The organism is Erwinia aphidicola (genome assembly GCF_014773485.1).
Classification (GTDB): Bacteria; Pseudomonadota; Gammaproteobacteria; order Enterobacterales; family Enterobacteriaceae; genus Erwinia; species Erwinia aphidicola.
Window position 1 is genome coordinate 914,234 of sequence record NZ_JACXBP010000001.1, and the last position, 47,298, is coordinate 961,531.

The 47,298-nt window shown below is 58.4% G+C and carries 44 protein-coding genes (1 of these 44 running past the window's edge); 22 read left to right on the forward strand and 22 right to left on the reverse strand.

The window, feature by feature from the left end; translation table 11 throughout:
* The 4 genes in view from osmY to osmV are tightly spaced (at most 19 nt apart) and all read left to right on the forward strand, a layout consistent with a single transcriptional unit that may run on beyond the window.
* Window positions 1–81: the final stretch of an osmoprotectant ABC transporter permease OsmY gene (osmY, locus tag ID864_RS04220; protein WP_062818665.1), read on the forward strand. Its footprint begins 636 nt before the window's first position; the window shows 81 of its 717 coding nt (coding positions 637–717); its start codon lies off the left edge, out of view; the stop codon is at window positions 79–81.
* Window positions 82–100: 19 nt separating this feature from the next.
* Window positions 101–1,021 (forward strand): glycine betaine ABC transporter substrate-binding protein, encoded by a 921-nt coding sequence (locus tag ID864_RS04225; RefSeq protein ID WP_048918796.1) that lies wholly within the window; start codon window positions 101–103, stop codon window positions 1,019–1,021.
* Window positions 1,022–1,031: 10 nt separating this feature from the next.
* Entirely contained in the window at window positions 1,032–1,679 is a 648-nt protein-coding gene (gene osmW / locus ID864_RS04230; RefSeq protein ID WP_062818664.1) for an osmoprotectant ABC transporter permease OsmW, read from the forward strand.
* Window positions 1,679–2,818: an osmoprotectant ABC transporter ATP-binding protein OsmV gene (gene osmV / locus ID864_RS04235; protein ID WP_048918755.1), complete on the forward strand. Its 1,140-nt coding sequence runs from the start codon at window positions 1,679–1,681 to the stop codon at window positions 2,816–2,818. The genes osmW and osmV overlap by 1 nt, the downstream gene beginning before the upstream one ends.
* A gap of 124 nt (window positions 2,819–2,942) precedes the next feature.
* Here osmV and bioD read toward each other — a convergent pair whose 3' ends face one another.
* The 3 genes from bioD to ID864_RS04250 all read right to left on the reverse strand — a co-directional run bounded on the left by bioD (window position 2,943) and on the right by ID864_RS04250 (window position 6,028).
* On the reverse strand, window positions 2,943–3,608 hold the full coding sequence (bioD, locus tag ID864_RS04240; protein ID WP_048916084.1) for a dethiobiotin synthase: 666 nt from the start codon (window positions 3,606–3,608) through the stop codon (window positions 2,943–2,945).
* A gap of 121 nt (window positions 3,609–3,729) precedes the next feature.
* On the reverse strand, window positions 3,730–4,947 hold the full coding sequence (gene mlc / locus ID864_RS04245) for a sugar metabolism global transcriptional regulator Mlc (RefSeq protein ID WP_062818266.1): 1,218 nt from the start codon (window positions 4,945–4,947) through the stop codon (window positions 3,730–3,732).
* Window positions 4,948–5,116: 169 nt separating this feature from the next.
* Window positions 5,117–6,028, reverse strand: coding sequence for a LysR family transcriptional regulator (locus ID864_RS04250; RefSeq protein ID WP_191149456.1), 912 nt, complete (start codon window positions 6,026–6,028; stop codon window positions 5,117–5,119).
* A 115-nt stretch (window positions 6,029–6,143) separates the two neighbouring features.
* Between ID864_RS04250 and ID864_RS04255 the strand changes: the two genes are divergently transcribed.
* Both ID864_RS04255 and tus read left to right on the forward strand, forming a co-directional pair.
* Complete coding sequence (locus ID864_RS04255; RefSeq protein WP_288497601.1) at window positions 6,144–7,412, forward strand: MFS transporter; 1,269 nt, start codon at window positions 6,144–6,146, stop codon at window positions 7,410–7,412.
* A 198-nt stretch (window positions 7,413–7,610) separates the two neighbouring features.
* A complete protein-coding gene (tus, locus tag ID864_RS04260; RefSeq protein WP_133623572.1) occupies window positions 7,611–8,540 on the forward strand; it encodes a DNA replication terminus site-binding protein in 930 nt (309 codons plus the stop codon).
* A gap of 223 nt (window positions 8,541–8,763) precedes the next feature.
* Here the strand turns inward: tus and fumC are convergent, their stop codons facing one another.
* Window positions 8,764–10,161 (reverse strand): class II fumarate hydratase, encoded by a 1,398-nt coding sequence (gene fumC / locus ID864_RS04265; protein ID WP_191149457.1) that lies wholly within the window; start codon window positions 10,159–10,161, stop codon window positions 8,764–8,766.
* 197 nt (window positions 10,162–10,358) lie between these two features.
* On the opposite strand from fumC, the gene manA reads away from it, so the two are divergent.
* Both manA and ID864_RS04275 read left to right on the forward strand, forming a co-directional pair.
* Entirely contained in the window at window positions 10,359–11,543 is a 1,185-nt protein-coding gene (gene manA, locus ID864_RS04270) for a mannose-6-phosphate isomerase (protein ID WP_099753657.1), read from the forward strand.
* A gap of 139 nt (window positions 11,544–11,682) precedes the next feature.
* Window positions 11,683–13,191, forward strand: a complete 1,509-nt coding sequence (locus ID864_RS04275) for a YdgA family protein (RefSeq protein WP_191149458.1) — start codon at window positions 11,683–11,685, stop codon at window positions 13,189–13,191.
* 52 nt (window positions 13,192–13,243) lie between these two features.
* Here ID864_RS04275 and ID864_RS04280 read toward each other — a convergent pair whose 3' ends face one another.
* Together ID864_RS04280 and malI are read right to left on the reverse strand one after the other, a co-directional pair.
* Window positions 13,244–13,549, reverse strand: coding sequence for a hypothetical protein (locus ID864_RS04280; RefSeq protein WP_191149459.1), 306 nt, complete (start codon window positions 13,547–13,549; stop codon window positions 13,244–13,246).
* A gap of 106 nt (window positions 13,550–13,655) precedes the next feature.
* On the reverse strand, window positions 13,656–14,687 hold the full coding sequence (malI, locus tag ID864_RS04285; RefSeq protein WP_062818268.1) for a Mal regulon transcriptional regulator MalI: 1,032 nt from the start codon (window positions 14,685–14,687) through the stop codon (window positions 13,656–13,658).
* Between the two features lie 195 nt (window positions 14,688–14,882).
* Between malI and malX the strand changes: the two genes are divergently transcribed.
* From malX to add, 3 genes are all read left to right on the forward strand, one after another.
* A complete protein-coding gene (gene malX / locus ID864_RS04290; RefSeq protein WP_191149460.1) occupies window positions 14,883–16,469 on the forward strand; it encodes a maltose/glucose-specific PTS transporter subunit IIBC in 1,587 nt (528 codons plus the stop codon).
* A gap of 57 nt (window positions 16,470–16,526) precedes the next feature.
* Window positions 16,527–17,726 carry a MalY/PatB family protein gene (locus tag ID864_RS04295; RefSeq protein ID WP_191149461.1) on the forward strand — a complete coding sequence of 400 codons (1,200 nt, stop codon included), beginning with the start codon at window positions 16,527–16,529 and terminating at the stop codon, window positions 17,724–17,726.
* 119 nt (window positions 17,727–17,845) lie between these two features.
* Entirely contained in the window at window positions 17,846–18,844 is a 999-nt protein-coding gene (gene add / locus ID864_RS04300; RefSeq protein WP_048916097.1) for an adenosine deaminase, read from the forward strand.
* A gap of 141 nt (window positions 18,845–18,985) precedes the next feature.
* Here add and ID864_RS04305 read toward each other — a convergent pair whose 3' ends face one another.
* The 5 genes from ID864_RS04305 to ID864_RS04325 all read right to left on the reverse strand — a co-directional run bounded on the left by ID864_RS04305 (window position 18,986) and on the right by ID864_RS04325 (window position 24,712).
* Window positions 18,986–20,026, reverse strand: a complete 1,041-nt coding sequence (locus ID864_RS04305) for an oxidoreductase (protein ID WP_048916098.1) — start codon at window positions 20,024–20,026, stop codon at window positions 18,986–18,988.
* 76 nt (window positions 20,027–20,102) lie between these two features.
* Window positions 20,103–21,020 (reverse strand): arabinose operon transcriptional regulator AraC, encoded by a 918-nt coding sequence (gene araC / locus ID864_RS04310; RefSeq protein WP_048916099.1) that lies wholly within the window; start codon window positions 21,018–21,020, stop codon window positions 20,103–20,105.
* An 11-nt stretch (window positions 21,021–21,031) separates the two neighbouring features.
* Entirely contained in the window at window positions 21,032–22,015 is a 984-nt protein-coding gene (araH, locus tag ID864_RS04315) for an L-arabinose ABC transporter permease AraH (RefSeq protein ID WP_048916112.1), read from the reverse strand.
* 16 nt (window positions 22,016–22,031) lie between these two features.
* Complete coding sequence (araG, locus tag ID864_RS04320) at window positions 22,032–23,555, reverse strand: L-arabinose ABC transporter ATP-binding protein AraG (protein WP_048916100.1); 1,524 nt, start codon at window positions 23,553–23,555, stop codon at window positions 22,032–22,034.
* Window positions 23,556–23,728: 173 nt separating this feature from the next.
* Window positions 23,729–24,712, reverse strand: coding sequence for an arabinose ABC transporter substrate-binding protein (locus ID864_RS04325; RefSeq protein WP_048916101.1), 984 nt, complete (start codon window positions 24,710–24,712; stop codon window positions 23,729–23,731).
* A gap of 372 nt (window positions 24,713–25,084) precedes the next feature.
* On the opposite strand from ID864_RS04325, the gene ID864_RS04330 reads away from it, so the two are divergent.
* Together ID864_RS04330 and araA are read left to right on the forward strand one after the other, a co-directional pair.
* Window positions 25,085–26,773: a ribulokinase gene (locus ID864_RS04330; RefSeq protein ID WP_191149462.1), complete on the forward strand. Its 1,689-nt coding sequence runs from the start codon at window positions 25,085–25,087 to the stop codon at window positions 26,771–26,773.
* Window positions 26,774–26,784: 11 nt separating this feature from the next.
* On the forward strand, window positions 26,785–28,290 hold the full coding sequence (gene araA / locus ID864_RS04335; RefSeq protein WP_048916103.1) for an L-arabinose isomerase: 1,506 nt from the start codon (window positions 26,785–26,787) through the stop codon (window positions 28,288–28,290).
* Between the two features lie 174 nt (window positions 28,291–28,464).
* Here the strand turns inward: araA and yjfF are convergent, their stop codons facing one another.
* The 4 genes from yjfF to ytfQ are packed head-to-tail and all read right to left on the reverse strand — an operon-like array spanning window position 28,465 to window position 32,985.
* The gene (yjfF, locus tag ID864_RS04340; RefSeq protein WP_048916104.1) at window positions 28,465–29,451 is read right to left on the reverse strand and encodes a galactofuranose ABC transporter, permease protein YjfF; all 987 of its coding nucleotides are present in this window, start codon (window positions 29,449–29,451) and stop codon (window positions 28,465–28,467) included.
* Window positions 29,444–30,463, reverse strand: a complete 1,020-nt coding sequence (ytfT, locus tag ID864_RS04345) for a galactofuranose ABC transporter, ATP-binding protein YtfT (protein ID WP_099753664.1) — start codon at window positions 30,461–30,463, stop codon at window positions 29,444–29,446. The genes yjfF and ytfT overlap by 8 nt, the downstream gene beginning before the upstream one ends.
* The gene (gene ytfR / locus ID864_RS04350) at window positions 30,456–31,979 is read right to left on the reverse strand and encodes a galactofuranose ABC transporter, ATP-binding protein YtfR (protein WP_048916106.1); all 1,524 of its coding nucleotides are present in this window, start codon (window positions 31,977–31,979) and stop codon (window positions 30,456–30,458) included. The genes ytfT and ytfR overlap by 8 nt, the downstream gene beginning before the upstream one ends.
* 49 nt (window positions 31,980–32,028) lie before the next feature.
* On the reverse strand, window positions 32,029–32,985 hold the full coding sequence (ytfQ, locus tag ID864_RS04355) for a galactofuranose ABC transporter, galactofuranose-binding protein YtfQ (protein WP_048916107.1): 957 nt from the start codon (window positions 32,983–32,985) through the stop codon (window positions 32,029–32,031).
* 592 nt (window positions 32,986–33,577) lie between these two features.
* Between ytfQ and ydgT the strand changes: the two genes are divergently transcribed.
* From ydgT to nth, 9 genes are all read left to right on the forward strand, one after another.
* Window positions 33,578–33,793, forward strand: coding sequence for a transcription modulator YdgT (gene ydgT, locus ID864_RS04360; protein WP_048916113.1), 216 nt, complete (start codon window positions 33,578–33,580; stop codon window positions 33,791–33,793).
* A 131-nt stretch (window positions 33,794–33,924) separates the two neighbouring features.
* Complete coding sequence (locus ID864_RS04365) at window positions 33,925–34,365, forward strand: DUF2569 domain-containing protein (RefSeq protein ID WP_048916108.1); 441 nt, start codon at window positions 33,925–33,927, stop codon at window positions 34,363–34,365.
* A gap of 126 nt (window positions 34,366–34,491) precedes the next feature.
* Window positions 34,492–35,073 (forward strand): electron transport complex subunit RsxA, encoded by a 582-nt coding sequence (gene rsxA / locus ID864_RS04370; protein WP_048916109.1) that lies wholly within the window; start codon window positions 34,492–34,494, stop codon window positions 35,071–35,073.
* Complete coding sequence (gene rsxB / locus ID864_RS04375) at window positions 35,073–35,648, forward strand: electron transport complex subunit RsxB (protein ID WP_048916110.1); 576 nt, start codon at window positions 35,073–35,075, stop codon at window positions 35,646–35,648. The genes rsxA and rsxB overlap by 1 nt, the downstream gene beginning before the upstream one ends.
* The gene (rsxC, locus tag ID864_RS04380; protein ID WP_191149463.1) at window positions 35,641–37,734 is read left to right on the forward strand and encodes an electron transport complex subunit RsxC; all 2,094 of its coding nucleotides are present in this window, start codon (window positions 35,641–35,643) and stop codon (window positions 37,732–37,734) included. The genes rsxB and rsxC overlap by 8 nt, the downstream gene beginning before the upstream one ends.
* Window positions 37,735–38,796, forward strand: a complete 1,062-nt coding sequence (gene rsxD, locus ID864_RS04385) for an electron transport complex subunit RsxD (RefSeq protein WP_048916114.1) — start codon at window positions 37,735–37,737, stop codon at window positions 38,794–38,796.
* Window positions 38,796–39,428 (forward strand): electron transport complex subunit RsxG, encoded by a 633-nt coding sequence (rsxG, locus tag ID864_RS04390; protein ID WP_048916115.1) that lies wholly within the window; start codon window positions 38,796–38,798, stop codon window positions 39,426–39,428. Before rsxD ends, rsxG begins: the two co-directional genes overlap by 1 nt.
* Window positions 39,421–40,119 carry an electron transport complex subunit E gene (locus tag ID864_RS04395; RefSeq protein ID WP_048916116.1) on the forward strand — a complete coding sequence of 233 codons (699 nt, stop codon included), beginning with the start codon at window positions 39,421–39,423 and terminating at the stop codon, window positions 40,117–40,119. The genes rsxG and ID864_RS04395 overlap by 8 nt, the downstream gene beginning before the upstream one ends.
* Entirely contained in the window at window positions 40,116–40,751 is a 636-nt protein-coding gene (gene nth / locus ID864_RS04400) for an endonuclease III (protein WP_048916117.1), read from the forward strand. The genes ID864_RS04395 and nth overlap by 4 nt, the downstream gene beginning before the upstream one ends.
* Before the next feature lie 36 nt (window positions 40,752–40,787).
* Here nth and ID864_RS04405 read toward each other — a convergent pair whose 3' ends face one another.
* The 7 genes from ID864_RS04405 to ID864_RS04435 form a co-directional block, all read right to left on the reverse strand.
* Window positions 40,788–42,128, reverse strand: a complete 1,341-nt coding sequence (locus tag ID864_RS04405) for a VasL domain-containing protein (protein ID WP_191149464.1) — start codon at window positions 42,126–42,128, stop codon at window positions 40,788–40,790.
* A 38-nt stretch (window positions 42,129–42,166) separates the two neighbouring features.
* Complete coding sequence (gene tssE, locus ID864_RS04410; protein ID WP_048916119.1) at window positions 42,167–42,622, reverse strand: type VI secretion system baseplate subunit TssE; 456 nt, start codon at window positions 42,620–42,622, stop codon at window positions 42,167–42,169.
* Between the two features lie 41 nt (window positions 42,623–42,663).
* Window positions 42,664–43,347, reverse strand: coding sequence for a YidX family protein (locus ID864_RS04415; protein ID WP_048918827.1), 684 nt, complete (start codon window positions 43,345–43,347; stop codon window positions 42,664–42,666).
* 53 nt (window positions 43,348–43,400) lie between these two features.
* Window positions 43,401–45,713 carry a T6SS phospholipase effector Tle1-like catalytic domain-containing protein gene (locus tag ID864_RS04420; protein WP_191149465.1) on the reverse strand — a complete coding sequence of 771 codons (2,313 nt, stop codon included), beginning with the start codon at window positions 45,711–45,713 and terminating at the stop codon, window positions 43,401–43,403.
* Window positions 45,701–46,216: a DUF3304 domain-containing protein gene (locus ID864_RS04425; protein WP_191149466.1), complete on the reverse strand. Its 516-nt coding sequence runs from the start codon at window positions 46,214–46,216 to the stop codon at window positions 45,701–45,703. The genes ID864_RS04420 and ID864_RS04425 overlap by 13 nt, the downstream gene beginning before the upstream one ends.
* A gap of 49 nt (window positions 46,217–46,265) precedes the next feature.
* Window positions 46,266–46,769, reverse strand: coding sequence for a DUF3304 domain-containing protein (locus ID864_RS04430; RefSeq protein ID WP_062821009.1), 504 nt, complete (start codon window positions 46,767–46,769; stop codon window positions 46,266–46,268).
* Between the two features lie 49 nt (window positions 46,770–46,818).
* On the reverse strand, window positions 46,819–47,298 hold a 480-nt coding region (locus ID864_RS04435; RefSeq protein ID WP_224750370.1), incomplete at its 5' end, for a DUF3304 domain-containing protein.

Consider the following 47,298-nt stretch of genomic DNA (forward strand, 5'->3'; position numbering starts at 1 on the left):
GCCACGGCACTGTTTGCGTTGATCCTGGATATGCTGCTGGCCGGTCTTGGCCGCCTGCTCAGCCCGCATACTGCGGCATAACAATAATAAGGAGCTGATAATGGCTGATTTCCTGTTTACCCGCTGGCTGCGCCACGGCGCACTGGCGCTGACCGCCTCGCTGGCGCTGAGCGGCGCGGCTGCGGCGGCACCGCTGGTGATGACCACTAAGAGCTTTACCGAACAGCATATTCTGTCGGCGCTGACCACCCAGTACCTGCGCAAGCAGGGCTTTGAAGTGGAACCCAAAACCAACATTGCCACCACCATCGCCCGTAACGCAATGATCAACAAGCAGGTCGATATGACCTGGGAATATACCGGTACCTCGCTGATTATTTTTAACCATATTTCAAAACCTATGCCGCCTGATGAAGCGTATCAGACGGTGAAAAAGCTGGACGCCAGGCTGGGTCTGGTGTGGCTCAACCCCGCGCCGATGAACAACACCTACGCCTTCGCCATGAAGCGCGAACGCGCCGACGCCGAGCATATTGATACGATGTCACAAATGGTGGCAAAGCTGGAGCAGGTGCGCAAAAACGACCCCGACCATAACTGGATGCTGGGCCTTGATCTTGAGTTTGCCGGGCGCTCCGATGGCCTGAAGCCGTTACAGAAAGCCTACAGCATGGAGCTGGACCGCCCGCAGATCCGCCAGATGGACCCGGGGCTGGTTTACAACGCCATTCGTGATGGCTTTGTTGATGCCGGTCTGGTGTACACCACTGACGGGCGCGTAAAAGGCTTCGATTTGAAAGTGCTGAAGGATGATAAAGGCTTCTTCCCAAGCTATGCGGTAACGCCGGTGGTGACCGAGCAGGCGCTGAAAGATCATCCGGGGCTGGATACGGCGTTGAATAAGCTGTCGCCGCTGATCACCGATGAGGCAATAACCGAAATGAATAAACGCGTGGATATTGACCATCAATCGCCGCAGCAGGTGGCCCGCGATTTCCTGAAATCTCACGGCATGCTCTGAGGAGACAGTTATGGATACCCTTCACTACATTATTGATAACTGGGGCTACCTCGCTTCCCTCACCTTCCAGCATTTATGGCTGGTGGCGCTGGCGGTGGGCTTCGCCATTGTGATTGGCGTGCCGCTCGGCATTCTGATTGTGCGTTTTAAGTGGCTGGCAACGCCGATATTAGGGCTGGCAACTATCGTGCTGACCATTCCGTCGATTGCGCTGTTTGGCCTGATGATCCCGCTGTTTTCGATGATCGGTCAGGGCATCGGCGTACTGCCCGCCGTGACTGCGGTGTTCCTTTACTCGCTGCTGCCGATTGTGCGCAACACGCACACCGCGCTGGAAAACCTGCCGGATGGGCTGCGTGAAGCCGGGCGCGGTATCGGCATGACGTTCTGGCAGCGCCTGCGCTGGGTGGAGATCCCGATGGCGCTGCCGGTCATCTTCGGCGGTATCCGCACGGCGGTGGTGATGAACGTTGGCGTGATGGCGATTGCCGCGATTATCGGCGCGGGCGGCCTTGGCCTGCTGTTGCTGGACGGCATCAGCGGCAGTGATATCCGTATGCTGATTGCTGGCGCATTAATGATCTGTTTACTGGCTATTATTCTTGACTGGCTGCTGCACCGCCTGCAGCTGGCGCTGACACCTAAGGGGATTCGATAATGATAAAACTGGAAAACCTCACCAAAACCTTTAAGCAGAAAAACGGTAACAGCTTTAACGCCGTTGATAATGTCAGCCTGAACGTGCCGGAAGGCGAAATGTGCGTCCTGCTCGGCCCTTCCGGCTGCGGCAAAACCACCACGCTGAAGATGATTAACCGCCTGATCCCTTCCAGCAGCGGCAAAATTCTGATTAACGGCGAGGATACCAGCGGCTTAGACACCGTGACGCTGCGCCGCAATATTGGCTATGTGATCCAGCAGATCGGGCTGTTCCCGAATATGACTATCGAAGAGAACATTACCGTGGTGCCGCGTATGCTGGGCTGGGAAAAGCAGCGCTGCAAAGAGCGCGCTCGCGAGCTGATGAGCATGATGGCGCTGGATGCCAACAAGTTTCTTCACCGCTATCCGCGCGAGATGTCCGGCGGCCAGCAGCAGCGCATTGGGGTAATCCGCGCGCTGGCGGCGGACCCACCGGTGCTGCTGATGGATGAGCCGTTCGGTGCGGTCGACCCGATTAACCGCGAAGTGATCCAGAATGAGTTCCTCGAGATGCAGCGCCAGCTGAAGAAAACCGTGATGTTGGTCAGCCACGATATCGATGAGGCGCTGAAGCTCGGTGACCGTATTGCCGTGTTCGGCCAGGGAAAAATCGTGCAGTGCGCCAGCCCGGATGAGCTGCTGGCAAAACCGGCTAACGAGTTTATCGGGTCGTTTGTTGGCCAGGACCGCACGCTGAAGCGGCTGCTGCTGGTGCAGGCGGGCGATGTTACCGATCGGCAGCCTACGCTTACCGTGCAAAAATCCACGCCGCTGGCAGAAGCGTTCGGCATGATGGATGACAACGATTTACGTTCAATCACCGTGGTGGATAACGACGGCAAACCGCTGGGCTTTGTGAAACGTCGCGAGGCGCGCGCTGCCAGCGGCGTCTGTGCCGATATGCTGCACAAGTTTACCGTCACCGGCAAGGCGGAAGAGAACCTGCGCGTGGTGCTGTCAAAGCTGTACGAGCACAATCTGGTCTGGATGCCGATCGTCGATGAAGACGGCCGCTACAGCGGGGAGATTTCGCAGGATTATATTGCGGATTACCTCAGTTCAGGCCGTACCCGCCGCGTACTGAACGTTAGCTAATCATCTGGGTAGGGGTCAGGCATGCCTGACCCCAAAAGATTCGGAGCCGATCAGGCATGCCCGCCCCCCAGGATTCGGAATGGGGCAGGCATGCCTGCCCCCTACGATGTTGCTGCCTAATCTTCTACAGCTTTAGCGCGCTTAAATCGAGATAGTGCGCCAGCTCGCGCGTTTCGGCTCGCGGCAGATACGGCAGCTCCCCCAGCAGCGGCGCCGGGATCTTATCCCTCAGCACGTCGATAATTTGCGCATAGTGCGCCAGCCCCGGATTTATCCGGTTGGCAACCCAGCCCAGCAGCGGCAATCCATCATTCACTACCGCCTGCGCCGTCAGCAGCGCATGGCTGATGCAGCCCAGCTTGATCCCCACCACCAGTACCACCGGCAGCTGTTCCTGCACCGCCCATTCCGATAACGGACGCAAATCGTTCATCAGGCTGCGCCAGCCGCCCGTCCCTTCCACCACGGTGTAATCCGCCTGCCCGTCCAGTGCCCTCAGCCCATGGCTGAGCGTGGCGTAATCAATCGGCGTGCGGCTGGTGCTGATTTCATCTTCCAGCAAGGTGACCGGGTTAATCGCCTGGTACGGCAGTAGAATCGATGATGAAGCCTGCAGAACCAGCGCATCTTTATTGCGCGGCCCCTCTTCCGTCTGCTGGCTGCTTTTAGCCACAGGTTTATAGCCTACGGCCTGTTTACCCTGCGCTGCCAGCTTCTGTAGCAGCGCGCGGGACACCACCGTTTTGCCGACTTCTGTATCGGTTCCGGTAACAAATAGACGTTTCAACATGAATGGCTCCGGCAGGCCCTGTCTGTCCAGGGTAATCATTTTCGTACTTTACAAGTGAGCGAAAATTGTAGGGCAGTACAGCCCGCCGGAGATTGCGTTAGCGCAAGATTTAGTGGATTTATCAGCCCTGTAGCAGCTTGATTAATAACGAACCGTTATACAGCGCATCTTTGACCAGCGCGGCGCCCGGCATGGTGCCGAGATTAACAAACTCGGTTGGCTCAACCTGTAAGTCAGCGCTGTAGCGGGGTAGCGCCTGCTGGCGAATGCAGGTGGCGATAGCGGGGAACAGCACGCTCTGGGCACGATTAAGCGGGGAACCGATAAGAATTTTTTGAGGATGGAACAGATTAACCATAATGGCCACAATGCGCCCCACGCTGCTACCGACCCCGGCGATGACATCGCAGGCCAGCTGATCGCCAGCCAGCGCCGCGTCGCACAGCGCATCAATCGTCAGAGGCTGATTATGCAGCGTTGAGCTCATCGACGCCTGCATGCGCTGCGCGGCCAGCTCCAGCATGCTGTCGATACTGGCCACGGTTTCCAGGCAGCCGTGATTGCCGCAGTAGCAGCGCTTGCCCCACGGATCGACCTGCGTGTGGCCAATTTCCACCAGCGTACTGCTGCCACCGTGCAGCAACCGGCCACCGGTAATCACACCGGCGCCAACATGATGGTCAATCACCACCTGCAGGACATCGCTGGCATCGCGCGAGGCGCCAAACAGCGACTCCGCCATGGTCCAGGCGCAGATGTCGTGCTGGATATAGACCGGCAGCCCGGTGCGCTTCGCCAGTTCTGGCCCCAGCGGCATATCATCAACCTGATAAAACGGCATGCGGTGCACAATGCCGGACTGGCTGTTCATAATTCCGGGCAGCGTAATGGCGATAGCGGTAAGGCGTTCCAGCTTGTGCTGGTGATCGATAAAGAACCGATCGATGAGCTGGATGATGCGCATCAGCAGCGGCTGGTCAGCCTCGGCAGGCAGCGGAAACTGCTGCTCCACCACCATTTTGCTGCTGAGATCGCGCAGCGCGAGCGTGATTTCGCCGTTGCCAATGCGGGCAGAGAGATAGTGCCAGGCCTGGGTGTCCAGCACCAGGCCAACCGCCGGACGGCCACGGCTGCCCGGCTCCTGAAACTCGGTTTCCTGTACCAGATGAGCTTCCAGCATTTCGCGCACAATTTTGGTAATACTGGCCGGGGCCAGCTGAGCTTTTTTGGACAGCTCAATCCGCGAGATGGGCCCAAACCTGTCGATCAGTCGGTACACCGCTCCGGCATTAGTCTGTTTTATCTGATCGATATGACCAGGCTGACTATCCGCAATCACACCCCACTCCTGATTATTACCTGCCCGTCACAGCCGAAATGCGACCGAAAGAAGCACTTATTTTCACGCTTCAAAATAAAGCCATCTGTGCATGGTGAAACACTTATCAGATGGCGTCAAATATTTGATTCGATATGTGATTTACAGCACATAAACCAGCGCCATGCGCTCATGTTTTCTGCGAAAAAGAGCCTTCCTGGCGCAGGAGCAGTGACATCATCGCTGCCGTCACCGCCGGAATTTCCCGCTGTTTCGACCACACCAACCACACTTCAGACTGCGCGTCCTGCTCCTCCAGTGGGATCCACACCACATCGCTTAGCCGCACGCGGTGAAACGAGGCGGGTAAAATAGAGACGCCCAGCCCGCTAGAGACCAGTCCGATGATCGTCATGGCTTCCCCCACCTCCTGGGCAATGTTTGGCTGGATCTGATAGCGGCGCAGCAGCTCCAGCACCTCGCTATAGAGTGCCGTGCCGACGCTGGGGTCAAAAAAGACAAACGCTTCCTGCGCCAGATCGCTAAGCGCAATTTTCTGCCGTGTTGCCAGACGGTGAGCGCGGTGAACCAGCGCGTACATCGGCTCACGCAGCAACAGCTGATGGTTGAGATTGTCCGGCAGATCGGTATTGCGCATCACGCCCAGATCCAGCCGTCCGTCGCTGAGCGGCGCCAGCTGCTGGCGGGTGTTGATCTCCTGCATCTGCACGTGCACGGCGGGAAAGCGCTGGCGGAAGTTGAACAGCGCATCGGAAACGGCGGTAATAAACGGCGCGGAGGAGGTAAAACCAATGCGTAGTTCGCCTTCATCCCCGCGATGCAGCCTGGCGGCTTTTTCCGCGGCCTTGGTCACGTTGAGCATAATCTGGCGCGCATCGAGCAGAAACTGCTGCCCGGCGGCGGTCAGCTGCACGCTGCGATTGGTGCGCGCCAACAGGCGCGCACCAATCTCCTGCTCCAGCAGTTGGATCTGCTGGCTCAGCGGCGGCTGCGAGATATTCAGGCGCGTGGCTGCGCGGCCAAAGTGCAGCTCTTCAGCAACGGCAATAAAGTAGCGCAGATGACGGAGTTCGATATTCATACTTTAAACATATCATTTTATATTATTAATATATTAGACATCATAATCCGCATTTCTTACCCTTGACAACGTGATACCTCAAATTGACTACTCAAAATAAAAAAAAGGAATAGAAGTGAACCGCTCATCCTCTGCCGTTGCGGCGCCAGACCGCGCTGAACGAGCCTCCTCCCCCGCTGATGTCCAGGGCAAAGCCAGCAAAGAGCTGTATATCAAACGCGGTACGCCGCAGTTTATGCGCGTGACGCTGGCGCTGTTCTCTGCCGGTTTGGCAACTTTTGCTCTGCTGTACTGCGTGCAGCCAATCCTGCCCGTTCTGTCGCAGGAGTTTGGTGTTTCTCCTGCGGCCAGCAGTATCTCCCTGTCGATCTCCACCGGGCTGCTGGCGCTCGGCCTGCTGATTACCGGCCCGCTGTCTGATGCGATTGGCCGCAAGCCGGTGATGGTTACCGCCCTGATGCTGGCGGCGATCTGTACGCTGCTTTCCGCCACCATGACCAGCTGGCACGGTATTTTGCTGATGCGGGCGCTAATTGGCCTGTCGCTGAGCGGTGTGGCAGCGGTCGGAATGACCTACCTCAGCGAGGAGATCCATCCGAGCATGGTGGCGTTCTCCATGGGGTTGTATATCAGCGGTAACTCCATCGGTGGGATGAGCGGTCGCCTGCTGAGCGGGGTGATTACCGACTTCAGCAGCTGGCGTGTGGCGGTAATGGTTATCGGCTGTTTTGCCCTGGCTTCGGCGCTGATGTTCTGGAAGATCCTGCCGGCCTCGCGCCATTTCCGCCCGGCCTCGCTTAAGCCGCGCAGCCTGCTGATCAACTTCCGCCTGCACTGGCGAGATAGCGGCCTGCCGCTGCTGTTCGCCGAAGGTTTCCTGCTGATGGGGGCGTTCGTTACTCTGTTTAACTATATTGGCTACCGCCTGCTCTCTGCACCTTTTTCGCTCAGTCAGGCGGTTGTCGGGCTGCTGTCGGTGGTCTACCTGACCGGGTCGTGGAGTTCGCCGAAGGCGGGTGCAATGACGGCAAAGTATGGTCGCGCCCCGGTGCTGCTCTTCTCCACCGCCATTATGCTGATCGGGTTACTGATTACCCTGACCAACAATATCTGGCTGATTCTGGCCGGGATGATGCTCTTCACCGCCGGATTCTTTGCTGCACACTCGGTAGCCAGCGGCTGGATTGGACCACGCGCCCGCCGCGCTAAGGGTCAGGCTTCTTCGCTGTATTTGTTCAGTTATTACCTTGGCTCCAGCGTAGCGGGTACGCTCGGCGGCGTGTTCTGGCATAACTTCGGCTGGCACGGGATTACCGCATTTATCGCTGCGCTGCTGGTGATGGCGCTACTGGTAGGAACACGGCTGCACGGTAAGCGGCTGTAGCGGTTTGATGGCGGGCGAGGCATGCCATCGCCCCTACGACAACATCTGACGGGCGAGGCACGCCATCGCCCCTAATCGCCATGACCGTAGGGGTCGGGCATGCCCGACCCTACAGACGACATTGGCACCTTTGCCGATGTTCATCTCCGTTATTGTCTGTTATATTCCAAAGGTATGTTGTAACTAATAGAGAGAGTTATGAGCCGTTATGATGCCGTTGATAGGCTACACCGCTGTGTCGCGCAGCTGGAGCAGGAGCTGGATACCTTGCAGCATCAACTGCTGGATTTGCGCCTGCTGGCGGCCAGGGTTTTTGAACTGCCCGCCGTGGAAAAAGGCAAGGAGCACGATCCGCTGACTGAGATTGCGGTGGAGCAGCTGGTCGGTCAGCCCGCCCTGCAGCGGGCCCTCAGCCACTTCTGCCGCCTGTTTATGCAGCATCAGTCAGAAAAAATAAGCACCAAGGCCGCGGTACGCCTGCCGGGCGCAATCTGCGTGGAAACGGACGCTGAGCAGAGTGCCCTGTTACAACAGCAGGTCGCCACTATCAATCAGCTCAAACAGCAGCTGGAGCAGATTATCACCGTAGAGTCGGGCCTGCCGCCCGAGGAGCGCTTCGAGTTTGTGCATACCCACCTGCGCGGCCTGATCACGCTGAATGCCTACCGTTCGATCGCCCTGCTCGACGCGCCGGATTCAGTGCGCTTTGGCTGGGCAAATAAGCACATTATCAAGAACGTCAGCCGTGAAGAGATGCTTGAGAAGCTGAATAAAAGCCTGCAGGCCGGGCGCGCGGTGGCCCCGTGGACGCGTGAGCAGTGGGCAGAACGCGTGGCGGATGAGATTGAAGCGATTAAGTCGCTGCCGGCTCATGCCGCGCTGAAGATTAAACGCCCGGTGAAAGTGCAGCCCATTGCGCGCGTGTGGGATAGCCAACAGCAGAAGCAGACGCAGCTGGCCTGCCCTTCGCCGCTGCTGGTGATGTGCCCGGATGCGAACAGCGTGCCGAAGCTGGGTGAGCTGCTGAATTATGATGCCGGGAAAGTCACGCATCGCTATAAGCCGGAGGCGCAACCGCTGTATCTGCTGATCCCGCGGCTGCATTTGTACAGCGATCGGTTAGTTTGAATGACGATTGCTGCGGGCCGACCGGAAAAAAGGTCGGCCCCTACAAAACCGGATTCTTACTGGCGAGCATGAGTCTGCTGCGGGCCGACCGGAAAAAAAGGTCGGCCCCTACAAAAACCTGATTCCTACTGGCGAGCATGAGTCTGCTGCGGGCCGACCGGAAAAAAGGTCGGCTCCTACAAATACCTGATTCTTATTGGCGTGCATGAATTTGCTGCGGGCGTTACACCTTCATGCTGCCGACCATCTCTTCCGGGCGCACCCAGGCGTCGAACTCCTCTTCGGTCAGGTAACCCAGCTTCAGCGCTGAGCCTTTCAGCGTCAGCCCCTGTTTATGCGCTTTTTTCGCAATTTCTGCCGCTTTATCGTAGCCGATATGGGTATTGAGCGCGGTCACCAGCATCAGCGACTCGTTCAGCAGCTGGGTGATGCGGTCACGATTTGGCTCGATGCCCACGGCGCAGTGGTGGTTAAAGCTGTCCATTCCGTCGGCCAGCAGGCGCACCGACTGCAGGAAGTTGTGGATCACCATCGGGCGATAAACGTTCAGCTCGAAGTTACCGGACGCGCCGCCCATATTCACCGCCACATCATTGCCCATCACCTGGCAGCACAGCATGGTCATCGCTTCACACTGCGTCGGGTTGACCTTACCCGGCATGATTGAACTGCCCGGCTCGTTTTCCGGGATGGAAAGTTCGCCGATGCCGCAGCGCGGGCCGGACGACAGCCAGCGCACGTCGTTGGCAATTTTCATCAGCGAAGCCGCCAGCCCCTTTAGCGAACCGTGCGCGTGCACCAGCGCATCGCAGGTCGCCAGCGCTTCAAATTTATTCGGTGCGGTGACAAACGGCTGCTGAGTCAACTCCGCCAGCTCTTTGGCCACGCGTACCGCGTATTCCGGGTGGGTGTTCAGCCCGGTGCCCACCGCCGTGCCGCCCAGCGCCAGCTCCGCCACATGCGGAATGCTCTGTTCAATATGCTTGAGGTTGTGGCTCAGCATCGCCACCCAGCCGGAGATCTCTTGGCCGAGCGTCAGCGGCGTCGCATCCTGTAAATGGGTACGGCCAATTTTGACGATGTCTTTAAACGCTTCTGCCTTCTCGCTCAGCGTTTTCTGCAACACTTTCAGCTGGGGGATCAGGTGCTGCTGCACCGCCACCACCGCCGCGACGTGCATGGCAGTTGGGAACACGTCGTTAGAGCTCTGGCTCTTATTAACATCATCATTGGGGTGAACCAGGCGCGACATGCCGCGCTCGCCGCCGAGGATCTCGCTGGCGCGGTTTGCCAGCACCTCGTTCATATTCATATTGGTTTGCGTGCCGGAGCCGGTTTGCCAGATAGCCAGCGGGAACTCCCCGTGATGCTTGTCCGCCAGCACTTCGTCCGCCGCTTTGATGATCGCCTCGGCACGCTCATCCGGTAACAGCTTCAGGTCGCTGTTCACTTTGGCCGCAGCGCGCTTGGTCAGCGCCAGCGCATACACCAGCTCGGTCGGCATTTTTTCCGTCGAAATGCGGAAGTGCTCCAGCGAGCGCTGTGTTTGCGCGCCCCAGAGTTTATCGGCAGGGACATCGATCGGTCCCATTGAGTCTTTTTCAACGCGGTTGGCAGCCATTCCTCTCTCCTTTAGCACAACTTTTTTGGCGCTTTTAACTTTGCGATAGGTCAAAAACGCGCACATGAGTGATAAGTCTGACACAGTATAGTTTACGAGTATGCGACTCATTCGCGTTTATCGCACGTTGATTATCTCTCTACGCCATTTTTCTGCTTTAATAGCGCCAGTAACCAGTGAATGACCAGGGAGAAATGATGCAAAAGTTAATCAATTCGCTGCAAAATTATGCATGGGGCAGCAAGCACGCCCTCACTGATTTATATGGTATTGCCAACCCTTCCCAGCAGCCGATGGCGGAATTGTGGATGGGCGCGCATCCGAAAAGCCCGTCAAAAGTGCTGATCAACGGCGAGCCGCAGTCGCTGCGCGCGCTAATTGATGCCGATAAAGCTTCCCTGCTTGGCCCCGCCGTCGCGCAGCGTTTTGGCGAGCTGCCGTTCCTGTTTAAAGTGCTGTGCGCAGAACAGCCGCTGTCGATTCAGGTTCACCCGAGCAAACCGGCTGCCGAAGCGGGCTATGCGCGTGAAAATGCCGCTGGCGTGCCGGTCGACGCCGCCGAGCGTAACTATAAAGATGCTAACCACAAGCCAGAGCTGGTCTATGCGCTGACGCCGTTCAAGGCGATTAACGGCTTCCGCCCGCTGCGCGAAATCCAGTCCTTGCTGCAGCCGGTGGCGGGCGCGCACCCGGCCATTGCCCATTTCCTCAATGCCGCCGATGAAACCCGCCTGGCCCAGCTGTTTGCCAGCCTGCTGTCGATGAAAGAAGAGGAGAAGTCGCTGGCGCTGGACATTCTGCGCACGGCGCTGCCTGGCCAGCACGGTGAGCCGTGGCAGACCATTGCTGAAATTGCCGAGGTTTACCCGGACGACTGCGGCCTGTTCTCCCCCCTGCTGCTGAACGTGGTTACCCTGCAGCCGGGCGAAGCGATGTTCCTGTTTGCGGAAACCCCGCACGCCTACCTCCACGGCGTGGCGCTGGAGGTCATGGCGAACTCCGATAACGTGCTGCGCGCCGGGTTGACGCCCAAATACATTGATGTTCCTGAGCTGCTGGCCAACCTGAAATTCACCTCGCGCGCGGCCGATACCCTGCTGACCACACCGCAACAGCATGGCGCAACGCTCGATTTCCCCATCCCGGTGGATGACTTTGCCTTTGCCATACACGCGCTGAACAGCCAGCCGCTCGCGGTGGATCAGGAGAGCGCCGCGATTGTTTTCTGCATTGAAGGCCACGCCGAACTGAACTGTGGCGGTCAGTCATTGTCACTTAATGCAGGTGAATCTGCTTTTATTGCCGCCAGCGAGCCGACGCTGTCGCTCTCCGGCAATGGCCGCGTAGCCAGGGTTTTTAATCAACATCTTAAATGCGGCTGACGCCAGCGGTCATAATTGCTAAGCTATTTAGTGTATTAAACAAAAACGCCGCATTGGCGTTTTTTATCGCCAGAGGGTTACCCGCAGGATCTGCACGGGCTAACCGGCATTCGCGAACGGAAAAAGGACGACACAACTGATGAATAAAACCAAGATTGCTGTGGGTGTAGTGGTTGCCCTTGGCGTAGTCTGGACTGCTGGTGCCTGGTTTACCGGCAAGCAGCTGGAAAAAAATATGGATCAGCTGGTACAGCAGGCTAACGCCCAGATCCAGAACAGCGCTCCGGAAAGCCGTCTGCAGCTGAGCTATCAGGATTACCAGCGCGGCGTATTTAGCAGCAGCGCACGTTTCGTGCTGCAGAGCAGCTCGCAGACGGAAGATAACGCCATGCTGAAGCCAGGCCAGAGCATCGTGTTTAAAGAGACTATCGATCATGGTCCTTTCCCGCTGGCACAGCTGAAAAAATTCAACCTGATCCCAAGCATGGCTTCGGTACACAGCGAGCTGGAAAACACCGACGCGGTGAAAAAGCTGTTTGAAATCACCAAAGGCAAGTCGATTGTGCAGGCGGAAACCCGCGTGGGCTACGGCGGCAGCACCGATTCAGACATCAAACTGTTACCTGCCGACTACAGCAATGCCCAGACCGGTGAACGTTTTGCCTTCAACGGCGGCACGCTGAAAGTCAGTGCGGATGATAAAGGCGATAAAGTGGCGTTTAATGGCGATATCGACAGCCTGGTGCTGACCAGCAAAAACGAGCTGGGGATGCCGGTGCTGTTCACCGTTAACGGCCTGAAGCTGGATGCTAATACCAAACTTAGCCCGGAAGGGATGCGCATTGGCGACCAGACTATCGCGCTAAAAAAACTGAGTGCGGCAGTGGATGGCAAAGAGGCGCTGATCGCCGAAGGCCTGAACGGTAAATCGACCTTCGATTCCGACAAGGGCAGCGTGTCCGGCCAGATCGACTACACCCTTGACAGCCTGAAGCTTCAGGGCCAGAACTTCGGCCAGGGCAAGCTGGCAGTTAAGCTGGCTGGCTTTGATGGCAAGGCGATGAAAGCCTTCTCCGAAAGCTACAACCGCCAGATGCAAGCGTTGAACAGCGATCCGGCTGTGCAGGCTAACCCTGAGCTATATCAGCAGCGCACCAGTGAAATCCTCACCAGTAACCTGCCGCTGCTGCTGAAAGGCGATCCGTCAGTTAGCATCGCGCCATTTAGCTGGAAAAATGATAAGGGCGAGAGCAGCTTTAACCTTAACGCCCAGTTCAAGGACCCGGCCACCGCCACCGCTGCGGCGCAGAATCTGGGCCAGCAGGTAGATAACGTACTGAAAACTCTGGATACCAAACTGACTATCTCGATGGATATGGCGACCGAGATGATGACGCATGTGGCGATGGCAGAAGGCTACAGCCAGGAAGAAGCGGTAAAACTGGCGGACCAGCAGGTGAAAGGCGTGGCCGCGATGGGCCAGATGTTCAAGCTGACCACGCAGAAAGATAACAACATTACCACCAGCCTGCAGTACGGCACCGGTCAGATCACCATGAACGGTGAGAAGATGCCGCTGGAGCAGTTCCTGTCCCGCTATATGCTGGGTGGCGCTGGCATGGTCGCACCGGAAGGCATGCCGCAGTAATGTTCTGAAATTAAACAGCCACCTTTCTGAAGGTGGCTTTTTTTTTGCCTGACTAGCTATGCTGGATCCTGATATCGGTGGTTTCTCCCAGCAGCTGCTGCCCGCTGGTCAGGGGGATCCTGAACGCTGTCGCGTCGCGCTCAAGGCAGACGGTGCGTAAGTGGCGGTTACAAATAAACCAGATCTCATCGCGATTGTTCGACAGCAGATAGTAGGCATCAGAAGTTTCAGAGGGGTTGTAACAGCCTAATGCGCGATAAGCGGTATCCGGAGTGAAACCGCTTTGCAGGGGCAGTGGGCGCGGACCATTATCCAATTCCTTTACTCTCAGATATAAACCTTGTTCCAGCCAGAGCATAAACCACCATCCTTTTTATCCCAGATAATGTGATTATAACCAGCATTCCTCTGCGCACCCCGCCGCCCCCTTTATTTGCAAAGCCCGTCACAGCGCTGCAGGAAATTTAAGCCGATCCACGCTCAATCAGCAGCGGCGGCAGGATGATATGCTGGACTGCACTGGTTGGGTCGGCCATCTTTTGCAGCAGGCGCTGTGCCGCGCTGCGGCCGATTTCCCGTGCCGAGCTGGAGACAAAGCTCAGCGGAGGATCGGTCAGCTGCGCTTCCGGCACGTCACCAAAACCTACCAGCGCCATCTGCTGGCCGTAAAAGCTGTTGACCCCGCCGCTGCCAATGGTGCGCCCGCTGCGCTGGATGCCGAAATAGCAGCCGAGCGCCACCGAGGCGTTATGGCAGAGAATTGCGCTAATGGTGGGATACTGCTGGATCAGCTGTTGCGTCAGCGCGGCGACATCACGCTGCTGCGCGCCGCACTCGATAATCCATTCGCTACGAAACGGCAGGCCGTACTGCATCAGCGTCGAGCAGTAGCCGCCGATACGTTCGGCGCGCGTTAAGGAGGAGCCGGAACCGCCAAGCCAGGCAATGCAGCGGTGGCCGCGCTTGATAAGATAGTCGGTGGCGATTTTGGCCGCCTGCTGATTATCCGGGCGCACGGAGTCGATGTGATCAAGATTGCTGGCGCGCGAGGCGCAGATCAGCGTGATATTCAGCTCCTGCGCTTTTTGCAGCAGCCCGGCTGCATTCTCAATGCCGCCGCCTAAGACAATCCCCTCCACGCCCTGCTCCACCAGCGAGTCGAAGCAGCGCTCTACGTGCTGCCCCTGCGCGCCGCTCTGGGTGAGAAACAACACTTTGCCCTGCTGCTCCAGCGCTTCGCTCAGTCCGCCGGTCATCTCGGCGTAAAACGGCTGGCAGATGTCGCGCACGATCAGCCCGACCACCCCACTGCTGCCGCCGCGCAGCATTGTCGCAGAGCGGTTACGCACAAAGCCCAGCGCTTCCGAAGCCTGGTTGACTCGCTCAATCGTCGCGGACGAAATGCGACCTTTCCCTGACAGTACCAGCGAAACCGTGGTGACCGACACCCCAGCCTCGGCGGCGACATCATGAATGGTAATTTTTTTCTGCGACATAGCGTTCCTGACTGCCGGGTTTGCACCCCGTTGAAAAATCACGATAAAGCATAGGTTAAACGTTACACCCTGATTGTGGCAGAGAAAACCACACCGAGCGAGAACTGTGTGATCGGCAACGCATTAATATTAGGTAAAACGTTTTATCTTATTTTACCTCAGCAGCGGCTGAGTTCGAATTCGCCAGGAGAGCGCATGTCGTCCGTTAAACAAAAAATTACTCTGTGGGAGTTTTTCCAGAGTCTGGGAAAAACCTTTATGCTGCCCGTCGCCCTGCTGTCATTCTGCGGGATCATGCTGGGTATAGGTAGCTCATTAAGCAGTCACGACGTGATCACCCTGATCCCGTTCCTCGGTAATCCCCTGCTGCAGCTGGTGTTTACCTGGATGAGCAAGGTGGGATCGTTCGCCTTCAGCTTCCTGCCGGTGATGTTCGCCATCGCCATCCCGCTGGGCATGGCGCGTGAGAATAAAGGCGTTGCGGCTTTCTCCGGCTTTGTCGGCTTCGCGGTCATGAACCTGGCGGTTAACTTCTGGCTGACCGCCAAAGGTATTCTACCCACCAGCGATGCTGCCGTGCTGAAAGCCAATAATATCCAGAGCATTCTCGGCATTCAGTCGATCGATACCGGTATCCTCGGGGCGGTGATCGTCGGGATTATCGTGTTTTATCTGCATGAACGCTTCCACACCATCCGCCTGCCGGATGCGCTGGCATTCTTCGGCGGCACGCGCTTTGTACCGATTATCACCACTCTGGTGATGGGGCTGGCCGGTCTGGCGATCCCGCTGATCTGGCCGTGGTTCGCGAAAGCGATTGCCGGGCTGGGCTGGGTGATCAACAGCGCCGGTGACTTTGGACCGATGATATTTGGTACCGGGGAGCGCCTGCTGCTGCCGTTCGGCCTGCAGCACATCCTGGTGGCGATTATTCGCTTTACCGATGCGGGCGGCACCATGGACGTCTGCGGTCACAGCGTCAGCGGCGCGCTGACCATCTTCCAGGCGCAGCTCTCCTGCCCGACTTCCGGCGGCTTCTCCGAAAGCGCAACCCGCTTCCTGTCGCAGGGTAAAATGCCGGCATTCCTCGGCGGCCTGCCTGGCGCGGCGCTGGCGATGTACCACTGCGCCCGTCCGGAAAATCGGCATAAAATTAAAGGGCTGTTGATCTCCGGCGTGGTGGCCTGCGTGGTGGGCGGGACCACCGAACCGTTGGAGTTCCTGTTCCTGTTCGTTGCCCCTTTCCTCTATCTGATCCACGCCGTACTGACCGGGCTGGGCTTCACCGTAATGGCGGTACTGGGCGTCACCATCGGTAATACCGACGGCAACGTGATCGACTTTGTGGTGTTCGGCATTCTGCACGGGCTGTCGACCAAATGGTACTGGGTGCCGGTGGTGGCAGCGGTTTGGTTTGCGGGTTACTATCTGATCTTCCGCTTCGCCATTACCCGCTTCAATATCAAGACCCCGGGCCGTGAGCTCGACACCCCCCTCGGCGAGAAAATGTCCCGCGGCCCGGTGGGCAAATCGGGCTACAACACCCCGGCAATCCTTGCCGCGCTGGGGGGCATCGACAACATCACCTCGCTGGACAACTGCCTGACGCGCCTGCGCCTGTCGGTAAAGGATATGAGCCTGGTGGATGACGCGGCCCTGAAGGCCAACCGGGTCATTGGCGTGGTGCACCTCAATCAGCATAATTTGCAGGTGGTGATAGGCCCGCAGGTACAGTCGGTAAAAGATGAGATCGCCACGCTGATGCCGCAAATTTCAGCCTGACTTTATAACGGGGTGCCTGGCACCCCTCTCTTCTGCACCTGCGTTATTGAGGCCGCTATGTCAGACACTCAACAGTTCAATTTTGACCGGCTAGTCGATCGCCACGGCAGCTGGTGTACGCAGTGGGATTTTGTCGCCGACCGCTTCGGCCAGGACGATTTACTGCCCTTTACCATCTCCGATATGGATATCCCCACCGCTCCGGCGGTGATCGAGGCGTTGCAGCAGCGCGTGTCGCACGGCGTGCTCGGCTACAGCCGCTGGCAGCATGACGATTTCCTCGGTGCCATCAGCCGCTGGTATCAGCAGCGTTTTGAGGTCAGCGTGGATCGCCAGCAGATTGTTTACGGGCCCTCGGTGATTTATATGGTGGCGCAGATGCTGCGCCGCTGGTCACAGCCCGGTGACGGCGTGGTGATCCACACGCCCGCCTACGATGCCTTTTATAAAGTGATCGAAGGCAATCAGCGCCGGGTGATGACGCTGCCGCTCAGCCAGCGTGACGGTGAATGGCAGTGCGATATGGCGGCGCTGGAGGCGTTGCTGGCCAGTCCGCAGTGCAAAATCCTGCTGCTGTGCAGCCCGCATAATCCCACCGGTAAAGTGTGGCGCCGTGCGGAGCTGCAGCAGATGGCCGCGCTGTGTGCCCGCTATCAGGTGCGCGTTATCAGCGACGAGATCCATATGGATATGGTCATGGACCAAAGCCGCCATATCCCCTGGAGCTGCGTCGGCCGCGGGCAGTGGGCGCTGTTTACCTCGGCGTCCAAAAGCTTCAATATTCCGGCGTTAACCGGTGCCTATGGCTTTATCAGCGATGAAGAAGATCGCGCAGCGTGGTTCCAGGCATTAAAAAATGCCGACGGCCTCTCTTCCCCCGCTATCCTGGCAGTGGCCGCCCATATCGCCGCCTATCAGCACGGCGCGGCGTGGCTGGATGCGCTGCGCGACTATCTGCGCGCCAACCTGCAGCATGTTGCCCAGCGCCTCAACGCGGCGTTTCCCACGCTTCACTGGCAGCCACCGCAGGCGACCTACCTGGCGTGGATTGACCTCAATCCGCTGGGCATTGACGATGGCGAACTGCAGCGCGAGCTGATTGAGCAGCAGAAGGTGGCGATCATGCCGGGCAGTACCTACGGTGAATGCGGGCGCGGCTGGCTGCGCTTTAACGTGGGCTGCCCACGCAGCAAGGTGGATGACGGGCTGGATCGCCTGATCGCCGCCCTGCACAACTGCCTGAAAACGCGCGCTTAGCCGCCCTCTTTGCGCAGATAAGCAACGACCAGCAGCGCCGTTGCGCATTTTGCTGGCGTTGTTGCGCAAAGAGTTTTTATAATGCTCTGCACTTTACGATAACAACAGAGAGTGCCGACATGATCGATTCCCAGCTTCCCCTCACCGATATCCATCGCCATCTTGACGGCAATATTCGCGCCCAAACCATTCTCGACTTAGGCCGCGAGTTTAATCTTACTCTCCCTGCCACTACTCTGGAGCTTCTGCGCCCGCACGTGCAGGTGATTGAAGCGGAGCCGGACCTGGTGAGCTTCCTCAACAAGCTCGACTGGGGAGTAAAAGTGCTGGGCTCGCTCGATGCCTGCCGCCGCGTGGCGCTGGAAAACGTCGAGGACGCGGCACGCGCCGGGATCCACTATGCTGAGCTGCGCTTCTCGCCGGGCTATATGGCGATGACCCACAACCTGCCGGTGGCGGGCGTGGTGGAAGCGGTGATCGACGGCATTAAGGCGGGCTGCGGCAAGCACAATATTGACGTGCGCCTGATTGGCATTATGAGCCGCACCTTCGGTGAGGAAGCCTGCCTGCGCGAGCTCGACGGCCTGCTGGCGCACCGCGACAGCATTACCGCACTCGACCTGGCGGGTGATGAGCTGGGCTTCCCGGGCAGCCAGTTCCTCAGCCACTTTAACCGCGCGCGTGACGCCGGGCTGCGCATTACCGTGCATGCCGGTGAGGCCGCCGGGCCGGAAAGCATCTGGCAGGCGATCCGCGAGCTGGGCGCGGAGCGTATTGGTCACGGAGTAAAAGCGGTGCAGGATCCGGCGCTGATGGAGTTCCTCGCGCAGCACGGGATTGGCATTGAGTCGTGCCTGACCTCCAATATCCAGACCAGCACCGTGGCCTCGCTGGCACAGCATCCGCTGAAGGCCTTCCTTGACCACGGTATCCTCGCCACCATCAATACCGACGATCCGGCGGTTCAGGGGATTGAGATCGGTCACGAATACGAAATTGCCGCCCCGGCAGCAGGTTTGAGCAGGGAGCAGATGCGCGTGGCGCAGGAGAATGGCCTGAAGATTGCGTTCCTCAGCGATGCCGAGAAAGCCGCAGTGCGGGCGCGTGCCGCAGCGTAATTAATGACGCGGGTCGACCGGAAAAAATGGTCTCCATCACGGCCTATGCCAATCCTTAACACGGGTCGACCGGAAAAAATGGTCGACCCCTACGGTAGGGGCCGACCTTCTTTTTCGGTCGGCCCTTTTCACGGCGTAATCCTATTTCAACGACAGGGTCTGGCGCTTCTCGGCGGACTGTAAGCCCAGCTCGATCAGCTCCATCACCTGAATCGCCTCTTCCGCCTGCACCGGGTTTTCACCCACGCCGTTAATCGCATCGCGAATGCCCGCATAGTAAGCCGGATAGTTGCCAGGAATAGTCAGCAGGCTCTTCTCGACCATTGCATCACCTTCGGCCAGCGTCAGCACGCCGTCGCGCATATCGTAGCCCCAGTCTTCCTGCGGCGGGCGCGCCCCGGCTTTCAGCGCATCCTCCTGCGGATCAAGGCCAAACTTCACAAAGCTGCCTTTGGTACCGTGCACCTGATAGCGCGCCGATTGGGCGGCAACCAGCATGCTGGCGTGCAGCACCACGCGGCGCTGAGGATAGGTCAGCGTGCAGTGGAAGTAGTCGGTGGTTTGCGCCCCCGGGCGCAACTCGGCGGCATCGAGAGTAATCGCCACCGGGGAGCCAAACAGCTGCAGCGCCTGGTCAATCACGTGTGGCCCCAGATCGTACCAGATGCCGCTGCCCGCGCCTTTCTGCTCGCGCCAGCGCTGCTGCACGGTTGGGCGGAAGCGGTCAAAGTGCGACTCAAAGTAGCGTACATCGCCCAGCGTGCCGTCAGCCAGCAGCGCTTTAAGGGTGAGGAAATCACTGTCCCAGCGGCGGTTATGGAACACCGACAGCAGCAGCCCTTTGGCTTTTGCCAGCGCGTCCAGCTCGCGCGCCTGTGACAGCGTCACGGTAAACGGTTTGTCGACAACCACATGTTTTCCGGCATTTAGCGCGGCTTTGGCCAGCGGGAAGTGGGTATCGTTTGGGGTGGGAATGACAATCAGCTGCAGGGTTGGGTCGTCGAACAGTGCCTGAGGGTCGGACACCACCTGCACCGAAGGCCAGTCCGCATGAACTTTGCCGGCATCGCTGCTGGAAACGGCGGCCAGCTCCATCTCAGCAGTGCCTGAGATTAGGGGTGCATGGAAGGTTTTGCTGGCGAAGCCGTAGCCCACCAGACCAACACGAATTTTATCACTCATTAGAATCCCTCTCGTAGTTACCCCGTTGATTTAAGTCGATCGACGGGGCAACCACAAGAAGGATTTACCCTAAAAGCTATTCATTGGCACGGCGCGGTAAGTGCCAGGTCTCCTGGGCGACCAGCGCATCGTGTGCATCCAGGCTGCGACGGCGGAAATCGCTGGGGCTGACGCCCGCGCGCTTGCGGAATACGCGGGAAAAGTAGAGTTGATCGTCATAGCCCACTTCGCGCCCGATGCTGGCGATCGGTTCCTGGGTAGTTTGCAGCAGCAGCTTGGCGCGGATCACCCGCTGATCCTCTCGCCAGCGCAGCAGGTTGACCCCCATCTGCTCGCGGAACAGGTGCGCCAGCCGCGACGGTGACAGGCAGACATGCTTCGCCACCTCTTCAATTTTCACCTCCGCCGCCAGATTGTTGGTGACGTACTGGCAGGCTTCGACCACGCGCGCATCGCGGATCTGCTGATGGCTGCGCGGATCTTCCTGCACCGCCCGCAGCAGCAGGCGCTCCAGCAGATTCATCGCCAGCTCCTCGGCAAAGCGCCGCCCGGAGTTGTGGGTGTGTTCGATATTGGCGAACAGGCGGTCAAACTCGCCGCGCAGCGACTCCGGCAGGCGCAGGCGCCCCACGCCCTGCGCTTCATCCTGCCACTCCAGCCAGTCGCTCCAGTAGGCGCGCGGGCGGAAATAGACCCAGCGGTGATACCAGCTGTCGCTGTCAGGCGAACGGCCGTAATAGTGCGGAGTTTTCGGCTGAAACAGCAGCAGGTCGCCCGGTTCGCAGTCAAACGCCGCCTCGCCGTCACACACCCGGCCACGCCCTTTAATCGTCAGGTTGAGAATGTAGCCCTTCATGCCGTGCGGGCGATCGATAAAGAAATCGAGCGGCCCGTCAGCGTTGATGGGGGTCAGCCCGGCCACCAGCCAGGCGCTAAACGGATACCCCGGAAGCAGCGGGTTGGATTGCGCCACCGGCGCCAGACGATGATACATAACCCCTCCTGTCAGGCCGCTTTGGCTTTTTGTTTGTAACGGTCAAAAATCACCGCCGCTAACAATATCAGACCGCGCACCACGTACTGTGAGAAAGGCGAGATATTGAGTAAATTCATCGCATTCTCAACCGTTCCGAGGATTAACACCCCGGCAACCACATAGGAAATCTTACCAATCCCCCCCTTCAGCGACACGCCACCGAGCACGCAGGCAGAAATCACAATCAGCTCATAGCCGAGCGAGGTCATTGGCTGGCCGCTGGTCATGCGCGAGGCGAGGATAATGCCCGCCGCCGCCGACACCAGCCCGGAGAGGATAAAGATGATAATGCGCGTGCGCACCACCGGCACCCCGGCCAGCCTTGCCGCCTCTTCATTACCGCCAATCGCCAGCGTATTGCGGCCAAAGGTGGTTTTGTTCAGCAGGAAACCGAACAGCACCAGAGTGACTATCGTCAGCCACACCGGCGCAGGAATGCCCAGCCAGCTGGCGTAGCCGAGCGCGAAGAAGCGCTCGTCTTCGATACCGACCGCCTTACCGTCGGAGAAGATATACGCCAGCCCGCGCACAATCTGCATGGTCGCCAGCGTGGTGATCAGGGCGTTAATTTTCAGTTTAGCAATGACAAAGCCGTTGATCAGGCCGCAGGCGACGCCGAGCAGTAGCCCCGCCGCCACGCCGATCCACAGGCTTTCGGTCATGTTGATCACCACCGCGCACACCACCCCGGCACAGGCAATCACCGAGGCGACCGACAGGTCAAAATCACCGGACGCGAGGCAGAACAGCATGCCGCAGGCCACCATACCGGACATCGACATTGCCAGGCCGAGGCCTTTCATATTGATCAGGCTGCCGAAGTTCGGCACAAACACCGTGCAGGCGATAAACAGCGCGGCAAACACCACCAGCATGCCGAAGTTGTCCCAGATGCGCCAAAGGCTGAAGCGTGATGGGGCGGCTGGCGTCCCGGTTGAAGTTGTCGTAGACATCGGTTTCTCCTGCATGTCAGGCCACCTGGGTGGCAGGTTTAGCGGTTTTTGGCATCGCCAGACTTAAGGTCAGCGCTTCCGTTGCGTCGTTGTGGTCCAGCTCCCCGGCGATTTCGCCTTCGCGCATCACCAGGATCCGGTCGGCCAGCCCCATCACTTCCGGCAGATCGCTGGAGGCAAACAGCACCGCAATCCCCTGTTCGGCCAGCGCGTAAATCAGCTGATAGATCTCATTTTTTGCTCCGACATCAATGCCGCGCGTTGGCTCGTCGAGCAGGATCACTTTCATCTCTTCCGACAGCCAGCGGCCAAGGATGGCCTTCTGCTGATTGCCACCCGACAGGTTCATAATCAGCTGGTCAGCCGACGGGGTTTTGATATTCAGTGAGCGAATATGCGCCCCGGCGTTTTTCGCTTCCCAACCTTTGTTGATCAGACAGCCGGCGGTAAGGTTGTTGCGCCGGGCGCTGATGTTGATGTTGTCGCGCACCGAATGCACCGGGATGATGCCGTCGGCCTTGCGGTCTTCCGGGCAGAGCATGATCCCGGCACGAATGGCCTCAATCGGCTCACGCAGATTGAGCACCTCGCCATCGAGGCGCAGCTCGCCGCTGATGAGACGCGTGGCGCCGAACAGCCCTTTCATCAGTTCGCTGCGCCCGGCGCCGACCAGGCCGAACAGCCCGACGATCTCCCCGGCTCGCACGCTGAACGACACCGCGCTGCGCACGCCTTTGGCCTGGACATTGTCGAGCTGCAGGCGCACTGCACCGTGCGCACGCGGGCGGTAGCCGTAGATATCGCCGATTTCACGCCCGACCATTGCCTGCACCAGCAGGTCGTTGGTGGTGGTTTGCATATCGGTGAAGGTGCGCACGTAGCGGCCATCTTTAAATACGGTGATTGCATCGCTAAGGGCGAAAATCTCCTCCATGCGGTGCGAGACGTACAGCACCACTTTGCCATCGGCGCGCAGCTGGCGGATAACACGGAACAGCTGGTCGATTTCCCGCGCAGACAGTGAGCTGGTCGGTTCGTCAAAGGCGATCACTTTGGCGTTGCGCGCCAGCGCTTTGGCAATTTCCACCATCTGCCACTGGCCGAGCGACAGGTATTTCAGCGGCAGATCCGGGTCGATATCCATGCCGAGCGTTTTTAGCTGGCGCGCGGCTTCGGCACGCAGCTTCGCCCGGTTAACCAGCCCGCCGCGCTGCGGCAGCTGGCCTAAGAAGATGTTTTCTGCCACCGACATTTCCGGCACCAGATGCAGTTCCTGATAGATAATCGCTACCCCGGCATTCAGCGCATCGGTGGTGTGCTGGAAGTTAGCCGGCTGGCCTTGAATGCGGATCTCTCCACTGCTGGCCTGATAGCTGCCGCTGAGGATCTTCAACAGCGTCGATTTGCCCGCGCCGTTCTCGCCCATCAGGGCATGCACTTCCCCGGCATAGCAGTCAAAACTGATATCCTGCAGCGCTTTTACGCCGGGAAAGGTTTTGCCTATGCCGTGAAAGCTCAGATAAGCGGGTTGCGTGGTCATAGTGTCTCCTCCTGCACGTTGAGCGTTTGCAGCGGGCGGACCGAAAAAGAGGGTCCGCCCCTACCGCATTCTTTAACCGTAGGGGCCGATCCTTTGTTTCGATCGGCCCGCAGTCCGCCTCATCACCATGGTCGAACCGTAGGGGTCGGGCATGCCCGACCCGTTGTCACTGATTACATCAGCCCTTTCTTCGCCAGTTCGGCTTTGAAGTTATCGCGGGTAATCAGTACCACGTCGGTCACTTCGGTGAACTTGGCAGGCTCGGTGCCGTTGGTCACCCAGTCATGCAGCATCTTGATACTGCGGTAGCCGTGCACGTCCGGGCTTGGCAGCAGAGAGCCGTAGAAGCCGGTCGCGGCACCTTTCGACAGTTCGCTTACCGCATCCACTCCATTAATCCCGATGCCAATGACGTCGGCCGCCTTAAAGCCCTGGCCTTCGGTGGCGCGCACGCCGCCCAGCACGGTGTTGTCGTTCATACCCACGATCAGCCAGTGCTTCACCTCCGGATGCTGCACCAGCAGGGAGTTACCGGCATCAAACGCGCCGGGAATATCGTTGGATTTGGTTGGGATCTGATAAATCTGTTTTTCCGGGAATCCAGCAGCCTTCAGCGCATCCATCGACCCGCCGGTGCGGCGACGGGCGGTATCCAGCTCGTTGGCGGTGATCGCCATTACCGCCGTCTCTTTCGCATCCCAGCCGCGTTTCTGCATCTCTTTGTACAGCTCCTGCCCCTGGCGCTCGCCGATTTTGGTTGCGGCCATCATCACCAGCGGCACGCTATCCATCGGTTTACCTTTGGCGGTGACGAACTGGTCATCAACGGCGATCACCTTCAGGTCATAGCTGCGCGCTTTCGCGACAATGGCGGAGCCCAGTTTTGGGTCCGGCGTACAGATAACGAACCCCTTCGCGCCGCTGGCGGCCAGGCTGTCGATGGCGTTCAGGGTTTTCTCACCGTCCGGCACGGCGATTTTAATCACCTCAAAGCCCATCTCTTTACCGGCCTTATCGGCGAACTTCCATTCGGTCTGGAACCACGGCTCTTCCGGCTGCTTCACCAGAAAACCGAGTTTCATGGTCTCCGCCATAGCGGATTGTGACATAACGGCGGCGAGGCCAATCGCGGCCAACGCTTGAGTGAATTTGTGCATGAGGCTCTCCGGCTCAGTGCCCGCTTTACGCGGGTTTGTGTAAACGGTAACAATCGGATGTTCATAAATTTAAAAGCTGCTATTCAATACCTTACCTGAGCACTGACGGCGTTACAGTGACGGTAGTGCGCTAGTTTTACCCGCATGCAAGGGAAAATTTGTAGAGCGCTATCACACCCTGAAATTACAGTCGTTTTGTCCATCTATTCAGCCAGTTTAACCGTCACGCAACATTTGAAGCCCATCACATAACCCCCGCTGATGGCAGAAAAGTGCATATTTGCAGCCAGCCGCACCTAACGTGATTGCCGCGAGCTTTCCAGGATAGAGGGACATGAAAAAAGCCTGTTCTGAAAATAACGGAGAACAACTATGCATAAGGGTGCGATTACCCTCGGTCTGGATTTTGGCAGCGATTCGGTGCGGGCACTGGCAGTGGAGTGCGCCAGCGGGCGCGAGCTGTTTAAGCAGGTCGTGGCCTACCCACGCTGGAAGGCCGGGCACTACTGTATGCCGGCGCGCAACCAGTTCCGCCATCACCCACAGGACTACATTGACGCGCTGGAGCAGGCCATACGTGACGTTGTCACGAAGATGACGCCCGAGCAGCGCCAGAATGTGGTGGGCATCGGCGTCGATTCTACCGGCTCCACCCCCGCGCCAATCGATCGCGAAGGCCGGGTGCTGGCGCTGCGCCCGGAGTTTGCTGATAACCCTAATGCAATGTTCGTGCTGTGGAAGGACCACACCGCCATTGAAGAGGCCGAGGCGATTACCCGGCTGTGCCACAGCGGCGAATATCAGGACTATTCACGCTTTATCGGCGGCATTTACTCCTCTGAATGGTTCTGGGCCAAAATCCTGCACGTCAGCCGCAGCGATGCGGCGGTGCGTGAGGCGGCAGTCTCCTGGGTGGAGCTGTGCGACTGGGTACCGGCGCTGCTGAGCGGCACCACTGCCCCGGCAGAGCTGAAGCGCGGGCGCTGCGCCGCCGGGCATAAATCGCTGTGGCACCCGCTATGGCAGGGTTTACCGGACGCGCAGTTTCTTAACGCGCTCGACCCGCTGCTGACCCGCGACCTCGATCACCCGCTGTTTCACGATACCTTCACTGCCGAGCTCCCCGTGGGCGTGCTGAGCGCTGAATGGGCCGAACGGCTCGGCCTGCCTGGCAGTGTCACTATTTCCGGCGGTGCGTTTGACTGCCATATGGGCGCGGTTGGGGCCGGGGCGCAGCCCTACACGCTGGTGAAAGTGATCGGCACCTCGACCTGCGACATCCTGATCGCCGATGCTGAGCGCGTCGCCGATCGGGCAATCAAAGGTATCTGCGGCCAGGTCGACGGCAGCGTGATGCCGGGAATGATCGGGCTGGAGGCCGGGCAGTCGGCGTTTGGCGATATGTATGCCTGGTTCAGCCGCCTGTTGAGCTGGCCGCTGGTGCAGGCCGCTCAGCAACAGCCTGAACTCAGACCGCAGCTGGAAGCGATGCAAAACGATCTGCTGCAGCAGCTTACCGCCGCCTGGGCCGCCGACCCGCAGCTTGACCATCTGCCGGTGGTGCTTGACTGGTTTAACGGCCGCCGCACGCCGTTCGCCAACCAGCGCCTGAAAGGGGTGATTACCGACCTGAATCTCGGCACCGATGCGCCCACGCTGTTCGGCGGTTTTATCGCCGCCACCGCCTTTGGCGCCCGCGCCATTATGGAGTGCTTCGAACAGCAGGATATCCCGGTGCAGCAGGTGCTGGCACTGGGCGGCATTGCGCGCAAATCGCCGGTCATCATGCAGGTGTGCTGCGATGTGATGAACCGCCCGCTGGATATCGTCGCCTCCGACGAGTGCTGTGCGCTCGGCGCGGCGATTTTTGCCGCCGTCGCCGCCGGCGTTTATCCCGATATTCCGAGCGCGCAGGCCCAGATGGCCAGCCCGCTGGCGCAGACCCTGCAGCCCGATCCGCAGCGCGTGGCCCGTTTCCAGCAGCTTTATCAGCGTTACCTTCAGTGGTGTGAATGCGCTGAGCCGCAGTTTGCCCCATCAACCTCTTCGTCAGCTAGTTAAGGAACCGTTTTATGACACAGTTAAACGCCCAGAGCGTATGGTTTGTGATTGGTACGCAGCATCTGTACGGTGCGGAAACCCTGCGCCAGGTGGAGCAGCACGGCCAGCAGGTGGTCGAGGGCCTGAATCGTGCCGGGATTCTGCCCTTTACACTCCAGCTTAAGCCGCTGGTAAAAACCCCCGATGAAGCGCTGGCCCTGTGCCGCGAGGCCAATCACGATCTTGGCTGCTTAGGGATCGTTACCTGGCTGCACACCTTCTCCCCGGCCAAGATGTGGATTGGCGGGCTGAGCGTGCTGAACAAGCCACTGCTGCAGCTGCATACCCAGTTCAACGCGGAAATCCCGTGGGACAGCATGGATATGGACTTTATGAACCTGAACCAGACCGCGCACGGCGGCCGCGAGTTCGGTTTTATCGGCGCGCGCATGCGCCTGCCGCATCAGGTGGTGACCGGCCACTGGCAGGATCGAACCACCCAGCAGCGTATCGGCCAGTGGATGCGCGGTGCCGCCGCGCTGCAGGCCAGCCAGCAGCTGAAGGTGGCGCGCTTTGGCGACAATATGCGCGAAGTGGCGGTAACCGAGGGTGATAAAGTCGCGGCGCAGATCCAGTTTGGCTACGCAGTGAATGGCTGGGGCGTTGGCGATTTGGTCGAGGTGATCAACCAGGTGAGCGACGGCGACGTCAGCACGCTGATTGACGAATACGAGAGCCAGTATGAATTTTCCGCTGCGGCGGCGATCGGCGGCGATAAGCGGCAAAACGTGCTGGATGCGGCGCGGATTGAGCTGGGGATCAAGCGCTTCCTCGACGCCGAGGGCTGCCGCGCCTTCACCACTAACTTCCAGACGCTGCACGGCATGACGCAGCTGCCGGGGCTGGCGGTGCAGCGCCTGATGCAGCAGGGCTACGGCTTCGCCGGAGAAGGCGACTGGAAAACCGCCGCCCTGCTGCACATCTTCAAAGTCATGGCGGGCAGCCAGCCGGGCGGGACGTCCTTTATGGAGGATTACACCTACCACTTCGCGCCGGGTAACGACCTGGTGCTCGGTTCACATATGCTGGAAGTGTGCCCGACCATCGCGCGTGAAGCTAAACCACTGCTCGACGTCCAGCCGCTGGGCATCGGCGGCAAGGCTGACCCGGCGCGCCTGATCTTCTCGGCACCTGCCGGGCGAGCGGTAAATGCCAGCGTGATTGATATGGGCGACCGCTTCCGCCTGCTGGTCAACGTGGTGGATACCATTGAACAGCCGCAGGCGCTGCCTAAGCTGCCGGTGGCGCGTGCGCTGTGGCGTGCGCAGCCGTCGCTGGCCACCGCGTCAGAGGCGTGGATCCTCGGCGGCGGCGCGCACCACACGGTGTTCAGCCAGGCGCTGACGGTGGAGGATATGCGCCTGTATGCCGAGCTGAATGGCATCGAGGCGCTGGTGATTGACGAAGAGACCACGCTGCACGGCTTCCGCGATGCACTGCGCTGGAACGAGGCGTATTACCGTCTGAATCAGCGGTAATCCTGCAGGCAGGAAACAACAAGGGCGGCCCCATAAACAGGTGCCGCCCTTTTATTTTGCACCTTCCGGCTGACCGGAAAAGAGGGTCAGCCGCTACAGGGGCCGGGTAGGTCAGCCGCTACAGGGTCTGTAGGGGTCGACTATTTTTTCCGGTCGACCCATTTTCCCACCGTTTCAGGATATCAACCGTTTCACTGGCGCATTCTGCTGGCGATCCCACATCACGGTCAGCAGGCGTTGCAGGGCAATAAAGGCGAACAGCAGGATGCCGATGGCGATCTTGGTCCACCACGAGCTGAGCGTACCGTCGAAGTTAATCCATGTCTGGATCAGCCCCTGAATCAGCACGCCGAACAGCGTCCCCAGCACGGTGCCAACGCCGCCGGAGAGCAGCGTGCCGCCAATCACCACCGAGGCAATGGCATCCAGCTCCACGCCCATCCCCGCCAGCGCATAGCCCGCCGAGGTGTAGATTGAAAAGACGATGCCCGCCAGCGTCGCCAAGCCGGATGAGAGCATATAAATGCGCACCGTGGTGCTGCGCGTCGAAATGCCCATCAGCTGCGCCGAGGTGGCGTTGCCGCCAATGGCATATACCTGATTACCGAAGCGGCTGCGGTGCGCCAGCAGGATGCCAAAGGCCACCACCACCAGCATGATCACCGCCAGCAGGCTGAGCCGCCCGCCGCCGGGAATTTTCCACGCCATCGACGACAGCGTGGCATACAGCGGATGGTCGATCGGCAGCGAGCTTTCCGCCACCAGATAGCTGCTGCCGCGCAGGAAGAACATCCCCGCCAGGGTGATAATAAACGCCGGGATTTTCAGCGCGTCGATCAGCCAGCCCATAAAGGCGCCAAACGCCGAGCCCATCACCATCACCAGCGCAAACGCCAGCCACGGATCGAGGTGGAAATCACCAATCGCGCGGGCGAGAAACACCCCGGTAAAGGCGATCACCGCGCCGACCGACAGATCGATACCGCCGGAAAGGATCACAAAAGTCATCCCAACCGCAATAATGCCGAGGAAGGCGTTATCGGTAAGGATATTGGCGATCACCCGCGTTGAGGCGAAGCCGGGAAACTGACTGAGGCAGAACAGGTAGCCCGCTACAAATACCAGCAGGGTAATCATTAACGGCAGATGACGTTTAATCACGGCGGCGCCCTCGTTTAAACAGTTGAATAAAGCGCGGCGACTGCAGCAGCAGCACCACCATTACCACCACCGCTTTGACCACCTGGTTCAGCTCCGGCGGGAAGCCGGAGAGCAAAATCCCGGTGTTCATCGCCTGTATAATCAGTGCGCCAATCAGCGACAGCAGCAGGTTAAAGCGGCCGCCCATCAGCGACGCCCCGCCAATCACCACCGCCAGAATCGCATCCAGCTCCAGCCACAGCCCGGCGTTGTTGGCATCGGCACCGCGAATATCCGCCGCGACGATCAGCCCGGCCACAGCCGCGCACAGGCCGCTCAGCAGATAGGTACTCATCACGACCAGCCAGCCGTTCACCCCGGCATTGCGCGCGGCGCGCAGGTTGATGCCGACGGCCTCGATAAACATCCCCAGCGCGGTTTTGCGCGTCAGCAGCCAGACCAGCAGCGCCAGCGCCAGGGTGATCCACATCGGCACCGGGAACAGCAGCAGCGTGCCGCTGCCAAGCTGCGCCAGCGAGTCGCTGTTAAAAGTGACTATCTGCCCCTGGGTGATCAGCTGCGCGATGCCGCGTCCCGCCACCATCAGGATCAGCGTGGCGACAAACGGCTGGATCTTCAGCAGCGCCACCAGCACGCCGTTCCACAGGCCGCACAGCAGGCCGCTGCCCAGCGTCACCAGAATAATCACCGGCAGGCTGTGCCCGGCCACGGTCAGCGTCGCCGCCGTGGCTCCGGCTATCGCCATCACCGCCCCGACCGACAGATCTATCCCGCCGGTGGCGATCACCAGCGTCATCCCTATCGCCAGAATCGCCACCGGCGCAGCGCGGTTAAGGATATCTATCGGGCTGCCGAACAGCCGACCATCCTGCACATGAATAGCAAAGAAGTTATTGGCCACCAGGCTGTCGATCAGCAGCACCAGCAGCAGCGCGCCAATCTGCGGCAGGCCCGGCGGCAGTTTACGTTTCTGCATCGGCGGTTTCCCCGTCAATAAGTGGGAATCAGGCATGTTGCTCCCCTCCCGCCGCAATGGCGTTAACAATGGAGGCAACGGAGAGCTGCTCCAGCGGAATCTCCGCCACCTGCTGGCGATCGCGCAGGATCAGCACGCGGTCGGCGTAGCCCACCAGCTCTTCCAGCTCGGAGGAGATCACCAGCAGCGCCAGGCCATCGGCACACAGGGTCTCAATCAGGCGGATGATTTCGGCGTGGGCGCCAACATCAATGCCGCGCGTCGGTTCATCAAGGATCAGAAACTGCGGTTTGGTCACCAGCCAGCGCGACAGCAGTACTTTCTGCTGATTGCCGCCGGAGAGCAGCTCAACCGGCTGATCGGCGTCCGGAGTGCGAATGCCAAGGCTCTTGATATAGCGGTCGGCCACCTGCTGCTGTTCGCGGCGTGGGATGGGCCGCAGCCAGCCGCGCTGCGCCTGCAGAGCCAGAATGATATTTTCCCGCACCGAAGCGGCACCGATAATACCGTCGGTTTTGCGGTCTTCCGGGCAGAAGCCCATGCCGAGGCGAGACGCCTGCGCCGGGGAGCGAATGGTTTTGGCTTTACCCTTGATAAAGGCGCTGCCGCTGTCGGCACGCTTAATGCCGAACAGCAGCTCGGCGGTTTCGGTACGCCCGGATCCCAGCAGGCCAGCCAGCCCGACCGCTTCGCCCGGGCGCACGCTCAGGCTGAACGGCTCGATGGTGCCTTTCTTGCCGTAATTTTTAAATTCCACCACCGGCTGATGACTTTTCAGCGTGCTGCCCGCGCGCTGCAGCGCGGTTTCCAGCAGCTCACGGCCGAGCATCAGTTTGATCAGCTCAATCTGCGGCAGGGAATGGGTATCGCGCGTGGCAATAAACTGCCCGTTGCGCAGCACCGTAATACGGTCGGTGACGCGGTAAACCTGGTCGAGAAAGTGGGTGACAAACACCAGGCTCATCCCCTTTGTCTTCAGCTGTCTCATCAGCGTGAACAGCATCTCGACTTCGCTGGCGTCCAGGCTGGCGGTGGGTTCATCGAGGATCAGCACCTGAGCGGAGAGATCCACGGCGCGGCAGATAGCAATGATCTGCTGCATTGCCACCGAGTACTGGCCCAGCGGGCGGGTGACATCCAGCTCGAAACCGTAGTCGTTGAGTAATTTCACCGCGCGCTGGTTTAGCGTTTTACGGTCTATCAGGCCAAAACGTTTCGGTTCACGCCCGATAAACAGATTATCGGCAACCGACATATTCGGCAGCAGGTTCACTTCCTGATACACCGTGCCGATGCCCAGCTGCTGTGCCTCGGCGGTATTGCGCGGATTGATCGGGTTTCCGGAGAGGGTAATGGTGCCAGCATCGCGCTGATAAACGCCGGTCAGCACTTTAATCAGGGTCGATTTCCCGGCCCCGTTTTCCCCCAGCAGCGCCATGATTTCACCGGGACGCAGGTCGAAAGAGACATTATCCAGCGCCCGCACGCCGGGAAAGGACTTACTGACGCCGCTAATGGCAAGCAGCGGCGGTGGAGAGGAGTCGATGGTCATACGCGTGCCTCACGCCATGAAAAAAGCCGCCCTCAGGGCGGCCCGGGGATCAGTAACCCATACCTTTTTTCTTATCCAGCTGGGCCTGGGCATCAGCAGGAAGGAAAAGTTTCGATTCGGTTTTGATGATCTTCGGCGGCATGGTGCCGTCTTTTTTAAGTTTTTCCAGCGCGTCGAAAGCCGGGCCGGCCATATTTGGCGTCAGCTCGACGTTGGCATTGGCTTCACCTGCCAGCATCGCTTTATAAATATCCGGCACGCCGTCAATGGAGCCGGTGAGAATATCTTTACCCGGTTTCAGACCGGCCTCTTTAATCGCCTGAATGGCACCGATAGCCATATCATCGTTATGGGCGTAAACCATGCAGATGTTTTTACCGTTGTTCTCTGCCTTGATGAAACTCTCCATCACCTCTTTACCCTTGCTGCGGGTAAAATCGCCGGACTGCGAACGGATCACTTTAATATTTGGCGTGTTGGCAATCGCTTCAGCGAAGCCCTTCTTACGGTCAATCGCCACGCTGGCGCCGACGGTACCCTGTAGCTCAACCACGTTACACGGCTTGCCCGCCTGCTGTTTCACCAGCCAGTCACCGATTAGCTTACCTTCATAGACGTTGTCGGCGGTGACGACCGCCTGATACAGCGATTTATCTTTGACCACGATAGCGCGGTCCAGCAGGAATACCGGGATTTTGGCGTCTTTCGCTTCTTCAAGCACCGGCTCCCAGCCGGTCTGGACTACCGGAGCAATGAAGATGGCATCCACGCCTTGGGCAATAAACGAACGCACTGCCTTGATCTGGTTCTCCTGTTTTTGCTGCCCGTCGGCGATTTTCAGCGTGATACCGCGCTTTTGCGCTTCACTTTTCGCCACGCTGGTCTCTGCGGCTCGCCAGCCCGATTCCGAGCCAACCTGAGAGAAACCAACAGTCATGGATTCAGCCAGCGCCGGAGCCGCCAGGCTGGCACTGATGAGGGTGGATAAGAGTAAACGCTTCCACATGATCATTTTTCCTCTGATGGGATTTTATCGAATAGGGTTAAGAGCCACTTAAGCCTGTACTATTCACCAAAAAACATTTTCGACAATGCTCACAAAACGCAACAAAACAAATGGCTTACGCCAACCCCGCGCCCCAGGCCTTAGCGGGTCGATATGGAAAAATCACGCAGTGGGTGCCAAATTGAGGTTAAATAACTGTAATAAACAGAAGCGTTTGCGCCGCAATCATTTGGAAGCGATTACAATACCGCGTGCAGTTCTGTCGCCGCCGTGCGGCGCGGTTGCGACGTCGGGTAAAGTGTGGATTTGTGAGCTGTTACACAGTTTGCTAAATTCCGGCAAAACGCTGGCCTGCAGCCGGGCGATGTGAGTCGGTGACAGGAAGTGGATAGCGGCGCGCAATAAAATGAACCTAAATACCACTAAATCAATAAGCGGTATAAAAATTCCTAGAAAACTCTTAAAAAATCTATTTCAGCCCCGAATATCTTCATCATTAGTCTGAATTTACCTATTTCATCGCGAACTTTCTGGACTCTTTTTTGCCAAATAATATACTTATCACTCACTATTCCGTTCGCAAATGGCCAATATGACCGCTCAAGACTATTTGTTAAAATTTCGCAAAGTTAATTCCCTGGAAACTCTGGAAAAACTCTTCGACCATCTCAACTATTCCCTTAACGATGATGGTGAAATTATTCAGATGTACCGCGCTGCCGATCACCGTCGCGCAGAACTGGTTTCCGGCGGTCGCCTGTTTGACCTTGGACGCGTGCCAAAAACTGTCTGGCGCTACGTCGTTTAAGGTTCCAGTTCGCTCTGGTTAATGACCTGGCGCATGAAGTTCCGTATAATCCTTTTCTGATATGAGGTGTATCCTGACGGTGCACCTTTTGCCTTGATGGCAGAGTTTGCTGACTGGATAAGGATGAATAAGTGGCTGTTGATACTAAACCGCGCCTGGCAGGCTGGCTGCTGGTGCCGCTGGCATGGCTGATCATGACCTTGCTGACCAGCGCGCTGGTGATGGCAATGTATTTAAGCGCCCTGCTCGACCCGGCGATGCGTAACGCGCTGTTCAGCCATGAAAGCAACGCATTATGGCAGTGGGGAGCCTCGCTGCTGACCTCTACCGTAGTCTGGTGCTACAGTGCCTGGGTGACGTGGATCTTCTGTCAACGCTCGCGTCGGCTGCCGCGCCACTACATTTTGTGGCTGCTACTCACCGTGCTGCTGGCGGTGAAGACTTTTGCCTTCTCTCCGGTGGCCGATGGTGCGGCAATTCGGACTTTACTGATCGCCCTGCTGGCGGCAGCGGTACTGGTGCCTTATTTCAAGCGTTCTCAACGCGTTAAGAACACTTTCATCGAACCGTGATGGCGAAATAAACGTCAAGAATTTAATCCTGAGTGCGCTGGCGTCGGACACCCGCCGCGCAACGGTTGTGATGGCGTAGCCAATATCCGATAATGTGCTGCTTTTGACTTTTCTTCAGGCGTAATAATGACCGAATACCTGCTTCTCTTTATTGGCACAGTGCTGGTGAATAACTTCGTCCTGGTGAAGTTTCTCGGCCTTTGTCCCTTCATGGGCGTTTCCAAAAAACTGGAAACGGCAATTGGCATGGGACTCGCCACCACCTTTGTTATTACCCTGGCCTCTATCTGTGCATGGCTGGTCAATCACCTGATCCTGCTGCCGCTCGATCTGGTCTACCTGCGCACCATGGCCTATATCCTGGTGATTGCCGTGGTCGTGCAGTTCACCGAAATGGTGGTGCGTAAAACCAGCCCTGACCTCTACCGCCTGCTGGGTATCTTCCTGCCGCTGATCACCACCAACTGTGCGGTGCTTGGCGTGCCGCTGCTTAGCGTCAACCTCAATCACACTTTCCTGCAGGCCGCGCTGTTCGGCTTTAGCGCCTCTATCGGCTTCTCGCTGGTGATGGTGCTGTTCGCCGGCATCCGCGAGCGCCTGGTGCTCGCCGATGTGCCCGCGCCGTTTAAGGGTTCATCGATTGCACTGGTCACCGCCGGCCTGATGGCGCTGGCGTTTATGGGCTTTACCGGACTGGTGAAGTTCTGATGAGTGCGATTTGGATTGCTGTGCTGGTTCTTAGCGCACTTAGCCTGGTGTTGGGGGGGCTGCTGGGCTACGCCTCGCGCCGCTTCGAAGTGGAAGAAGACCCGATTGTCGAACAGATTGACGCTATTTTGCCGCAGAGCCAGTGCGGGCAGTGCGGTTATCCCGGCTGCCGCCCCTATGCCGACGCGGTGGGTAATAACGGCGAACTGATCAACAAATGCGCGCCCGGCGGCGAGCAGACCATGCTGAAACTGGCGGCGCTGCTTAACGTCGACCCGCAGCCGCTGGGTGAAGAGGCCGCTTTGGAGCCAGAGCGTAAAGTGGCGTGGATTGACGAAGCCAACTGCATCGGCTGCACCAAGTGCATTCAGGCCTGCCCGGTGGATGCAATTGTCGGCGCCACCCGCGCGATGCACACCGTGCTGAGCGATGTCTGTACCGGCTGCGACCTGTGCGTTGCTCCCTGCCCGACCGACTGCATTGAAATGCGTCCGGTTGCTACCACTACTGCCAACTGGAAATGGGACCTGCAAACCATTCCGGTGCGGGTGATCACTGTAGAAAGTCATGCTTAATCTGCTCAACTACTTTAAAAAAGATCGGCTTTGGGACTTCGAAGGTGGCATTCATCCACCGGAGATGAAGACCCAGTCAAACGGCACGCCGCTGCGCCAGCTGCCGCTGCCCGCCCAGTTTATACTGCCGCTGAAACAGCATATCGGTAACGAAGGCGAGATCTGCGTGCGCCCCGGCGACGCTGTCCTGCGCGGCCAGGCGCTGACCTTTGGCAATGGCCGTATGCTGCCGATCCACGCGCCAAGCTCCGGTACCGTGAGCAAAATCGCCCCGCATATGACTGCGCATCCCTCCGCGCTGGCGGAGATGTGCATCTTTATCACTCCGGACGGCGAAGACCGCTGGATTGATAAGCAGACGCTGAGCGACTATCGCAGCCTGGACCGCCAGGAGGTGGTGCGCCGCGTGCATCAGGCTGGCGTTGCCGGGCTGGGCGGCGCGGGCTTCCCTACCGCCACCAAGCTGAAGGGCGGGCTGCGCGGGGTCAATACCCTGATTATCAATGCCGCCGAGTGCGAGCCTTATATCACCGCCGACGATCGCCTGATGCAGGACTGCGCCGCAGAAGTGCTGGAAGGCTGCCGCATTCTGGCGTGGACGCTGCAGGCGGAGCGCACCCTGATCGGCATTGAAGATAACAAACCGGAAGCGATTGCCGCGCTGAAAGCCGCCCTGGGCAACGCGCGCGATATGGAGATCCGCGTCATCCCCACCAAATATCCTTCCGGTGGCGCCAAACAGCTGACGAAAATTCTCACCGGTAAAGAGGTGCCGCACGGCGGGCGCTCTACCGATATCGGCGTGCTGATGCAGAACGTCGGCACCGCCTATGCCGTTAAGCGCGCGATTATTGACGGCGAGCCGCTTACTGAACGCGTTATTACCCTGACCGGTGAGTCGGTGCGCCAGCCTGGCAACGTCTGGGGCCGCCTCGGCACGCCGATCAGCCATCTGCTGCATCACGCCGATTTCGCACCGGGTGCCGAACAGATGGTGGTCATGGGTGGCCCGCTGATGGGCTTCACCCTGCCGACGCTGGATGTGCCGGTGGTGAAAATCACCAACTGTATTCTCGCACCCGCCGCCTCTGAGATGGGCCACAACGAGCCGGAGCAGGGCTGCATCCGCTGCAGCGCCTGCGCCGACGCCTGCCCGGCCGCCCTGCTGCCGCAGCAGCTTTACTGGTACAGCCGCGGCGGCGATCACGACAAAGCGCGCGAGCATAATATTGCAGACTGCATTGAGTGCGGCGCCTGTGCTTATGTCTGCCCGAGTAATATCCCGCTGGTGCAGTATTACCGCCAGGAGAAGGCCGAGATTCAGGCTATCGATCTGGAAGCCGAGCGTACTGCCCTGGCCAAGGCGCGTTTTGAAGCGCGTCAACAGCGCCTGGAGCGGGAAAAAGCGGCGCGTGAAGCGAAGCACCAGCAGGCCAAACGCAGCGTGGCTATCACCGACGCCGATGCGCTTAACGCCGCGCGCGAACGCGTGAAGGCGAAGCAGGCCGCCGCTGCCGCACCGCTCGATGACGACGCGGCGGCAGCTCAGCGTGCAGCCCGCCAGGCGGAAGCCCGCGCGCGCCAGGCTGAGCAACAGGCCAGCAGCGAACCGGTGACGCGCCAGGCAGACGATCCGCGCAAAGCCGCCGTTGAAGCCGCGATTGCCCGCGCCAAAGCGAAGAAAGCCGAAGCCAGCGCGGCCATCGCTGAGCCGCCGGCAACCGCCGATACGCCGCCAGCCGCTGACCCGCGTAAAACGGCGGTGGAAGCGGCTATCGCCCGTGCCAAAGCGAAGAAAGCCGCGCAGGCCGCCGTTGCTGAACCGCAACCGGCTGCGGCAGAACAACCGGCACCTGCCGCCGACCCTCGCAAGGCGGCCATCGAAGCCGCTATTGCCCGCGCCAAAGCGAAAAAAGCCGCGCAGGCCGCCGAAGCTCTGCCAGAAGTCACCCCTGAACAACCCGAACCCCGTCAGGAAGAGGCGCCCGCCGCCTCCCCTGAGGATGCACGTAAAGCGGCGGTGGCAGCGGCCATTGCACGCGTGAAAGCGCGTAAATCGCAGCAGCCGTCGACGCAAGAGGATTAAATGGCATTTCGTATTGCAAGCTCGCCCTATACTCATAACCGCCGTAGCACCAGCACCATTATGCTGCTGGTGCTGCTGGCAGCCGTACCCGGCATGGCCGTGCAGTGCTGGTACTTTGGCTGGGGTAACCTGATCCAGGTGCTGATCGCGGCGGCTGCCGCTATCGCGGCTGAAGCGGCTATCCTGCGGTTGCGCAAGCTGCCGCTGGCGGAGACGCTGAAGGATAACTCCGCGCTGCTGACCGCCCTGCTGCTCGGCATCAGCATCCCGCCGCTGGCGCCGTGGTGGCTGATTGTTATCGGCACGCTGTTTGCGGTGATTATCTCCAAGCATCTTTACGGCGGCCTCGGTCAGAACCCGTTCAACCCGGCGATGGTCGGCTACGTGGTGCTGCTGATCTCCTTCCCGGTGCAGATGACCAGCTGGCTACCGCCGGACGTGCTGCAGGGCATCAGCCCGACCTTTGGCGACACCCTGAGTATGATCTTCCATTTCCATACGCTTGACGGCCACAGCATGCAGCAGCTGCAGGTGGGGATCGACGGCATCAGCCAGGCTACGCCGCTCGACACCTTCAAAACCGGGCTGCGCGCCGGCCATTCGGCTGAAGAAGTGCGCGCCATGCCGATTTACGGCGGCGTGCTGGCCGGCCTGGGCTGGCAGTGGGTCAACGTGGCGTTCCTGGCCGGGGGCATTTTCCTGCTGTGGACGCGCAGCATCCGCTGGCATATCCCGGTGAGCTTTATCGCCTCGCTGGCGTTCTGCGCCACGCTCGGCTGGCTGCTGTCACCGGACAGCCTGGTATCTCCGCTGGTGCATCTGTTCTCCGGGGCCACCATGCTGGGCGCATTCTTTATCGCCACCGACCCGGTGACCGCCTCCACCACCAATAAAGGCCGCCTGCTGTACGGCGTGCTGATTGGCCTGCTGGTGTGGCTGATCCGCAGCTTTGGCGGCTATCCGGACGGCGTGGCATTTGCCGTGCTGCTGGCGAATATCTGCGTGCCGCTGATTGACTACTACACGCAGCCGCGCGTATACGGACACCGTAAGGGTAAATGATGCTGGACGCGATTCGTAAAAACGGCGTAACGCTGGCGGTGTTTGCCGCTATCACCACCGGCCTGACGGCGGTGATTAATGCGGTAACCAAGCCGACTATTGAACATCAGACCGCCGTACAGCAGAAGATCCTGCTGGACCAGGTGGTGCCGCCCGAGCTGTATGATAATAAAATTCAGCAGGAGTGTTACGTTGTCACTAATCCGGCACTGGGCAACGGCAGCCCGCACCACCTCTATCTGGCGCGCAAGGGTGATAAACCCGTGGCAGCGGCGGTGGAAACTACCGCGCCTGACGGCTACTCTGGCAATATTCAGCTGATTGTCGGCGCCAGCTTTGACGGCACGGTGTACGGCACCCGCGTGGTGGAACATCATGAAACACCGGGTCTTGGCGATAAAATCGAGCTGCGAATCTCTGACTGGATCATGAGCTTTAACGGCAAAAAAGTGACCGGCGCGGATGACAGCCATTTCGCGGTGAAGAAAGACGGTGGCGACTTCGACCAGTTTACTGGCGCAACGATTACGCCGCGTGCGGTGGTCAATGCGGTGAAGCGCACAACGTTGTATATTGAAACCTTACCGGGGCAACTGTCCTCGTTGCCATCCTGTGGAGACGCCAATGAGTGAAGCAAAAACCCTGCTGGTCGGCGGGCTGTGGAAGAATAACTCCGCGCTGGTGCAGCTGCTGGGCCTCTGCCCGCTGCTGGCCGTGACTTCGACCGCTACCAACGCCCTCGGCCTTGGTCTGGCCACTACCCTGGTGCTGACCTGCACCAACAGCGGCATCTCCCTGTCGCGCCGCTGGGTGCCATCTGAAATCCGTATTCCGATTTACGTGATGATTATCGCGGCCGTGGTCAGCTGCGTGCAGATGCTGATCAATGCCTATGCCTACGGCCTGTATCAGTCCCTGGGGATCTTCATCCCGCTGATCGTCACCAACTGTATCGTGGTGGGCCGCGCCGAAGCGGTGGCGTCCAAAAGCCATGTCGGGCTGGCGGCGCTGGACGGTATGGCGATTGGCCTCGGCGCCACCAGCGTGATGGTGGTGCTGGGCTCTATCCGTGAAATTATCGGCAACGGCACCATCTTTAACGGCGCAGACCAGCTGCTTGGCCCGTGGGCAAAGGCGATGCGCATTGAAGTGGTGCATTTCGACTCGCCAATGCTGCTGGCGATGCTGCCGCCGGGCGCGTTTATCGGCCTCGGCATGCTGCTGGCGGCAAAATATCTCATCGACAATAAGATGAAACAGCGCGCCGCGCTGAAAGCAGAACAGGAGAGTGCTGCTATGCCGGAAGGAAAAACTGCGCAGTGAACAAGGATAAGCGTCACGAGATTCTGGTGCGGCTGCGGGACAATAACCCGCACCCCACCACCGAACTGAACTTCACTTCCCCGTTTGAACTACTGATTGCGGTGCTGCTCTCCGCGCAGGCCACCGACGTCAGCGTAAACAAAGCGATGGCCAAACTCTACCCGGTAGCTAATACGCCTGCGGCGATTCTGGCACTTGGCGTAGACGGGGTGAAGGAGTACATCAAAACCATCGGCCTGTTTAACAGCAAGGCCGAGAACGTGATCAAAACCTGCCGCATTCTGGTCGAGCAGCACGGCGGAGAAGTGCCGGAGAGCCGCGAGGCGCTGGAAGCGCTGCCGGGCGTGGGGCGAAAAACCGCTAACGTGGTGCTGAACACCGCCTTTGGCTGGCCGACCATCGCCGTCGATACCCATATTTTCCGCGTCTGCAACCGCACGCGCTTTGCGCCGGGTAACAACGTGGAACAGGTGGAAGAGAAGCTGCTGAAGGTGGTACCGAAGGAGTTTAAGGTCGACTGCCACCACTGGTTTATCCTGCACGGTCGCTACACCTGCATTGCGCGTAAACCGCGCTGCGGCTCCTGCCTGATTGAAGATTTATGCGAGTTCCGCGAGAAAACGGAAGTATAAAAAAACCCGCCAACTGGCGGGTTTTTTGTTTCTGCTTCACTCCTGCTGCTGCTTTAGCAAAAAATAGCGCTTCTCTAACTGCTCCAGCGCCATCTCGGCCTGGCGGCGCTGAATATCCGACGGGTTAACCGAATAAAGACGCAGCTGCTCTTCTGCCGGGGTTGAACGGCTAAACGCCTGGGTGGCGTTGTACACCACCGATTTCAGCTCGCTGACGGTGATATATTTACCGCGCTGCCCGTCAAGGGCATTCAGCCTGTCCGTCAGCTGCTGCAGCTGCTCCATCCCCTGCTGCCAGCCGCCCATTGCCTCCTCAGGAAGCGCCGTGGCTTTAAGCTGCTGCTGCCACTCGGCGGCCATTCTGCCGACCGCAGCATCCTGCGGTTTAAACGCCTGGGCCTGGCGCACCAGCCGCTGCCCATAATCAAGCGCCCAGCAGGGTGACAGCGCCGCCAGCCACCCCAGCTGCTGTTCGGTGTGCTCGCGGATTTTTTCCGGCTGATAGTTTTGCCGCTTCAGGCTGTCGACCTGCTCCCCGGTAAGCGGCATTGCCAGGGGTGAAAGCGTGGCGGCAAGATGATCTATCAGCGGATCGGGGCGTTGCACAAGCTGCCATCCCCCTATTCCCGCAGCGCCCACCACCAGCATGGTCACAACCCCTGCGGCAAACGGCTTCCAGCGGCTGGTCGGCGGCGGCGGCGTCATGACCTCAATGTTCGCCTCGGGCTGGGGCTGGGCGATATAGACCCATTTTACGGCTGAAGGCGTCATCTCCACAGCCGGGTCGGCTGCACGCTGGGCGCTGGCGGGCAGCACCGCTCCTGAAGGGGTGGCTGTCGCGCTGCCTGCCGCCGCATCGCTGTTCTCCAGCCGCAGCGCGCTGCTGTGCATCAGCGCCGCCAGCGCGTCAAACTGGCTGAGATGGCGCAGCTCCAGCCGCTGCAACACCTCGTTCAGCCGGGTGAGCTGCTGCTCGGCGCGGTAAAGCTGGCTGAGATCGCTGTAGCCGATCGGCAGCGTGCGCATCATCTGCTGCACGCGGCGGCTGAGGCCGCTGAGGATCTCCACGCGCGCATGCACCTGCTGCGGCCACAGGTTGCCCCACTGGTGGCTGATTAACGCTTCGAGGATGGCCAGACCTTCGTTCAGGCCAGCCAGCCCGCCCAGCTGGGTGCGCGCCAGGGTATACCAGGCCGCCGTTTGCAGCTCGACGCCGTTATGTTCAAACAGCGCGAGGCTGAGTTTTTCCACACAGTGCCAGTTCACGTCCGGGCGCGCCGGGTGGGACAGCTTGCCCAGCTCGTCGCGCAGCGCCGCGTAGTCCGGCAGCGTGCGTGGGTCGCCGCCGGTTTTCAGGTAACGTTCAGATAGATTCATAAAAAGTTTCGATGATTATCAGAGAGGGGTGCCGCTGACTACAGCGAGGCGCGGGCGTCGAGGTACTGCTGCTGTTTCATGTGGCGGATCAGCACTTTGCCTTCCGGCATAAATTCGGTGCCGTAGCGCACCAGGCCGATGCCCTTCAGCTCGGCATCAATGGCGTAGCGCAGCTCGCCGGGAATGCTTTGCGGCAGCATATCGACCTTAATACTGCTGAGGCGCGGCTCGTAGCGCAGCAGCACGCCGGACAGCGTGGTCATCAGCTGGTGCGCGGTGCCGGGCATGCCCTGCAATATTTTGGTCATATCCGGCAGGCCGTAATCGGGCAGATGCGCCAGGGTTCCGGCGCGGCAGTTGAGGATGCGCTGCATATTGTCGAGCACCGAGAGGATCACCTGGTTCTCTTCACTGACGTTGTGCAGATCCAGCCCGCCGGCAAAGTTGCCGTACAGCATTTCATACAGTGAGGGGGAGTTGTGTGAGTGCGGCATTGTTATTCCTTTATATTCAAACAACATTCTAAAATTTTTTGCTAATTAGCTGAAAGAAGAATATATACAGGTAAAATCAATATAGTTACTAACACATACAAAGGTGCCATAACGACATTTTTAGCAATTTTCACCGGATAGGCTTCTTGCTTAAATGAAGGCGACCCTTCGGTATAAAAGTTGACATTAAATGCATGATTAAACTTAAAAGCATCAGTAGGCACAATGCTCTTCTGATGTATTGTACCGCGTAATTCCGTCAGACTGATATTACACACTCCTGACTTATCATAATTCCAGTGGCAATTTTCATTCGGGTTTCTTGTGACAGACCAAATTAGCTTTCTTTCTTCTTCATTATAATAATGATAAGTAAAATCAACTACACCGGCAAAGCTCTTTTTATTTCTTGACAGAATAAAAACCCCTGAATTATTCATTTCAATATGCGTTTTATCAAGCTTTCCGCTTACTATAAGACGAAGAAACTCATCAACACCGGAGGATAGAGAGTAATCAAAATGGATACCATTAAACACCCAACCATATTTCCCACCCCCCACTGGAGTCATTGAAACAGTTTTAATACTATCACTACTGTATAAATCACCTCCCTTAGCCTCATCGCGAATCTCTTTTGATAGCTTATTACTTTCGCAGCCTAATAAGAAAAATAAAGTGATGATTACTACGGCCCGACGGGCAAAAAAAATAAACCTTCCCACATAATATCCTTATGTTAATAATATTCCGCGATATATTTTCAATCCATGCGCGGCTAGCCAATATTTTTACTATTCCATTCACTCATTTTTTGCGCAATGGCGAGCTGGGCCTGCTGATGACGCTCCGCGCGGATGCGCGCGCTTTCACGAGCGGCGATCAGGCCCGGCTCATGACTGGCGGGCAGCATACTGCCGGGCGTGAGCACTTCAACCTGCCCGCTGGCCAGCTCGCGCACCTTTTGCACTTCCGTCACCCTCTCCTCACCGCTGCGCGACTCGACGATAAATAAGAGTGGCGGGTCCAGCTGCGGGGCGCCGACTGCTTTGCCTTCGACATAAATCAGCTGCACCTGCTTGTTGGCTTTGCTGCCGCAGTAGATCATGCGGTAGCGGAAATAGCCGCCCCAGGGTTCGCGCCCGCCCAGCGTGCTTTGCACAAACCAGGCACGTGAGTCGTGGATCTGTTGGTCAAACAGCGCCAGTAACTGCGCCTCCGGCTCTTTACGGGTGCCGGTGCCGAGCCTGTCGCTGAACAGGCGCGCATAGTGGTAATCGCCCTCTTTACGCATCTGCTCATACTCTTTGTTTTCATCATCGCCGTTGAGCCGATAGACCGGGTGCTTCAGCACGCCATCCAGTGCAACCTGAATAACTTTTTCTGCCGGGTTGCCATTGACATCGCGGAGCCAGTTGCGGTAGTCATGCTCAAACTCGCGTGCGGCTTCACGCAGCTGGTACTGGCCGTTGGTGGGATCATAATCGGGCGGCCCCTGCTCTATGGTGTCCTGCCAGCCGGGACGATCCTTGCGCGCCAAATCCAACTGGTTACGCCACGCATTGAATTTAATATCGTACTGGCGCTTTTCCTCTTCCAGCCCGGCGGTATCTTTTTGCGGCGCATTAAGATAGAACGGCTGGGCCAGCAGGCTATTGTGGGCATAGCGCCCGATGCGCCAGGCGGTCATCCATGCCATCTGCTGTATAACTACGCTCTCCAGCGAGCTGGAAAGCGCTTGCGGCTGATAACCGTTTTGCTCCGCCGCCGGGATATCGGCTTCAAGCGCCACGGCGTCGAGCAGGGTTAGTTTGCGCCAGGCATTGAAGCGACTGATCAAGATTTCAGAAGCGTTGAACTCATCAAATGTATCTGGAGACATAGCTCTCGACGGTCGAATATTTTTAATCAATGAAGTTATTAAATCTGCCCTTATCGCAAGCGGCGCACCCGCTGAAAACGCGGCAGCATACAGGTCGTGCAGGACGATCTGCGACAGCACTTCACCCACGCCCCCCGTTGATTTTCCCTGCTCGCCCGGCGAGTAACCACCGCCGATATCAGAGTGCATACCGGGGTAAACCACCTCCTGGGTTTGTGAGGGATAATGGCCTTCCGGGCGACGTATCGAGTCCAGCGGAAAGCTCAGGCGCTGCTCGTGGGCGGCAACAAAATGGCGGCAGCACTTAATCAGGCCAGGAAAGCGGCTGGCAGGCGGCAGCTGCTGGGTGCCGCTAGCCCAGCCCATATGGCCGTCAAAACCGGGGGCAATGTGCGCAATGCCCACCGAGGGCACGGTATCCAGTACGCCAAGAAACTCAATGCTGAGCGGTAGCCCGAGCAGCTCCAGCTCCACCGCATCGCTCTCCGGGTCGACCAGCAGCTCCGACAGCCAGCTGACAAAGGTGCGCGCTTCCGCCGCGCCGCGTGAAAAGCCATAGATAAACAGCTTGATGGCGATGGGCTGCGGCCGCGCCTGCGTAACTCTGGCACGCAGCGGTGTCAGCAGCCCGTTGATGGCGCGGCGGCGGTTGGCATCGCCACTCAGCGGCCAGTGGGCGCGCATCGCGGCAATCTGCTCGCGCGCCACGCTGTCGTCCAGCCCCTTTCGCGTGGGCGTAATGGCGATCATCAGGGCATCCACCAGCCGCAGCAGCGCCCAGTTAATGCGGTCTTCACCGCCCGAGGCAAACATCAGGCCAGCGCCGCTGTAACTAAACTCATTAATTTTCGGGAATGGGGTACCGACACCCGGCATATAGTAACGAAAGTAGCCCTGGCTCTCCGCATCCTGATAGGTGGCATGATAGAGCTTCGCGATATTAGTGGGATGGGGAGGATTGGCGAAATCCGTATCATTTTTCTCATTATTACCAGTGCCATCAAAAAACAGGCTGATATGCAGGCTTTGGCAGCAAGGAGGGAACATGCGCTTTCCCGTCAGCTTAATTAACTTTTCGTGGTACTGCCTCTCTTCCAGCGTCTGCTTGCGGTAGTTAGCGGTAATCTGTTCCGGGGTCAGGATCAGTCGCCCACCCTCGGGGAACTCAGGCGGGGCAAAGCACGGCAGCGCAAGGCTTATTTTGGACATTGCGCAGGCTCCTTCATCTCCAGAGGTTCTTTAATCGGGTAATTTGGCGTGCCGTAACCATCGCAAATAGTAGTGACTTTGACCTGATTACAGGGCAGAAAATGCACCGTGATACCACAGCGCTCTTCACCATATTGAGGGATATCCACTACCGCAGAGTGTTTTTGATAGTTCGCTTTGTGCCTGGCATAGGCTTCTTTTTCATATCCGAAGCCTTCTTTTTCCATTGGTATATGTTCTTTTGGATTAGGATCTACCTCCCACTCAACATGAGCTTTTAATCCCGGCCTCCATTTATCAGGCAGCATAATGCAGCAATAGCCACCACCCTCTCCATATGAGCCCATATTCGGACCTCCATAGCCATTCACATCCATGTGGTTGATGACGTAAGGCATATGATTAATCCCGCGAATATCGCCAGCGGTATAACCCCCACCTCCAGCCCGGGAACAGCCTGAAACCAGCAAAACCACATATACAAACAACATCCATTTACGCATAACTGAGTTCCTTATTTGTAGTGATGCGGAGCTTGCCGAAAAGCGAGGATTATTTTGGACATTGCGCGGGCTCCTTCATCTCCAGAGGTTCTTTAATCGGGTAATTTGGCGTGCCGTAGCCATCGCAGATAGCGGTGACTTTAACCTGATTACAGGGCAGAAAATGCACCGTGATACCACAGCGCTCTTTACCATATTGAGGGATATCCACTACCATAGAGTGTTTTTGGAAGTTTGCTTTGTGTCTGGCGTAAGCTTCTTCCTCATATCCAGAACCCTTCTTCTTAAAAGGAATGTATTCGTTTGGATTAGGATCTACCTCCCACTCCACATGAGCTTTTAATCCCGGGGTCCATTTTTCCGGCAGCATCACACAACAATATCCTCCCCCTAAACCCGGCGCGCGGTAGCCATTAACCTTAAACCAGTTGATGGTCTGGCCCGCGACATGGTTTTTTGCCCTTAAATCTCCGGCGGTATACTCATTATCTCCAGCCCGGGAACAGCCTGAAACCAGCAAAACTAAAAATACAAACAACATCCATTTATGCATAGCTGAGTTCCTTATTTGTAGCGATGTGGAGCTTGCCGCACAGCGAGGCTTATTTTGGACATTGCGCAGGCTCCTTCATCTCCAGAGGTTCTTTAATCGGGTAATCTGGCGTGCCGTAACCATCACAGATGGTTGTAACCTTGACCTGATTACAGGGCAGGAAATGCACCGTGATACCACAGCGCTCTTCACCATATTGAGGGATATCCACTACCGCAGAGTGTTTTTGATAGTTCGCTTTGTGCCTGGCATAGGCTTCTTTTTCATATCCGAAGCCTTCTTTTTCCATTGGTATATGTTCTTTTGGATTAGGATCTACCTCCCACTCAACATGAGCTTTTAATCCCGGCCTCCATTTATCAGGCAGCATAATGCAGCAATAGCCACCACCCTCTCCATATGAGCCCATATTCGGACCTCCATAGCCATTCACATCCATGTGGTTGATGACGTAAGGCATATGATTAATCCCGCGAATATCGCCAGCGGTATAACCCCCACCTCCAGCCCGGGAACAGCCTGAAACCAG

Coding starts and splice junctions, on each gene's coding strand:
- ID864_RS04225 (WP_048918796.1), top strand. CDS start 101: ATGGCTGATTTCCTGTTTACCCGCTGGCTGCGCCACGGCGCACTGGCG.
- osmW (WP_062818664.1), top strand. CDS start 1,032: ATGGATACCCTTCACTACATTATTGATAACTGGGGCTACCTCGCTTCC.
- osmV (WP_048918755.1), top strand. CDS start 1,679: ATGATAAAACTGGAAAACCTCACCAAAACCTTTAAGCAGAAAAACGGT.
- bioD (WP_048916084.1), bottom strand. CDS start 3,608: ATGTTGAAACGTCTATTTGTTACCGGAACCGATACAGAAGTCGGCAAA.
- ID864_RS04250 (WP_191149456.1), bottom strand. CDS start 6,028: ATGAATATCGAACTCCGTCATCTGCGCTACTTTATTGCCGTTGCTGAA.
- tus (WP_133623572.1), top strand. CDS start 7,611: ATGAGCCGTTATGATGCCGTTGATAGGCTACACCGCTGTGTCGCGCAG.
- fumC (WP_191149457.1), bottom strand. CDS start 10,161: ATGGCTGCCAACCGCGTTGAAAAAGACTCAATGGGACCGATCGATGTC.
- manA (WP_099753657.1), top strand. CDS start 10,359: ATGCAAAAGTTAATCAATTCGCTGCAAAATTATGCATGGGGCAGCAAG.
- ID864_RS04275 (WP_191149458.1), top strand. CDS start 11,683: ATGAATAAAACCAAGATTGCTGTGGGTGTAGTGGTTGCCCTTGGCGTA.
- ID864_RS04280 (WP_191149459.1), bottom strand. CDS start 13,549: ATGCTCTGGCTGGAACAAGGTTTATATCTGAGAGTAAAGGAATTGGAT.
- malI (WP_062818268.1), bottom strand. CDS start 14,687: ATGTCGCAGAAAAAAATTACCATTCATGATGTCGCCGCCGAGGCTGGG.
- malX (WP_191149460.1), top strand. CDS start 14,883: ATGTCGTCCGTTAAACAAAAAATTACTCTGTGGGAGTTTTTCCAGAGT.
- ID864_RS04295 (WP_191149461.1), top strand. CDS start 16,527: ATGTCAGACACTCAACAGTTCAATTTTGACCGGCTAGTCGATCGCCAC.
- add (WP_048916097.1), top strand. CDS start 17,846: ATGATCGATTCCCAGCTTCCCCTCACCGATATCCATCGCCATCTTGAC.
- ID864_RS04305 (WP_048916098.1), bottom strand. CDS start 20,026: ATGAGTGATAAAATTCGTGTTGGTCTGGTGGGCTACGGCTTCGCCAGC.
- araC (WP_048916099.1), bottom strand. CDS start 21,020: ATGTATCATCGTCTGGCGCCGGTGGCGCAATCCAACCCGCTGCTTCCG.
- araH (WP_048916112.1), bottom strand. CDS start 22,015: ATGTCTACGACAACTTCAACCGGGACGCCAGCCGCCCCATCACGCTTC.
- araG (WP_048916100.1), bottom strand. CDS start 23,555: ATGACCACGCAACCCGCTTATCTGAGCTTTCACGGCATAGGCAAAACC.
- ID864_RS04325 (WP_048916101.1), bottom strand. CDS start 24,712: ATGCACAAATTCACTCAAGCGTTGGCCGCGATTGGCCTCGCCGCCGTT.
- ID864_RS04330 (WP_191149462.1), top strand. CDS start 25,085: ATGCATAAGGGTGCGATTACCCTCGGTCTGGATTTTGGCAGCGATTCG.
- araA (WP_048916103.1), top strand. CDS start 26,785: ATGACACAGTTAAACGCCCAGAGCGTATGGTTTGTGATTGGTACGCAG.
- ytfT (WP_099753664.1), bottom strand. CDS start 30,463: ATGCCTGATTCCCACTTATTGACGGGGAAACCGCCGATGCAGAAACGT.
- ytfR (WP_048916106.1), bottom strand. CDS start 31,979: ATGACCATCGACTCCTCTCCACCGCCGCTGCTTGCCATTAGCGGCGTC.
- ytfQ (WP_048916107.1), bottom strand. CDS start 32,985: ATGTGGAAGCGTTTACTCTTATCCACCCTCATCAGTGCCAGCCTGGCG.
- ydgT (WP_048916113.1), top strand. CDS start 33,578: ATGACCGCTCAAGACTATTTGTTAAAATTTCGCAAAGTTAATTCCCTG.
- rsxA (WP_048916109.1), top strand. CDS start 34,492: ATGACCGAATACCTGCTTCTCTTTATTGGCACAGTGCTGGTGAATAAC.
- rsxB (WP_048916110.1), top strand. CDS start 35,073: ATGAGTGCGATTTGGATTGCTGTGCTGGTTCTTAGCGCACTTAGCCTG.
- rsxC (WP_191149463.1), top strand. CDS start 35,641: ATGCTTAATCTGCTCAACTACTTTAAAAAAGATCGGCTTTGGGACTTC.
- rsxD (WP_048916114.1), top strand. CDS start 37,735: ATGGCATTTCGTATTGCAAGCTCGCCCTATACTCATAACCGCCGTAGC.
- rsxG (WP_048916115.1), top strand. CDS start 38,796: ATGCTGGACGCGATTCGTAAAAACGGCGTAACGCTGGCGGTGTTTGCC.
- ID864_RS04395 (WP_048916116.1), top strand. CDS start 39,421: ATGAGTGAAGCAAAAACCCTGCTGGTCGGCGGGCTGTGGAAGAATAAC.
- ID864_RS04405 (WP_191149464.1), bottom strand. CDS start 42,128: ATGAATCTATCTGAACGTTACCTGAAAACCGGCGGCGACCCACGCACG.
- tssE (WP_048916119.1), bottom strand. CDS start 42,622: ATGCCGCACTCACACAACTCCCCCTCACTGTATGAAATGCTGTACGGC.
- ID864_RS04420 (WP_191149465.1), bottom strand. CDS start 45,713: ATGTCCAAAATAAGCCTTGCGCTGCCGTGCTTTGCCCCGCCTGAGTTC.
- ID864_RS04425 (WP_191149466.1), bottom strand. CDS start 46,216: ATGCGTAAATGGATGTTGTTTGTATATGTGGTTTTGCTGGTTTCAGGC.
- ID864_RS04430 (WP_062821009.1), bottom strand. CDS start 46,769: ATGCATAAATGGATGTTGTTTGTATTTTTAGTTTTGCTGGTTTCAGGC.